Origin of the sequence: Nisaea sp., assembly GCF_034670185.1 — a bacterium.
GTDB lineage: Bacteria > Pseudomonadota > Alphaproteobacteria > Thalassobaculales > Thalassobaculaceae > Nisaea.
The window spans coordinates 794,526-851,138 of record NZ_JAXMNY010000001.1; the positions used below are offsets into that span (position 1 = coordinate 794,526).

General features: G+C 60.8%; 53 protein-coding genes and 1 riboswitch (1 of these 54 cut by a window edge). Of the genes, 27 read left to right on the forward strand and 26 right to left on the reverse strand.

The window, feature by feature from the left end; genetic code table 11:
• Positions 1-128: 128 nt before the first annotated feature.
• Complete coding sequence (locus VOI22_RS03760) at positions 129-1,106, reverse strand: glycosyltransferase family 9 protein (RefSeq protein WP_323795240.1); 978 nt, start codon at positions 1,104-1,106, stop codon at positions 129-131.
• 50 nt (positions 1,107-1,156) lie between these two features.
• Positions 1,157-1,618, reverse strand: a complete 462-nt coding sequence (gene ruvX, locus VOI22_RS03765; protein WP_323795241.1) for a Holliday junction resolvase RuvX — start codon at positions 1,616-1,618, stop codon at positions 1,157-1,159.
• 92 nt (positions 1,619-1,710) lie between these two features.
• Between ruvX and gatC the strand changes: the two genes are divergently transcribed.
• From gatC to VOI22_RS03785, 4 genes are all read left to right on the forward strand, one after another.
• Complete coding sequence (gatC, locus tag VOI22_RS03770; protein WP_028465293.1) at positions 1,711-1,998, forward strand: Asp-tRNA(Asn)/Glu-tRNA(Gln) amidotransferase subunit GatC; 288 nt, start codon at positions 1,711-1,713, stop codon at positions 1,996-1,998.
• Positions 1,998-3,482 (forward strand): Asp-tRNA(Asn)/Glu-tRNA(Gln) amidotransferase subunit GatA, encoded by a 1,485-nt coding sequence (gatA, locus tag VOI22_RS03775; protein ID WP_323795242.1) that lies wholly within the window; start codon positions 1,998-2,000, stop codon positions 3,480-3,482. The genes gatC and gatA overlap by 1 nt, the downstream gene beginning before the upstream one ends.
• Before the next feature lies 1 nt (position 3,483).
• Complete coding sequence (gatB, locus tag VOI22_RS03780; protein WP_323795243.1) at positions 3,484-4,950, forward strand: Asp-tRNA(Asn)/Glu-tRNA(Gln) amidotransferase subunit GatB; 1,467 nt, start codon at positions 3,484-3,486, stop codon at positions 4,948-4,950.
• A 158-nt stretch (positions 4,951-5,108) separates the two neighbouring features.
• Positions 5,109-5,579, forward strand: coding sequence for a GlcG/HbpS family heme-binding protein (locus VOI22_RS03785; protein ID WP_323795244.1), 471 nt, complete (start codon positions 5,109-5,111; stop codon positions 5,577-5,579).
• Between the two features lie 148 nt (positions 5,580-5,727).
• On the opposite strand, the gene VOI22_RS03790 is transcribed toward VOI22_RS03785, so the two are convergent.
• Complete coding sequence (locus tag VOI22_RS03790) at positions 5,728-6,627, reverse strand: LysR family transcriptional regulator (RefSeq protein ID WP_028465289.1); 900 nt, start codon at positions 6,625-6,627, stop codon at positions 5,728-5,730.
• 418 nt (positions 6,628-7,045) lie between these two features.
• Here VOI22_RS03790 and VOI22_RS03795 point away from each other — a divergent pair, with 418 nt between their 5' ends.
• Positions 7,046-8,191, forward strand: a complete 1,146-nt coding sequence (locus tag VOI22_RS03795) for an aminotransferase class I/II-fold pyridoxal phosphate-dependent enzyme (protein WP_323795245.1) — start codon at positions 7,046-7,048, stop codon at positions 8,189-8,191.
• Positions 8,192-8,236: 45 nt separating this feature from the next.
• On the opposite strand, the gene VOI22_RS03800 is transcribed toward VOI22_RS03795, so the two are convergent.
• Positions 8,237-10,597 (reverse strand): xanthine dehydrogenase family protein molybdopterin-binding subunit, encoded by a 2,361-nt coding sequence (locus VOI22_RS03800; RefSeq protein WP_323795246.1) that lies wholly within the window; start codon positions 10,595-10,597, stop codon positions 8,237-8,239.
• 224 nt (positions 10,598-10,821) lie between these two features.
• Between VOI22_RS03800 and VOI22_RS03805 the strand changes: the two genes are divergently transcribed.
• Entirely contained in the window at positions 10,822-12,018 is a 1,197-nt protein-coding gene (locus tag VOI22_RS03805) for a Bcr/CflA family multidrug efflux MFS transporter (RefSeq protein ID WP_323795247.1), read from the forward strand.
• Positions 12,019-12,027: 9 nt separating this feature from the next.
• Here VOI22_RS03805 and VOI22_RS03810 read toward each other — a convergent pair whose 3' ends face one another.
• Positions 12,028-13,644, reverse strand: a complete 1,617-nt coding sequence (locus VOI22_RS03810) for a GMC family oxidoreductase (RefSeq protein WP_323795248.1) — start codon at positions 13,642-13,644, stop codon at positions 12,028-12,030.
• 73 nt (positions 13,645-13,717) lie between these two features.
• Positions 13,718-14,932, reverse strand: a complete 1,215-nt coding sequence (locus VOI22_RS03815) for a serine hydrolase domain-containing protein (RefSeq protein ID WP_323795249.1) — start codon at positions 14,930-14,932, stop codon at positions 13,718-13,720.
• A 143-nt stretch (positions 14,933-15,075) separates the two neighbouring features.
• On the opposite strand from VOI22_RS03815, the gene paaK reads away from it, so the two are divergent.
• Positions 15,076-16,416: a phenylacetate--CoA ligase PaaK gene (gene paaK / locus VOI22_RS03820; protein ID WP_416366075.1), complete on the forward strand. Its 1,341-nt coding sequence runs from the start codon at positions 15,076-15,078 to the stop codon at positions 16,414-16,416.
• Here paaK and VOI22_RS03825 read toward each other — a convergent pair.
• Positions 16,391-17,017 (reverse strand): helix-turn-helix domain-containing protein, encoded by a 627-nt coding sequence (locus VOI22_RS03825; RefSeq protein ID WP_323795251.1) that lies wholly within the window; start codon positions 17,015-17,017, stop codon positions 16,391-16,393. The two genes, paaK and VOI22_RS03825, sit on opposite strands and share 26 nt — an antisense overlap.
• 52 nt (positions 17,018-17,069) lie before the next feature.
• Between VOI22_RS03825 and VOI22_RS03830 the strand changes: the two genes are divergently transcribed.
• Positions 17,070-17,861, forward strand: coding sequence for a crotonase/enoyl-CoA hydratase family protein (locus VOI22_RS03830; RefSeq protein ID WP_323795252.1), 792 nt, complete (start codon positions 17,070-17,072; stop codon positions 17,859-17,861).
• 5 nt (positions 17,862-17,866) lie between these two features.
• Here the strand turns inward: VOI22_RS03830 and VOI22_RS03835 are convergent, their stop codons facing one another.
• The gene (locus VOI22_RS03835) at positions 17,867-18,223 is read right to left on the reverse strand and encodes an antibiotic biosynthesis monooxygenase family protein (RefSeq protein WP_028465281.1); all 357 of its coding nucleotides are present in this window, start codon (positions 18,221-18,223) and stop codon (positions 17,867-17,869) included.
• Between the two features lie 13 nt (positions 18,224-18,236).
• Complete coding sequence (locus VOI22_RS03840; protein ID WP_323795253.1) at positions 18,237-18,563, reverse strand: NIPSNAP family protein; 327 nt, start codon at positions 18,561-18,563, stop codon at positions 18,237-18,239.
• Positions 18,564-18,633: 70 nt separating this feature from the next.
• Between VOI22_RS03840 and VOI22_RS03845 the strand changes: the two genes are divergently transcribed.
• Positions 18,634-19,317 (forward strand): winged helix-turn-helix domain-containing protein, encoded by a 684-nt coding sequence (locus VOI22_RS03845; RefSeq protein ID WP_323795254.1) that lies wholly within the window; start codon positions 18,634-18,636, stop codon positions 19,315-19,317.
• Here VOI22_RS03845 and kynU read toward each other — a convergent pair.
• Together kynU and VOI22_RS03855 are read right to left on the reverse strand one after the other, a co-directional pair.
• Positions 19,314-20,564, reverse strand: a complete 1,251-nt coding sequence (gene kynU / locus VOI22_RS03850) for a kynureninase (RefSeq protein WP_323795255.1) — start codon at positions 20,562-20,564, stop codon at positions 19,314-19,316. The genes VOI22_RS03845 and kynU overlap by 4 nt on opposite strands.
• Before the next feature lie 8 nt (positions 20,565-20,572).
• Positions 20,573-21,808, reverse strand: coding sequence for a CoA transferase (locus tag VOI22_RS03855; protein ID WP_323795256.1), 1,236 nt, complete (start codon positions 21,806-21,808; stop codon positions 20,573-20,575).
• A 92-nt stretch (positions 21,809-21,900) separates the two neighbouring features.
• Here VOI22_RS03855 and VOI22_RS03860 point away from each other — a divergent pair, with 92 nt between their 5' ends.
• From VOI22_RS03860 to VOI22_RS03870, 3 genes are all read left to right on the forward strand, one after another.
• Complete coding sequence (locus VOI22_RS03860; RefSeq protein ID WP_323795257.1) at positions 21,901-22,338, forward strand: YaiI/YqxD family protein; 438 nt, start codon at positions 21,901-21,903, stop codon at positions 22,336-22,338.
• Positions 22,339-22,374: 36 nt separating this feature from the next.
• Positions 22,375-22,572, forward strand: a riboswitch (cobalamin riboswitch).
• A 32-nt stretch (positions 22,573-22,604) separates the two neighbouring features.
• The gene (locus VOI22_RS03865) at positions 22,605-22,871 is read left to right on the forward strand and encodes a hypothetical protein (protein ID WP_323795258.1); all 267 of its coding nucleotides are present in this window, start codon (positions 22,605-22,607) and stop codon (positions 22,869-22,871) included.
• A gap of 62 nt (positions 22,872-22,933) precedes the next feature.
• Entirely contained in the window at positions 22,934-24,370 is a 1,437-nt protein-coding gene (locus VOI22_RS03870) for an FAD-binding oxidoreductase (RefSeq protein ID WP_323795259.1), read from the forward strand.
• A gap of 3 nt (positions 24,371-24,373) precedes the next feature.
• On the opposite strand, the gene VOI22_RS03875 is transcribed toward VOI22_RS03870, so the two are convergent.
• The 9 genes from VOI22_RS03875 to VOI22_RS03915 form a co-directional block, all read right to left on the reverse strand.
• On the reverse strand, positions 24,374-25,204 hold the full coding sequence (locus VOI22_RS03875) for a carbohydrate ABC transporter permease (RefSeq protein ID WP_323795260.1): 831 nt from the start codon (positions 25,202-25,204) through the stop codon (positions 24,374-24,376).
• Entirely contained in the window at positions 25,201-26,082 is an 882-nt protein-coding gene (locus tag VOI22_RS03880; protein WP_323795261.1) for a sugar ABC transporter permease, read from the reverse strand. The genes VOI22_RS03875 and VOI22_RS03880 overlap by 4 nt, the downstream gene beginning before the upstream one ends.
• Before the next feature lie 71 nt (positions 26,083-26,153).
• Positions 26,154-27,440 (reverse strand): ABC transporter substrate-binding protein, encoded by a 1,287-nt coding sequence (locus tag VOI22_RS03885; RefSeq protein ID WP_323795262.1) that lies wholly within the window; start codon positions 27,438-27,440, stop codon positions 26,154-26,156.
• Between the two features lie 101 nt (positions 27,441-27,541).
• Positions 27,542-28,624: an ABC transporter ATP-binding protein gene (locus VOI22_RS03890; protein ID WP_323795263.1), complete on the reverse strand. Its 1,083-nt coding sequence runs from the start codon at positions 28,622-28,624 to the stop codon at positions 27,542-27,544.
• Positions 28,621-29,451: a DeoR/GlpR family DNA-binding transcription regulator gene (locus VOI22_RS03895; protein ID WP_323795264.1), complete on the reverse strand. Its 831-nt coding sequence runs from the start codon at positions 29,449-29,451 to the stop codon at positions 28,621-28,623. Before VOI22_RS03895 ends, VOI22_RS03890 begins: the two co-directional genes overlap by 4 nt.
• Positions 29,452-29,659: 208 nt before the next feature.
• The gene (locus VOI22_RS03900; RefSeq protein ID WP_323795265.1) at positions 29,660-32,323 is read right to left on the reverse strand and encodes a TRAP transporter large permease subunit; all 2,664 of its coding nucleotides are present in this window, start codon (positions 32,321-32,323) and stop codon (positions 29,660-29,662) included.
• A gap of 23 nt (positions 32,324-32,346) precedes the next feature.
• Complete coding sequence (locus VOI22_RS03905) at positions 32,347-33,405, reverse strand: TRAP transporter small permease subunit (protein WP_323795266.1); 1,059 nt, start codon at positions 33,403-33,405, stop codon at positions 32,347-32,349.
• 74 nt (positions 33,406-33,479) lie between these two features.
• Positions 33,480-34,586 carry a TRAP transporter substrate-binding protein gene (locus VOI22_RS03910; protein ID WP_323795267.1) on the reverse strand — a complete coding sequence of 369 codons (1,107 nt, stop codon included), beginning with the start codon at positions 34,584-34,586 and terminating at the stop codon, positions 33,480-33,482.
• Between the two features lie 258 nt (positions 34,587-34,844).
• Positions 34,845-35,294, reverse strand: a complete 450-nt coding sequence (locus VOI22_RS03915) for an Lrp/AsnC family transcriptional regulator (protein WP_323795268.1) — start codon at positions 35,292-35,294, stop codon at positions 34,845-34,847.
• 201 nt (positions 35,295-35,495) lie between these two features.
• Between VOI22_RS03915 and cysG the strand changes: the two genes are divergently transcribed.
• The 6 genes from cysG to preA all read left to right on the forward strand — a co-directional run bounded on the left by cysG (position 35,496) and on the right by preA (position 42,277).
• Positions 35,496-36,911 (forward strand): siroheme synthase CysG, encoded by a 1,416-nt coding sequence (gene cysG / locus VOI22_RS03920; RefSeq protein WP_323795269.1) that lies wholly within the window; start codon positions 35,496-35,498, stop codon positions 36,909-36,911.
• A gap of 12 nt (positions 36,912-36,923) precedes the next feature.
• A complete protein-coding gene (locus VOI22_RS03925) occupies positions 36,924-37,229 on the forward strand; it encodes a DUF2849 domain-containing protein (protein WP_323795270.1) in 306 nt (101 codons plus the stop codon).
• A 4-nt stretch (positions 37,230-37,233) separates the two neighbouring features.
• Positions 37,234-38,889 carry a nitrite/sulfite reductase gene (locus VOI22_RS03930; RefSeq protein ID WP_323795271.1) on the forward strand — a complete coding sequence of 552 codons (1,656 nt, stop codon included), beginning with the start codon at positions 37,234-37,236 and terminating at the stop codon, positions 38,887-38,889.
• The gene (locus tag VOI22_RS03935; protein WP_323795272.1) at positions 38,876-39,439 is read left to right on the forward strand and encodes a DUF934 domain-containing protein; all 564 of its coding nucleotides are present in this window, start codon (positions 38,876-38,878) and stop codon (positions 39,437-39,439) included. Before VOI22_RS03930 ends, VOI22_RS03935 begins: the two co-directional genes overlap by 14 nt.
• A 172-nt stretch (positions 39,440-39,611) precedes the next feature.
• A complete protein-coding gene (locus tag VOI22_RS03940) occupies positions 39,612-40,952 on the forward strand; it encodes an NAD(P)-dependent oxidoreductase (RefSeq protein ID WP_323795273.1) in 1,341 nt (446 codons plus the stop codon).
• A gap of 20 nt (positions 40,953-40,972) precedes the next feature.
• Positions 40,973-42,277 (forward strand): NAD-dependent dihydropyrimidine dehydrogenase subunit PreA, encoded by a 1,305-nt coding sequence (preA, locus tag VOI22_RS03945; protein ID WP_323795274.1) that lies wholly within the window; start codon positions 40,973-40,975, stop codon positions 42,275-42,277.
• A 149-nt stretch (positions 42,278-42,426) separates the two neighbouring features.
• Here the strand turns inward: preA and VOI22_RS03950 are convergent, their stop codons facing one another.
• Entirely contained in the window at positions 42,427-43,062 is a 636-nt protein-coding gene (locus VOI22_RS03950) for a TetR family transcriptional regulator C-terminal domain-containing protein (protein WP_323795275.1), read from the reverse strand.
• 302 nt (positions 43,063-43,364) lie between these two features.
• On the opposite strand from VOI22_RS03950, the gene VOI22_RS03955 reads away from it, so the two are divergent.
• The 6 genes from VOI22_RS03955 to VOI22_RS03980 all read left to right on the forward strand — a co-directional run bounded on the left by VOI22_RS03955 (position 43,365) and on the right by VOI22_RS03980 (position 50,026).
• Positions 43,365-44,615, forward strand: coding sequence for a Zn-dependent hydrolase (locus VOI22_RS03955; protein WP_323795276.1), 1,251 nt, complete (start codon positions 43,365-43,367; stop codon positions 44,613-44,615).
• 21 nt (positions 44,616-44,636) lie between these two features.
• The gene (gene hydA, locus VOI22_RS03960) at positions 44,637-46,091 is read left to right on the forward strand and encodes a dihydropyrimidinase (RefSeq protein ID WP_323795277.1); all 1,455 of its coding nucleotides are present in this window, start codon (positions 44,637-44,639) and stop codon (positions 46,089-46,091) included.
• Positions 46,092-46,166: 75 nt separating this feature from the next.
• Positions 46,167-47,012, forward strand: coding sequence for an ABC transporter ATP-binding protein (locus tag VOI22_RS03965; protein ID WP_323795278.1), 846 nt, complete (start codon positions 46,167-46,169; stop codon positions 47,010-47,012).
• Positions 46,999-47,883 (forward strand): ABC transporter permease, encoded by an 885-nt coding sequence (locus VOI22_RS03970; protein ID WP_323795279.1) that lies wholly within the window; start codon positions 46,999-47,001, stop codon positions 47,881-47,883. Before VOI22_RS03965 ends, VOI22_RS03970 begins: the two co-directional genes overlap by 14 nt.
• Complete coding sequence (locus VOI22_RS03975) at positions 47,880-48,989, forward strand: ABC transporter permease (protein WP_323795280.1); 1,110 nt, start codon at positions 47,880-47,882, stop codon at positions 48,987-48,989. The genes VOI22_RS03970 and VOI22_RS03975 overlap by 4 nt, the downstream gene beginning before the upstream one ends.
• Before the next feature lie 41 nt (positions 48,990-49,030).
• Positions 49,031-50,026, forward strand: coding sequence for an ABC transporter substrate-binding protein (locus tag VOI22_RS03980; RefSeq protein ID WP_323795281.1), 996 nt, complete (start codon positions 49,031-49,033; stop codon positions 50,024-50,026).
• Between the two features lie 57 nt (positions 50,027-50,083).
• Here VOI22_RS03980 and VOI22_RS03985 read toward each other — a convergent pair whose 3' ends face one another.
• The 5 genes from VOI22_RS03985 to VOI22_RS04005 all read right to left on the reverse strand — a co-directional run bounded on the left by VOI22_RS03985 (position 50,084) and on the right by VOI22_RS04005 (position 54,589).
• Positions 50,084-50,800, reverse strand: a complete 717-nt coding sequence (locus VOI22_RS03985) for an ABC transporter ATP-binding protein (RefSeq protein WP_323795282.1) — start codon at positions 50,798-50,800, stop codon at positions 50,084-50,086.
• Positions 50,800-51,531 (reverse strand): ABC transporter ATP-binding protein, encoded by a 732-nt coding sequence (locus VOI22_RS03990; protein ID WP_323795283.1) that lies wholly within the window; start codon positions 51,529-51,531, stop codon positions 50,800-50,802. The genes VOI22_RS03985 and VOI22_RS03990 overlap by 1 nt, the downstream gene beginning before the upstream one ends.
• Complete coding sequence (locus VOI22_RS03995) at positions 51,528-52,448, reverse strand: branched-chain amino acid ABC transporter permease (protein ID WP_323795284.1); 921 nt, start codon at positions 52,446-52,448, stop codon at positions 51,528-51,530. The genes VOI22_RS03990 and VOI22_RS03995 overlap by 4 nt, the downstream gene beginning before the upstream one ends.
• Positions 52,448-53,311 carry a branched-chain amino acid ABC transporter permease gene (locus VOI22_RS04000; protein WP_323795285.1) on the reverse strand — a complete coding sequence of 288 codons (864 nt, stop codon included), beginning with the start codon at positions 53,309-53,311 and terminating at the stop codon, positions 52,448-52,450. Before VOI22_RS04000 ends, VOI22_RS03995 begins: the two co-directional genes overlap by 1 nt.
• Positions 53,312-53,386: 75 nt before the next feature.
• Positions 53,387-54,589 carry an amino acid ABC transporter substrate-binding protein gene (locus tag VOI22_RS04005; RefSeq protein WP_323795286.1) on the reverse strand — a complete coding sequence of 401 codons (1,203 nt, stop codon included), beginning with the start codon at positions 54,587-54,589 and terminating at the stop codon, positions 53,387-53,389.
• 185 nt (positions 54,590-54,774) lie between these two features.
• On the opposite strand from VOI22_RS04005, the gene VOI22_RS04010 reads away from it, so the two are divergent.
• The 3 genes from VOI22_RS04010 to VOI22_RS04020 form a co-directional block, all read left to right on the forward strand.
• Positions 54,775-55,482, forward strand: coding sequence for a GntR family transcriptional regulator (locus tag VOI22_RS04010; RefSeq protein ID WP_323795287.1), 708 nt, complete (start codon positions 54,775-54,777; stop codon positions 55,480-55,482).
• Positions 55,483-55,590: 108 nt separating this feature from the next.
• Complete coding sequence (locus VOI22_RS04015; RefSeq protein WP_323795288.1) at positions 55,591-56,283, forward strand: alpha/beta fold hydrolase; 693 nt, start codon at positions 55,591-55,593, stop codon at positions 56,281-56,283.
• Between the two features lie 305 nt (positions 56,284-56,588).
• Positions 56,589-56,613: the 5' end (the start) of a sulfotransferase domain-containing protein gene (locus tag VOI22_RS04020; RefSeq protein WP_323795289.1), read on the forward strand. 806 nt of this gene lie beyond the right edge of the window; 25 of the gene's 831 nt are visible here — the first part of the coding sequence; it begins with the start codon at positions 56,589-56,591; the stop codon falls past the right edge of the window.

The following is a 56,613-nucleotide window of genomic DNA, read 5'->3' on the forward strand; positions in this document are numbered from 1 at the left end:
GCGACGGCTGACAGGCCTTGGCCTGAAGCGTCATTCCGGCAGGAGAGCGGGGGCACAGGTGATCGTGGCGCTGTGTTTTATGCTCCCTGGGTCCCGTATCAAGTGCGGGATGACGGTCCGGTGTCTCGTTAAGCGGCGTGGCCGCCTGCGAACAGTCCCTTGGCCTCAAGCTCTCCGATTTTGGCAAGGACATGCTCGACTTCAATCCCGTCCATCAGCGTCGAGACCGTCGAGGCGTCTTTATTCAGGCGGGCCATAAGCGTCTCGGCGTTGTCCGGAGTGCGGACGACGAAGCCGTTTTCGCCCCAGGGTCGGTAATGCTGGTCCTTGGTCGGGCCGAACAGGCCGATGGTCGGGATGCCGGAGGCGGCCGCGAGATGCATCATGGCGGAGTCGTTGGCGACCATCAGACGGCAGCGTTTCAGCAGCTCGTAGGTCGAGAGGATATCCAGACCGAAGGCGTCGATCACTCGTCCGCTACCTGGGCCACCATTTTGGCTTTCGAGCAATGCCGCTCCCGCCTCCCGCTCGTCGGGGCCGCCAACGAGCACGATCTCGGCGCCGGGCGCGAAGGCTTCCATCTGCCGAATACGATCCGCAAGCGCCGCGAACCGGTCTGCGGCCCAGGTCTTGCCGATCCAGTTGGCGCCGACGGCAAGCGCAACAGGGTTTTTCGCCCCCGCCAGCAGCGTGTCCGCCGCCTCCCGGTGTTCCGGCGCGGTCCAGATCTTCGGGTCCAGTGACGACAAGCCGAACATCGAGGCGTTCAGCTCCACACGATGCCGCCCGGTCCGGTCCTTCGGGACGCTGTAGCGTTTTCCGGCCAGTAGCAGCCATGGCATGGCCGAGCGGCGCAGATCGACGACGACGCGCCACTTCCGGGGGGCCATGGCCTGCCAGAGCTTCCACCAGTGCCCGTGATTGCGCTGCTTTTTGATGACATGCAGCGCCTCCAGGTTCGGTACCTCGCCGAACACCTTCGAGGCCGGGCCGCCACAGGCGATGGTGATGCCGTCATCGGGGTACTGTTCATGCAGCCAGGCGAGAATCCCGGTCGAGAGAATCGCATCGCCGATCCGTGTGGAGGTAATGAACAATATCGACATCGGGTCTCTCTGGTTTTGGTCTTGTCGCGGTATTCGGAGTGCTGTTTGGCTCAGTCCGGTATCGTGTCCAGCGCGGCCTGCAGGATATACGCGGCGGCGAGCTGGTCCACTCGGGCCGCGCGCTTCTTCCGTGTCATGTCCGCGTCGATCATTGCCCGTTCGACGGCCATGGTACTCATTCGCTCGTCGAAAAAGGCGACCGGCAAGTCGATGCGCAGGATCAGCTCGCGGGCGAAATCGCGGGTCGATTGGCAGCGCGGGCCCTCGGTGCCGTCCATGTTCAGCGGCAGGCCGATCAGGAAGGCGCCGACATTGCGTTCCTCAACGATCCGGGCCAGCTCTTCCGCATCCTTGGTGAATTTCCGGCGCTGGATGGTGGTGATCGGGGAGGCGACGCGCAGGAACGGGTCGGAGATGGCGATGCCTATGGTCTTGGATCCGAGGTCCAGCCCCAGAATACGGGTGAACTTGGCCATCATTCCTGGCAGGTCGGCGGGGTTGCAGAATGTCATGTCTGGGTGATACCTTCGCCACCGTTTTGCGGCTCTGTGCTTGGTGTATGGGGCTGCCGCGAATTTCCGAATATTACGGAGAGCCTTATCCGATGTCGCTTGACAAAGCCACTGTCGCGAAAATCGCGCATCTCGCGCGTATCAAGACCGACGACGCACAGCTGGATGCCATGGTCGGTGATCTGAACACTATTCTCGGCTTCGTAGAGCAATTGAGCGAAGTGAATACGGACAATGTCGAGCCGCTGGCGAGCGTCACGGGGCACGGCCTGCCGCTGCGCGCCGACGTGGTGACCGACGGCGCCTATCCCGAGCGGGTCCTGGCGAATGCGCCTGACCGGGCACATGGCTATTATGCTGTTCCGAAGGTGGTCGAATAATGAGCGATCTTCTCTCTCTCAGCCTGACCGAGGCGCGCGACGCGCTGAAGGCGAAAAAAACCTCCTCTGCCGAGCTGACGGACGCCTATATCGGCGCCATGGAAGCGGGCAAGAGCCTGAATGCCTTCATCACGGAGACGCCGGACAAGGCGCGGGCGATGGCCAAGGCGTCCGACGAAAAGCTCGCCAAGGGCGAGGGCGGGGCCATGGAAGGCCTGCCCATCGGTATCAAGGATCTGTTCTGTACCCAAGGCGTGCTGACCACGGCGGCCTCGCATATCCTCGACGGCTTCAAGCCTGAATACGAATCGACGGTGAGCCAGAATCTCTGGAACGCTGGCGCCGTGATGCTCGGCAAGCTCAATCTCGATGAATTCGCCATGGGCTCCTCGAACGAGACCAGCCATTACGGAGCGGTCGAGAACCCGTGGCGCCGTTCAGGCGGAGATAACGCGAAGCTGGTTCCGGGCGGCTCCTCCGGCGGGTCCGCTGCGGCTGTGGCGGGGCGCCTTGCGATTGCCGCGACCGGAACCGATACCGGCGGCTCGATCCGTCAGCCGGCCAGCCTGTGCGGCATCGTCGGCATCAAACCGACCTACGGGCGTTGCTCGCGCTGGGGCGTTGTGGCCTTTGCCTCCTCGCTCGACCAGGCCGGCCCGCTGACCCGGACCGTCTCCGACGCCGCCCTGATGCTGGGCGCCATGGCCGGGCACGATCCGAAGGATTCCACCTCGGCTGACCTCGCCGTTCCGGATTTCGAGGCGGCGCTGACCGGCGACATCCGCGGTATGAAGATCGGCATTCCGAAGGAATACCGGGTCGACGGCATGCCGGACGAAATCGATGCGCTCTGGCAGAAAGGCGCGGCAATGCTCCGGGACGCGGGTGCGGAGATCGTCGATATCTCCCTGCCGCACACGAAGTACGCGCTGCCGACCTACTACATCATCGCGCCGGCGGAAGCCTCGTCCAACCTGGCCCGCTATGACGGCGTGCGCTACGGCCTTCGGGTCGATGGCGACAGCCTGAGCGAGATGTACGAGAACACCCGCGCCGAAGGTTTCGGCGACGAGGTGAAGCGCCGCATCCTGATCGGCACCTACGTGCTGTCGGCGGGCTATTACGATGCCTATTACCTGAAGGCGCAGAAGGTCCGGGCGCTGATCCAGAAGGATTTCAACGACGCCTACCAGTCCGTCGATGCGATCCTGACGCCGACCGCGCCGTCCGCGGCCTTTGCCATCGGCGAGAATGAGGACGATCCGATCAAGATGTATCTGAACGACGTCTTCACCGTGCCGGCCAGCCTGGCCGGTCTGCCGGGCATTTCAGTGCCGGTCGGGCTCTCCGGAGAAGGTCTGCCGCTCGGCCTGCAGGTGCTGGGCAAGGCCTTCGACGAGGAAACCGTCCTCAAGGTAGGTGGCGTTCTGGAACAGGCGGCGGGCTTCGATGCCCTGCCGGGCTTCCTTGCGGGAGGGAAGTGAGATGACTGCGGAAAAATCCAACCTCATCACGGGTAACACCGGAGACTGGGAGATCGTCCTCGGTCTCGAGGTGCATGCCCAGGTCACATCCAACTCCAAGCTGTTCTCCGGCGCGGCGACCACCTTCGGCTCCGAGCCGAACAGCCAGGTGTCGCTGGTCGACAGCGCCATGCCGGGCATGCTGCCCGTCATCAACGAGGAATGTGTCCGCCAGGCCGTGCGCACCGGCCTCGGACTGAATGCCGCGATCAACCGCTTCAGCGTGTTCGACCGGAAGAACTATTTCTACGCGGACCTGCCGCAGGGCTACCAGATCAGCCAGTTCAAACAGCCGATCGTGGGAGAGGGCGTAATCACCGTCGATCTGCCGGGCGGGCGGTCCAAGTCCATCGGAATCGAACGACTGCACCTGGAACAGGATGCTGGCAAGTCGATCCACGACCAGAGCCCGACCAAGAGCTATATCGACCTGAACCGCTCCGGCGTGGCGTTGATGGAAATTGTCTCCCGTCCGGACATGCGGTCGGGAGAAGAGGCAGCGGCCTATGTGAAGAAGCTGCGCTCCATTATGCGCTATCTCGGCACCTGCGACGGCAACATGCAGGAAGGCTCAATGCGCGCCGATGTGAACGTCTCCGTCCGAAAGCCGGGCGATGAGCTCGGCACCCGCTGCGAGATCAAGAACATGAACTCGATCCGCTTCATGCAGCAGGCCATCGAGTACGAAGCACGCCGTCAGATCGAGATCATCGAGGACGGCGGTACCATCGATCAGGAAACCCGCCTGTTTGACGCCAACAAAGGCGAGACACGCTCCATGCGGTCGAAGGAAGAGGCGCACGATTACCGCTACTTCCCGGATCCCGACCTGCTGCCGCTGATTTTCAGCGAGGAGTTTGTCGAGGCGGAGAAAGCCAAGCTACCGGAATTGCCGGACGCCAAGAAGGCGCGCTTCATCGCGGACTTCGGGCTGAGCCCGTATGACGCCGCTATCCTGGTGGAAGAGCAGGAGACGGCGGCCTTCTATGAGAAGGTGGCGGACGGACGCGACCCGAAGCTGGCCGCAAACTGGATGATCACCGAGCTGTTCGGCAACCTCAACAAGGCGGGCAAGGGTCTCTCGGACTCGCCAGTCGACGAGGCGAAGCTGGGCGGGCTGATCGACCTGATCACCGACAATACGATCTCCGGCCGTATCGCCAAGGACGTCTTCGCGGAGATGTTCGAAAGTGGCAAGGACGCGCCGACAATCGTCGAGGAAAAAGGCCTGCGTCAGGTCACGGATACCGGCGCGATCGAAGAGTTGATCGACAGCGTTATGGCGTCCCAGGCGGAGAAGGTGGCGGAATACCGCTCCGGCAAGGACAAGCTGTTCGGCTTCTTCGTCGGTCAGGTGATGAAGCAGAGCCAGGGCAAGGCCAACCCGGCCATGGTCAACGAGTTGTTGAAGAAGAAACTCGCCGGCTGATCCCGGATATCGAACTTGATAAAAAAAGGCGGTCGGTGCTCCCGGCCGCCTTTTCTGTTTCCGCGATGCGGATGCCGGCTTCGTATCGTGGAGGTGCGGGGCGATGTTATAAGCAGCGCAGCATTTACACCGATGATCTTGATTTAGGGGGACTAACTATGGCTGGGAACTTCCCGCTCCACGTCGCACTGCCGCTCGCCAAGGCGGAAATTATCGCCGACGAGGCTCTGAGCGTCGCAACCGCTGAAAAAATGATGCCGATGACGGTTGTCGTGCTCGATGCAGGCGGCCAGGTAGTGTGCCTGAAGCGCCAGGACGGCTCCGGCATCGGCCGTGTCGAGATCGCTACGGCGAAAGCCTGGGGCGGCCTCGGTTTCGGTGAGTCTTCCCGCAATCTCGGAGCCCGCCTGAAGGAACGCCTCGGATTCCAGGTTGCGGCTGCCAGTGCCTTCGACGGTCAGTTCGCGGCTGTCCCAGGCGGCGCGCTCATCCTCGAAAACGGTGCGGTGATCGGTGCCGTCGGCGTCAGCGGTGATCTCTCTGAAAAAGACGAATTCTGCGCCTGCAAGGGTATCCAGAAAGCTGGTTACACGAGCGAACCCGCCGAGCTGGACGAGAGCTGGCGCTAGGTTTTCTCGTCACACTGAAAACAGTTTTCTTCTCAAACATCGTCATTCCCACGTACGTGGGAACTCAGGGATCGTAGAATTATGACCTTGTTCCCTGGGTCCCGATTTTCATCGGGCTGACGATGTTGTTTTATGCGCTGTGCGTTAATTAAAGCCAATAAGGCGTCGGGTTGTAGAGATCGACCAGGAAGTCGACGAACGCCCGGACCTTCGGTGAGAGATGCCGGCCGCTTGGATAGACGGCGTAGATCGGCACGTCCTCGCGGACATACTCTTCCAGCAGCGTCACCAGCTTGCCGCTCTTCACATGCTCACCGGCCATGAAGGCTGCCAGCATGGCGAGACCGCCGCCTGCAAGCACGGTCTGCAGAACCGAGTCGCCGTTATTCATGGCGAGGGTGCCCTTGGCGCGCAGGATCTTCTGCTGATTGTCGATCATGAAGTGCCAGTCGTTGATCGGGTTGCCCGGCGCATAGGTGATCAGCGAGTGGTCGCTCAGCTGGTCCGGCGTTGCCGGCTGGCCCCACTTCTTCAGGTAGTCCGGGCTGGCCACCAGCATGCGGTGGTTCACCGCAAGCTTGCGGGCAATCAGGCTGGAATCCTTCAGTTGTGCGATCCGGATGGCGAGATCGATCCCCTCATCGACGAGATCCACCACGCGATCGTTCACGAGCAATTGCACCTCGACTTCCGGATAGCGATCAAGAAATTCAGGAAGGTGAGGGGCGACATGCCGGTGCGCGAAGGTCGTCGGTGCGGTGAGCTTCAGCAGACCACGCGGCGCCGAGTGAGCCTGCGAGACCGCGATCTCCGCTTCGTCCACATCGGCCAGGATGCGCTTGCAGCGTTCGTAGTAGGCGGACCCTACCTCCGTCAGGCTGACCCGACGCGTTGTCCGGTTCAGCAGGCGTACGCCCAGTCGGTCCTCAAGTCCGGAGAGCTGCTTGCTCACGACGGACGGTGAGACATTGAGCGTGCGGGATGCTCCGGCGAGACTATCATTCTCAACCACGGAGCAAAAAACCTTCATCGCCGTCAAAGTATCCATTTCAGCGCGTTCTCCTGAACGGTACAGAATTATTCATTCGTTATAGGAACTAATACGGTGCTTTAAAAGAGAATTATCACTTTGACTGCCCGGATCGTATCCTGAAAATGACAGTGCTCGTCTATCGACCTGTTCAGTTGCCCCGCCGGGCAGACAGTACGAACCGTGGCAGTGCCCCTCATCGTCGCGTATCGGAGACCCACCCGATAATTGGTGTCCTTCCTGACTCTAATGGACACCCGGACAGTCTGACCGGCTTTTTATGAGGCTGCAGAGGTTTCCGGACAATGGAAATCACTGCAGCCTTATTTGTCTCGCGACAATCCGGGCAATTCCCACTCTTCCCGCCTCGTGATAGAGGCATGTGCGGCCCGACGGTTGTCGGGTCCAACGGTCCAACTCTACGCCGGAGCCGGCAATGCGCAATAATGACCTGAAGCCCGAGACCCTCTCGGCACAGGCCCTCGGTCATGTCGATGAGACCACGGGGGCGGTAACCCCGCCGATCCATCTGTCGACGACGTTCGAACGGAACGCCGATAACAGTTATCCCAAGGGGTTCGTTTACACCCGCAGTGGTAACCCGACATACGATGTCGCCGAAGACCTGCTGGCGCGACTGGAAAATGGCGCAGGCGCGCTAATTTTTTCGGCCGGCATGTCAGCGGCGGTTGCGCCGTTCATGACCCTGCGCCCGGGCGATCATGTGCTGGCGCCGACGGTGATGTACTGGGCCCTGCGCAACTGGCTGTTGGACTTCTGCGCGCAGTGGCAGATCGAAATCGACTTCTTCGATGTGAACAACCCGGAAAGCGCCGCGGGTCTGGTGCAGCCAGGCAAAACCAAGCTGGTCTGGATCGAAACCCCGGCCAACCCGCTCTGGGACTGCCTCGACATTGCCTGGTTCGCACAGCTCGCCCACGGCGCCGGCGCAAAGCTCTGCGTTGATTCAACGGCGGCAAGTCCGGTGCTGTCCCGCCCGATCGAGCATGGCGCGGATCTGGTCATGCATTCGGCGACGAAATACCTGAACGGGCACAGCGATGTGCTTGGCGGTGCCCTGATAGCGGCAAAAGCTGACGAGTGGTGGAGCGATATCCGACGCGTGCGGACCGATCACGGCATGGTCATGGGGCCGTTCGAGGCCTGGCTGCTGCTGCGCGGCATGCGCACGCTGCATCTCCGGGTCCGCAAAGCCTCCGATAATGCCATGGCGATTGCGGAGCATTTCCACAACCATCCGAAAGTGGCTTCCGTGCTCTATCCGGGACTGCCGACCCATGCCACACACGATGTAGCGGCGAAGCAGATGGAGGATGGATTCGGCGGCATGCTGTCTCTGAGAATCGAAGGTGGTGAGCAGGCTGCGATCAAGACGGCGGCGAATCTCGAGCTGATCCACCGGGCAACTTCGCTCGGCGGAGTCGAGAGCCTGGTTGAGCATCGCGCGTCGATCGAGGGCAAGGGGACGCCGGTTCCGGCCGACCTGCTGCGCTTCTCGATCGGTATCGAGGATGTCGGAGACCTGATCCAGGACCTTGAGCAGGCGCTTACGGCTGTCTAACAAGCGCCTGACTCTCGGATTTTACTCTCGGCAAAGGCCGCCTTTTCAGGCGGCCTTTGCGCTTTGGATTGCTGCCCAGACCTTTTCCGGCGTTGCCGGCATGTCGATATGCTTCACGCCGAGCGGCGCAAGGGCATCCACCAGCGCGTTCATGATCGAGGGCAGCGAGCCGGCACAGCCGGCCTCGCCACAGCCCTTGGCGCCGAGCGGGTTCGTCGTCGCCGGAACCGCGTGGGTGGCGAAGGTGAAGCTCGGCACGTCGCTGGCGCGGGGCACGGCGTAATCCATATAGCTGCCGGTCTGCAGCTGGCCTTCGGAATCGTAGATGGCGTTCTCCATCAGCGCCTGGCCGAGGCCCTGCACGATGCCGCCATGGGCCTGGCCCTCGACCAGCAGCGGGTTCACCACGGTGCCGAAATCATTGACCATGTTGTAGCGGTCGATTTCGACCACACCGGTATCGGGGTCCACTTCCAGCTCGCAGACATGGCAGCCGTTCGGGAAGGCCGACGGGGCGGCGTCGAAGATGTGCTCCACGCTGAGATCGCGGGAGATGCCTTCAGGTACTTCCAGTCCGTTGCGGAGCTGCTCCACCAGTTCAGTGATGGTCACTGTGCGGTCCGTACCCGCGACCTGGAATGCACCGCCCTCGAAGACGATATCCTCGACCGCCGTTTCGAACACATGGGCAGCGATCTTCTTGCCCTTGTCGATGACGATGTCGCTGGCTTCCAGAATCGCAGCACCGCTGGCCATGATGGATTTGGAACCACCCGTTCCGCCGCCTGCGATCAGCTCCGCGCTGTCGCCCTGGATCAGCCGGATGCGCTCGAACGGCACGCCGAGCTTCTGGTGCAACACCTGGGCGAACGGGGTCCAGTGGCCCTGGCCGTAATCCAGCGTGCCGGTGATGATCGTGACGTCGCCATTCTCCTCGAAGCGGATGCCGCCCATTTCTTCCTGCACCGGCGCGGTGACTTCGAGATAGCAGCCGACGCCGCGCCCGCGCAACTTGCCGCGCTTCTCGCTCTCCGCCTTGCGTGCGGTGAAACCGTTCCAGTCGGACGCTTCGACGGCTTTCTGCATGATGGTCGGAAAATCGCCGCTGTCGTAATTCATGCCGTTCGCGGCGGCGTAGGGAATCTCGCTTGGCAGGATCTGGTTGCGGCGGCGCAGCTCGATGGCGTCGATACCCATTTCGCGGGCTGCGGTTTCAATCAGCCGCTCCATGTAATAGTTCGCTTCCGGCCGCCCGGCGCCGCGATAGGCGGTGACCGGCGTGGTGTTGGTAAAGACCGCCTTGGAGGCGACTTCGATCAGCGGCAGCCGGTAGACGCTGTTGGCGTTTTTCAGCGTGTTCATGGTCGGCATCATTGGCGAGACGGCGGTCAGGAATGCGCCGACATTGCCGTATCCGGTGATCCGGAGCGCCGTGAATTTTCCGTCCGCATCCAGTGCCAGTTCCGCCGTCATGTCATGGTCGCGGCCATGGCAGTCGGAAAGGAAGCTCCCGGAGCGGTCGTCGGTCCATTTCACCGGCCGTCCGAGCACCTTCGCCGCGTGCAGAACGCAGATATATTCGGGGTAGGCACCGGCTTTCATGCCGAAAGAGCCGCCGACATTGCCGGTGATGACGTGCATCTTTTCCGGCTTGATATTGAACACCTGCTTGGCCAGCGTGTTCATCATGCCGAAGACGCCCTGACAGCCGACATGCAGGGTATAACCGTCGCTTGCTGTGTCGAACGAGGCAACGGCCGAGCGCGGTTCCATCGCGCTGACGACAATCCGGTTGTTGCGGATGTTCAGCCGTGTCTGGTGCGATGCTTCCCTGAAGGCAGTATCGACCTTCTCCGTATCGCCATACTGGAAGTCGATGGCCGTGTTACCGGAGACGCTGTCATAGAGCTGTGGTGCGCCAGCCTGAGCGGCCGCGCGGGCGTCCGTGACGGCGGGCAGAGGATTAATATCCAGTTCCACCAGCTCTGCCGCATCGCGGGCCTGCACGGCTGTTTCTGCGATGACAATGGCTACTGGATCGCCGACATAGCGGACCTTGTCCGTCGCCAGCGCCGGACGTGGCACATAGTTGATCGGGCTACCGTCGCGTCCCTTCAGGGGCAGGCCGCACTTCATGGTGCCGAGGCCTGCGGCATCCAGATCCGCGCCGGTCAAAATGGCGATCACACCGGGTGCCGTGCTGGCTTCAGCGGTATCGATACCGTTCAAGGTACCGTGGGCATAGGGGCTGCGGACCATCACGCCATAGGCTTGGCCGTCCAGATTCACGTCGTCGGTATAGTTCCCCTCGCCGCGCAGCAGCTTTGGGTCCTCGGAACGGGTTACCGGCTGGCCGATCCCGTACTTCATCATGCCGAGCTTGTTGTCTTCGACGACAGAATCCATGGTTCTTTCCCTGTAAGGCCGTTCGCGGACGCGACGGTTTGTGTACAAATATCGTAGTGAGCGAAGCGCGCCGGGCAAGGACTTTTCCATTTATCACGCTGCATTGCGGTATGATGTGGTATCTGGATGAAAACCGCTTCTGGTGCCCCGTCGAGCGTCCGGTCGACCCGAGCGAGAAATTTTCGCGGTTTGCCTGTCCGGCGCTTACCTGGAGACAGTCTTTAATGTTAGCGAATGCGCGTTTTACGCTGCCCAGATCCGGGCTGGTGGTCTTGCTGGCAGCTCTTGCCGCCTTTGCGCCGATGTCGATCGACATGTACCTGCCTGCCCTGCCGTCCATCGCCCGCGATCTCGGCGTGCCGGCAAGCGAGGTACAGGCCACTCTCGCGATCTTCATGGCGGGATTTTCAGCCGGCATGCTGCTCTATGGCCCGATTTCGGACCGTTTCGGCCGCCGCCCGGTCATGTTGGCGGGAATCTTGATATTCATTATCGCCTCGTTCGCGTGCATCTATGTGGAGCGCATCGATCAGCTCATCGTCGCGCGCCTGTTTCAGGCAATAGGCGGCGGTGCGGCCTCCATTCTGGCCCGGACGGTTGTGCGGGACCTCTTTACGGCTCAGGAAGCCGCCCGGGTTCTTTCCCTGATGATGGTATTGACCACCCTGGCACCGATTCTGGCACCCTTGGCGGGCGCAGTTCTGCTCGAGTTCTCCGGTTGGCGGGCGATATTCGCAGTGCTGTTTGGTTTCGGGACATTGTCCATGCTGGTCGTGGTACTACTGCTGCCTGAAACCCACTCGAAAGAAGCGCGGGGCGGGATGACCATCGGGCAGGCGCTTGGAGCCTATTGGCACATCCTGTCAGATGGAGCGGCTTTCGGTCTCACCGTATCCAGCGCTGCGGTCTTCGCCGGGTTGTTTGCCTATATTTCAGGGTCGTCCTTTGTCTTTATCGAGCATTTCGGTATAGCGCCGGGGGTTTACGCCATGCTGTTCGCGATAAATGCGGCGGCGATCATGGCAGCCGCTTTCGCCAACAGCCGGCTGACCCGGCATTTCGAGTTGAAAAGTCTGCTCTCTGCCGGCGTCGTAATTTCATTCCTGGCGGGGCTCTATCTCGTCGTGATCGAAGAGGCAGGGCTTGCAGGGCCGGTGACGATCATGGCGGGGCTCATGGTGTTCGTCGCCATGGTGCCGATCCTCGGCGCCAACGGTATGGCGCTGCTGATGGCGCGCTATCCGAAGAATGCCGGCGCCGCAGCGGCCACCCTCGGAGCGGCCCAGTTTGGCACCGGCGCACTGGCGGCGCTGGTCGTTGGCGCGCTGCATGACGGAACGGCTTTCTCAATGTGTGTCGTGATGGGGGCTACAGGCCTGATCGCGCTGCTGGCCTTCTTCACGCTCTGCCGGAAGCTCTGACCGTCGACATCACCCCGTGCGTGCGGCCGCAAGGATCATGTCGCTGGCTTTTTCTGCGATCATGATGACAGGCGCATTGGTGTTGCCGGATGTAATAGTTGGCATCACGGAGGCATCGACCACACGCAGATTCTGAAAACCTTTTAGCTTCAGCTCTGGATCGACTACCGCCGTTGCATCCTCGCCCATCCGGCAGGTGCCGACCGGATGGAAGATCGTCGTGCCGACCTGGCCAGCGGCTTCTGCGAGCGACTCGTCCGCATCCGAATAATCCGGCCCTGGCTTGAATTCGTCCGGGCTGTAACGTGACAGGGCAGGTTGCGAAGCAATACGCCGTGTCAGCCGGATGGCGTCGGCGGCGACTTTCTTGTCCGCTTCGGAGGCAAGGTAGTTCGGCCGGATCGCCGGGGCCGCCATCGGGTCCGCGCTCTTGATCGTGACCGTGCCGCGGCTTTCCGGGCGCAGGTTGCAGACGCTGGCTGTAAAGGCGCCGAAGGAATGCAGAGGCTCTCCGAACGCGTCCAGCGATAGCGGCTGAACGTGGTATTCGAGATCCGGTGTGTCCTTGGACGGATCGGATTTGGCGAACAGGCCGAGTTGGGACGGTGCCATGGTCATCGGGCCGCGCCGGAACAGGGCATATTCCAGCCCGATGCTGAGTTTGCCGATCAGCGAATTTGCCCGTTGGTTGAGGGTTTCCACGCCCGATACCTTGTAGGCGCAGCGGATCTGCAGATGGTCCTGCAAATTGCCGCCGACCTCTGCATTCGCGTGCCGCACATCGATGCCGTGCTGCTTCAGCAGTTCCGGATCGCCGATGCCGGAGAGTTGCAGGATTTGCGGGGAGCCGATGGCGCCAGCGGAAAGCACCATCTCACCGCTACATGTGGCGCGGGCGTCTTCGCCCTTCACCGACAGCGAGATGCCGGTGCAGCGTGTGCCGTCGAACTCCAGCGCCTTGGCATGGGCATGGGTGACGATATGCAGGTTGGAGCGGTGCTTGATCGGTTTCAGGAAGGCCGTGGCGGCGCTCCACCGGATACCCTTGCGCTGGTTGACGTGGAAATAGCCGACGCCTTCGTTATTGCCCCGGTTGAAATCGTCCGTCTCCGGGATGCCTGCTTCGACAGCGGCCTGCTTGAAGGCGTCGAGGATCTCCCATGAGAGTCGCTGGCCCTCCACCCGAAGCTCGCCATCCTGATTGCGGCCTGCTTCCTCCCGGACGTGAAAACCTTCGGAGCGGGTGAAGTATGGCAGCACATCGTCCCAGCCCCAGCCGGGATTGCCGAGCTGGCGCCACTGGTCATAGTCCCGTGCCTGGCCGCGCATGTAGATCATGCCGTTGATCGAGGAGCAGCCGCCGATCACCTTGCCGCGCGGATAGTTCAGGGCACGGCCGCCGAGACCGGGCTCGGCCTCGGTCTTGAACAGCCAGTCCGTGCGCGGATTGCCGATGCAGTAGAGATAGCCGACCGGGATGTGGATCCAGTGATAATTGTCGTTACCTCCGGCCTCCAGTAGCAGGACCTTATTCGCCGGGTCGGCGGACAGCCGGTTCGCGAGCACGCAGCCCGCGCTGCCCGCGCCAACAATGATGTAGTCGTAGGTCCCGAGGTCCCTGGTCACGTCGTTCCATCCCTGAAGTCGTTTTTTATAAGTTTTGCAGTCCGTCCGGTGGCAGGCAAGCGCCGCCGGGGCGTCAGTTCGTCATGGCCTGATAGACCAGTGTGCGCAACTCGCGGCGCAGCGGGTAGGAGGAGGAGGGCATGAGCTGGGTCATGTGAACCACGCTCAGCTCTTCGGTTGGATCGATCCAGAACCCGGTCGAGGCGACACCGCCCCAGGCCCACTCGCCGGCACTACCGAGAACCTGCGCCTTTGCCGGGTTAAGCACGACAGAGCCGCCGAGACCGAAGCCTATACCGTTCATCGGCATTTCGCTGAAGACGGACTGGCCCATCGAGGCCATGTCGCCGGGCAAATGGTTCATCAGCATAAGCTCGACGGATTTACGGCCGAGGATCGGATCGCCGCCCTTGCCGCCGTGGGTGCGGATCATTTCCATGAAACGGAGATAGTCCATCGTCGTGGAGCACAGCCCGCCGCCGCCGGAGAACATGGTGACTGCGTTGGCATAGCGGCTGTCCTCGATCTCGTCGATCCGCCGGATGCCGTTATCCTCGGTCTTGGCATAGCAGGCACTGAACCTGTCGAGCTTGTCGGACGGCACGGCGAAGAAAGTGTCCTCCATGCCAAGCGGCTCGAAGATGCGGTCATGCAGGAATTCGGGCAGGGACATGCCGGAAGCAGTCTCCACCACGCGGCCGAGCACATCCGTCGAGACGCCGTAGTTCCAGCGTGTGCCGGGTTCGAATACCAGCGGGATGTCCGCGAGCTTGGCGACGGTTTCGTCGAGCCGGCCATGCTTCTCGGAGAAATCGATCTTCGCCTTGCGCAGAGCCTTTCCGACCGGTCCCGGATCGAAGATGCCGTATGTCAGGCCGGATGTGTGCGTCAGCAGGTGATGCAGTGTCGGCTGGGTCTTGGCGACGCTGGTGCTCTCGCCGTCCTCTCCAAGTACCTTCAGATTTGCCAGCTCCGGGATGTGCGCGGCCAGCGGGTCGTCAAGCTGCAGCTTTCCGTCTTCCAGCAGTTGCATGATCGCCGTGCTCACGATCGGCTTTGTCATGGAGTAAATGCGGTGAATGCCGTTCGGCTCCGCCTTCAGGCCGTTTTCGACATCGCGATGCCCGATAGTCTCGTGAAAGACGATCTCTCCCCGCCGGGCGATCAGCGTTTCGGCGAAGGGCAGCTTGCCGCCATCGACATAGCGCTTCATCCAGTCATTGATCCGCTCCAGGCGCTTGCCGCTGAAACCGAGTGTGGAAGGTTTGGCGGTCCGGAAGTCGGTCATGAGATGTGTCCGTGCAGAAATTGGAGGATGTAAAAGGCAGGGGGATTAGACGTCGGCCCGCCGCTTCCGGTCAACCTCCGGAGCGCGATTGCAGTCGCGTCATCTCCACACTAACGTTGTGCTCAAGAACGAAGCCGCCCGGAATGAGGCGGCACGACACAAGGGAGGAAGGCGTGCAGGATATTGCGCCGAAACAGGAAGAGCTGGATCCGATCGAGCGGGCCAGCAGGGACGAGTTGGAAGCGCTGCAGCTCAAGCGCCTGAAGTGGAGTCTCGGGCACGCCTTTGAGAATTCGCCGGTCTACCGGAAGAAGTTCGAGGATGCGGAGGTACATCCGGGCGATGTCTCCTCGCTTGCCGATCTGGCGCGGCTGCCGTTCACCCGGAAGGCCGAACTGCGCGAGAATTACCCGTTCGGCATGTTCGCCGTACCGCGGGAAAAGCTGGCCCGTGTGCATGCTTCCTCCGGCACGACGGGAAAACCGACGGTCGTCGGCTATACCAAGAACGATATCGATATCTGGGCCGAGGTCATGGCCCGCAGCATTCGCGCGTCCGGCGGCCGGGCGGGTGACGTGGTGCATGTCGCCTATGGTTACGGACTGTTCACCGGTGGGCTCGGGGCACATTACGGCGCGGAGCGGCTGGGCTGCACCGTGGTTCCGGCATCGGGCGGGATGACCGAGCGGCAGGTCACATTGATCCGCGATTTTGGTGCACAGGTGATCATGGTGACGCCGTCCTACATGCTCTCGATTCTGGATGAGTTCCGCGAGCAAGGACTTGATCCCAAAGATACGCAGCTCAAGGTCGGGATTTTCGGTGCGGAGCCCTGGACAGGCTCCATGCGGACGGAGATCGAGGAGGCCTTTGGCATTCACGCGGTCGATATCTATGGGCTGTCGGAGATCATCGGGCCGGGCGTGGCGAACGAGTGCGTGGAGACCAAGGACGGGCTGCATATCTGGGAAGATCATTTCTTCCCGGAGGTGATCGACCCGGCCACCGGCGAAGTGTTGCCGGACGGGGAGCGCGGCGAGCTGGTGCTGACTTCCCTGACGAAAGAAGCCTTTCCTGTGATCCGCTACCGGACGGGCGATCTGACACGCTTGCTGCCGGGAACCGCCCGCACCATGCGGCGGATGGAGAAAGTCACCGGCCGTTCGGACGACATGATGATCGTGCGCGGCGTGAATGTATTTCCGACCCAGATCGAGGAACAGATCCTGAAGTGCGAGGGGCTGGCGCCGCATTACCAGATCGAACTGACCCGCTATGGCCGGATGGACAACATGACCGTGCTGAGCGAGGCCGCACCGGATGCCGCCGGCAAGGACGCACGGGACGCCAGCGGCGCGGAGCTGGCGCATCACATCAAGAGCGTCATCGGTGTCACGGCAATTGTGCGGGTAGGCGAGCCCGGGAGCGTCGAGCGCTCCCAGGGTAAGGCACGCCGGATCATAGACAAGCGTTCGGCTGGCTAGCAGGCTTTGGCGTTGCAAGGGATGCAGCCAGTTTCCCGGCTGTTTCCACATAAGACGGGTCGCGATGGATAAGCATGACCGATGCGGCGCCATCCAGAAGCAGCAGGATCTGGCGTGCCGTATCGCCGGCATTGGAAGCGCCCGCGCTTATCAGTTGCCCGCGAAGCCATTCCTCAAACGTCTTCTTGTGACGGGCTCCGGCGGCGATAGCGGGGTGGCCGGGCAGGGCTGCGAGTTCGGCGGCAGTCCGCATAAACCCGCAGCCTTTCCAAGAGGGGGCGTTGGAAGCCTTGGCGAAGGCCGTGAAAATTCCCTCGATCTTGCTGCTTACCGGACCGGGCGTTTCGTCGAACCAGCGTTTGTAAAGGGCAAGCGTCGGCTGGTCGCGCGCTTCGAGATAGGCGGCGACAAGTTCGTCCTTGCTGGTGAAATGATAGTAGAGCGTGCGCTTGGTCACACCGGCCCGGCTGGCGATGGCCTCCACGCTCGTGCTTCTGATGCCCTCCTCGTAGAAGAGCTTCGCGGCGGCCTCGATGATCAGTGTCCGCGTCGGGCTGATCGTATCCGCGTCATGTATACCGTCTAGTGAATGTACAGTCATTCGCACCTCGTTGACAGTCGATCCGACATGCAACCCTTTGAAAGGTATGAAAATGTCGGACCCGGTTCTCTTCGAACAGCACGGCAAGACGGCGCTCTTGACCCTGAACCGCCCCAGCAAGCTGAATGCACTGAACTACAATTTGATTGATCATTTGGTGCGCTGTCTCGACGAATGCGAGGCGCGTGGCGATATCCGGGCGGTCATTCTCACCGGTGAGGGGGATCGCGCCTTTTCTGCAGGCGCGGACATCGAGGGCTTTGCGCCGAGCATCCGAGCGGGGCAAGAGACAGCCTTGCGTGAGTTTGTCCGGCGGGGGCAGGCGATGACGGCGCGGATCGAAACCTACCCGAAACCGGTCATCGTCGCCGTGAATGGCCTTGCCTATGGCGGTGGCTGCGAAATCACGGAAGCCGCCCCTCTGGCGCTTGCCTGTGAGGAGGCAACGTTCAGCAAGGCTGAAATACGGCTCGGTTTCGCCCCTCCCTTCGGTGGCTCCCAAAGGCTCCCTCGTCTCATCGGCCGCAAACGGGCGTTGCGGATGTTGCTGACGGCCGATCCGATCACTGCCCGGCAGGCATGCGATTTCGGACTTATCAACGACATCGTGCCGAAGGGAAAGCTTCTGGATGAAGCTTTCGCCTTGAGCGGCAAGATCGCGGAATTCTCCCCTCTGGCCGTCGCTGCCTGCCTCGGCAGCGTGACCAGGGGGATCAATGTGCCGATTGACGAGGGGCTGGCGATTGAAGCGGGTTATTTTGCCCGCATGGTCCCGACCCATGACCTGAGCGAGGGCGTAACCGCGTTTCTTGAGAAACGCCCCCCGTGCTTCGAGGGGCGCTAAAGGGATCAGGCGGCGCCCGCCTTGTGCACTTCCTTGCTGTCGGCGGGCGCCTGTTCCCGGTCATTCAGCCCGTAATCCCTCAGAACGGAGGCGATGCGCAAACGGTAATCCTTGAAGTACTTATCGCGACCCTGCGCCTGTGCCTGACGGTGGGCGACGAGGTTTCGCCAGTCTTCGACCGCTTTCTCGTCACGGAAATAGGAGAGGGATAGAAGTTTCCCCTCGTTGGTCAGGCTCTGAAAGCGTTCCACCGAGATGAAACCGTCAACCTGATCGACCAGCGCGCGCATGCTGGCGGCTATTTCCAGATATCCGTCCTTGTGGTCCGGATGCGGTTCAACCTCGAAAATGACGGCTATCATGGCTCGTCTCTCCCTATGCGTTTCTCTTTGGCGCCGGATTTGACGCATTGATCAGAAAAGTCCGGTCCTCACGCAGCAGGAACTTTTCCTTCTGTGCGAATTCATAATTCTCTTTGCCGAGCGGGTCAGCCGAAAGTCGCGCGCGATAGGCCTCGTAGGCCGCCAGGCTCTCGATATTGTAGACACCATAAGCCAGTGTGCTGGAACCCTCATGTGGGGCGAAGTAGCCGATCAGGTCGGCGCCGCAACGCGGGATGGCTTCCCCCCAGTTCCGGGCATATTGCGTGAATTGGTCTTTCTTCGTCGGATCGATGTTATAGCGGATAAAGCAGGTAAGCATGTTGTTCTCCAATGTGATGGAGGGACAATCCCATCTTGGCGTAGGTTTATGCTTCGGCTATGATCGAACTATGAAAGAAGGACCTGACATCGCGCTCATCGGCTCCCTGATTGGAGACCCGGCCCGGGCGAACATGCTGACTACGTTGATGACCGGCAAGGCCCTGACGGCGAGCGAGCTTGCCGCTGAGGCGGGTATCACCCCGCAGACGGCGAGCTCCCATCTCTCCAAGCTGGAAACAGCGGGTTTGCTGACCCAGCGCAAGCAGGGGCGGCACCGCTATTTTGAGCTGGCGGATGAAGAGGTGGGGAATCTGCTGGAAGCGATGATGGGGCTGGCTGCGAAACGTGGACATATGCGGGCCCGTACCGGCCCGCGCGATCCGGCACTGCGCAAGGCACGGGTTTGTTACAACCATCTGGCCGGTGACTTCGGCGTCCGTCTGTTCGGCAGCATGGTGGCGCGAGACCTGTTGGTAAAAGAAGGGGAGGAAATCTCCCTGACCGACGCCGGCGAGGTTTTTGTTGGTGAGCTGGGCATTGCCTTGCCAGACCTGACGCAATCCCGCCGTCCACTGTGCCGTTCCTGCCTCGACTGGAGTGAGCGGCGGACCCATCTGGCGGGCACGCTCGGCACTGGGCTGCTGGACCGGTTCTACGATCTCGGCTGGGCGCACCGGATCGAAGGCTCCCGCGTTGTCTCCTTCACCAGTGAGGGTGAACGCCGGTTCCGGGAGTGTTTTCCGGAAGCTTAGGTGACTGCCGCCCGGGCATGGAATTCGGGCTGGTCCCAGCTACTGGTCTCAAGGATGTCGCGCAAATGCTCGACCGCATCCCAGACGTCCGTGAACCGGGTATAGAGCGGTGTGAAACCGAACCTCAGAAGATCGGGCGCGCGAAAGTCGCCGATTACGCCACGGGCAATCAGGGCCTGCATCACCGGATAGCCGTTTTCATGCGCGAAGGAGACCTGACTGCCGCGTTGGGCGGGATCTCGCGGGCTCGAGAGTGTCAGGCCGAGACCGGCGCAACGCTCTTCGACCAGGGTGATGAAGCTCTCGGTCATCGCCACTGATATCGCCCGGACCGCATCCATATCGGCACGGGCCCAGACGTCCAGCGCCGCATCGAGCGCTGTCATGGCCAGCACCGGCGGCGTGCCACAAAGGAATTTCCCGATCCCGTCCGTCGGCGCGAACCGGTGATCGAAAGCGAACGGTGCCTTGTGCGAGAACCAGCCGGTCAGGGGCTGGGAGGCATCCTGCTGGTGGCGCGGGGCGACATAGAGGAATGCCGGGGCGCCGGGGCCGCCATTCAGGTATTTATAGCCGCACCCAACCGCGAAATCCGCGTTGGCGGTGGCGAGGTTGACCGGAACAGCTCCTGCGGAGTGGGCGAGATCCCAGAGCGTCAGCGCTCCGATGGCGTGAGCGGCGTCTGTCACGGCCTTCATGTCGTGCATGTAGCCGGTGCGGTAGTTCACATGCGTCAGCATCAGCACGGCAACATTGTCGGTGAGAGCGCCCGGGAGTTCGGACGGCTCATCGATCAGCCGAAGTTCATGCCGGCCGCCAAGCAATGCAGACAGACCTTCCGCCATATAGAGATCGGTCGGGAAGTTCGATTTCTCCGAGACGATGACGCAACGGTCCGGCCGAAGTGCCAGCGCGGCGGAGAGGCATTTGAAGAGATTGACCGATGTCGAATCTGCCGCGACGACGCTATCCGCCTCGGCGCCAATCAGCGTGCCGATCTTGCCGCCGACGCGCGTTGGAAGATCAATCCATCTCGCATCGTTCCAGCTTCGGATCAGGCCGTTACCCCATTCGTGCGTGACGCACGTGGCAACACGTTCCCGCGCGATACGGGGCAGCGGCCCGAGGGAATTGCCGTCGAGGTAGATCACATCTTCCGGCAGCTCGAATTCCGCGCGGAACGAGGCGAGGGGATCGGCGGCATCGAAGGCCGCGAAATCTTCCCGGGTCATTTTCGAGTGTGTCATGGTGCGGCTCAGCTTGTGTGATCGGGGCCGGCGACGATGCCTTCATCGTGCAACCGCCCGATGGCGCCGCTGTCGAGGCCGAGAAAATCCGCCAGAACCTCATCCGTGTGCTGTCCCAACTGCGGTGCCGGTGTCGGAACCTCGGAGGCCTGTCCGTAAAAATCAATCGGCGTGTCGGAAGTCGGATAAGTCAGGCCGCTGCCGTGGGTGACGGTGCTATAGGGCTTGCCCATTTCCCGGAAGCGCTCGCTCGCGACAGCTTCGCGCACTGTGCGATATGGCTCCCAGCAGACTCCGTTCTGCTTGAAGCGCGGCGCGAGGGCATCCAGCATCTCCGCCGCGACGGCCCGCTCGACGACAGGATTGATCTTCTCCCTGTATTCGAAGCGCAGCCCTTCATCCTTGGCGAAACTCACGCCGGTCTCCGCCTCGATGGTTGCGATTTCCGCTTCAATGCCGAGGGATGTCAGCAAGCCGGTCCATTGCCGGGGCGAAAGGGCGATGAGCATGATGTAGTGGCCGTCGCTGGTCCGGAAGTCCCGCCCGAAGGCGCCGAACACGTCATTGCCGTAGCTTGGCCGGTCTTCTTCCTTCGTCATCACTTCGGCGACCTGACCGAGGGTGCCGAGAGTAGTGAGCGCGACATCGCCAAGCGGAAGGCGGATTTCGGCGCCTTGACCCGTTTTCTGGCGCTCCCGCTCGGCGGCCAGCATGGCGAAAGCCGCGTTGGCACCGGCGATCAGGTCCCAGGCAGGCAGCACATGGTTTACCGGTCGCTTCTCGCCGACCGGACCGGGCTCTCCGGTCATCAGCGGGAAGCCGGCACCGGCATTGGCCGTGTAGTCGACACCTTGCGTGCCGTCCGCCCAGCCCATGATACGGACTGTGATGATATCCTCGCGCCGTGCTTTCAATGCCTCATGCGATAGGAAGCCGGCGACTGGGTAGTTGGTGACGAACAGGCCGCGCCCTTCACCGGGGGCGGTTGCAAGCTGCAGAGCAAGCTCCCGGCCTGCCGGATTGCGCAGATCCAGCGCCACCGACTTCTTGCCCTTGTTCAGGCCCTCCCAGTAAAGGCTGGCGCCGTTTGGGGCCTTCGGCCAACGCCGGTAATCGAGGCCACCGCCGATGGCATCGAAGCGGATGACCGTCGCGCCCATCTGCAGCATGTTAAGGGTACAGGAGGGGGCGGCGATGAAAGATGCACCCTCGACGACTGTCAAATCTTGAAGGACCGTGTACATCCGTGTTTCTTGGCCAGCTTAATGTTGAATGCGATCAGGTTGGGCTCGGAACCTAGCATGGTTGTTCGTCTGCAAAAGGGGCAAAGCACGCAATGAAGTCTGTCTATGTCGACGCTGATGCCTGCCCGGTGAAAAACGAGATCCTGTCGATTGCCGATCGGCACGACATCAAGGTTTACGTGGTGAGCAATCGCGGTTTCCGGACCGGCGACCGGGCGAATGTTCAGAACATTCTCGTCTCCGACAAGTTCGATGCGGCGGATGACTGGATCGTGGGCAAGGTGGCGGCGGGCGATATCGTCATCACCGGCGATATTCCTCTGGCGCACCGGGTGATCGAGAGCGGCGCGAAGGCAATCGGCCATTCCGGCAAGGAGTTCACCGAGGCGGGAATCGGCATGGCTATGGCGATGCGGGACCTGATGTCCGACCTCCGTGCCATGGGGGAAGTCTCCGGTGGTGGTGGCGCCTTTTCCAAAAGAGACCGGGAAACCTTCATTCGTGAGCTGGAACGGCTGATCCGCGAGTGATTTTCCGCCTGCTGCCTTGACACAGCAGGCCGCAAAGACGAGCCTTTCAGCGTTGGTGTCCTTCGGGACAAAAGGGAATCCGGTGCGCGGCTTTATCGCCGCAAGTCCGGGACTGCCCCCGCAACTGTAACCGGCAAGATCCGACCGGTATGCCACTGGCCCTGATGGGCTGGGAAGGCGGCGCGGATCGAAGAGCCGGGAGTCAGGAAACCTGCCAACGCTGTGTCCATTTTTAACCCGGGCGGGGTGTACCGGAGGAGGTTTAGATGTCCCGATTATTCGCCCAAACTCTCCCCGACGATTCGGAAAAAGAGCCGGATCGTGAGCTGGCAACCCTGATCCTGACGCTTCTGAGCGTTGCCGAGGATGACAAAACCCTCTCGCAATCCCTCTCCATGGTGCGGGCCGAGACCTCGAAAGAGGATTTCGACGGCGGCATGCAGGAGGCGGCGCGGCGCATTGGAGCGCTGTTCGGTGCCGCACAGCGTCTGGAACTGACCGAGAGAATTTCCATAAACAGATTACCCGTCTGATTGGCGCTTTCCTTGTTCGCTGATAGCCTCCCGCCTGAAATCATCTCAACGGGAGAGAGTGGGTGAACGATCAGACGCCCCAGTCCATCGATGCCGCGCTTACGGAAATCCGGTCCATTCTGGGGCCGAAGGGCTGGCTGGAAGATTCGAACGACACGCTGAAATACCGTACCGACTGGCGCGGCACGCCGACCGGCGACGCTCTCGGCGTTGCCCGCCCGGCCTCGACGGAGGAAACGGCGGCGGTTGTGCGTGCGGCGGCGAAGGCGGAGATCGCCATCGTGCCCCAGGGCGGCAATACCGGCCTTGCCATCGGCTCGATCCCGACCGAGCCGCGTCCGACCATCGTTGTCTCGACTGACCGGCTCACGGCCGTGCGTTCCCTCGATCCCGAGAATTACGCGATGATCGCGGAAGCCGGGTGCGTGATCCAGAACATGCAGGCGGTTGCCGCGGACGCGGGGCGGCTGTTCCCGCTCTCGCTCTCGTCGGAAGGCTCCAGCACGATTGGCGGCACGCTCTCCACCAATGCCGGTGGCAACAACACGATCAAATACGGCAATACCCGGGAGCAGATCCTCGGTATCGAGGCCGTGCTGCCGGACGGCTCCGTGTTCGACGGGCTGGAAACGCTGCGCAAGAACAATACCGGCTATGACATGAAGCAGATGTTCATTGGCGCCGAAGGCACATTGGGGATCGTCACTGCTGCGGCTTTCCGTTTGATGCCGCTGCCGCGCGTGCGTGAGACCGCGATGCTGGCAGTACCATCTCCGCATGAGGCACAGCATCTTCTGGCGAGCGCGCGAGAGCTGTCCGGCGACACGATCCTCGCATTCGAGATTATGCCGCGTGCCGCTTTCGACTTGGTCGTGAAGCAAATTGAGGGGATCACCGATCCGCTGTCCGCTGCGTCTCCCTGGTACGTGCTGCTGGAGATGGCAACACCGTCCCCGCTGGATGATCTCCGCGCCAAGCTGGAAGCGATCTTCGAAGACGCTATGGAGAAAGGCTGGGTGACTGACGGTGTAATCGCCGAGAGCGAAGGGCAGCGCCGGGATTTGTGGCGGATTCGGGAAGAGCAGGCAGAAGCCGGGCGTCGCGACGGTCGCCCGCGTATGGCCGGCGATATCTCGGTCCCTGTTTCCAAGGTGGCGACCTTCATCGATCAGTCGCAGGCCGCGTTAAGCGCGTATGTGCCGGGTCTGACTTTCAACTGCTTCGGCCATATGGGGGACGGCAATATCCATTACACGGCCCGTAAGCCGGCAAGCATGAGCGACGAGGAGTGGGAGGTTAAGCGCCCCGGTCTCTCCGAGCGCATGTACGAAAGCACGGTCGCGCTTGGCGGCAGCATCTCCGCCGAGCACGGCATCGGCTCGGAAAAGCTTCCGTATCTGATCAAATACGGCTCGCCCTCGAAAATTGCACTGATGCAGGCGGTCAAGAAGGCGATCGATCCGAAAGGGATCATGAATCCGGGCAAGGTTGTGCCCTGACCCCTACTTGATCCCGGCCCGCATGAAACTCTGAACGAATTGCCGCTGGAACAGCAGGAAGGCAATCAGCAGCGGGCCGGAGGTCATCAGCGTTGCGGCGGTGATGACGGCCCAGTCGATGCCCTGATCGGTCGATGAAAAGACGCTGAGGCCAACCGTCACCGGGCGTGTGTCTACCGAGTTGGTGATGATCAACGGCCACAGGAAGTTGTTCCAGTGATGGCTGACCGAGACCAGCCCGTAGGCGAGGTAGGTCGGCTTGGCCAGTGGCACATAGACTTTCATCAGAATGGTGAAGAACCCGGCACCCTCGACCCTTGCCGCGTCGTCCAGCTCTTTAGGGATGGTCTTGAAGGTCTGGCGCAGCAGGAAGATCCCGAAGCCGGATGCCATATAAGGCAGGCCGATGGCGATGATGGTGTCGACCAGACCGAGAAACCGCATGGTCCGGTAATTCTCGACAATCAGAATATCCGGCATCACCAGAAGCTGCAGCAGAACCAGCACGAAGACGGTGTCCCGCCCGCGAAAATCGAACCGGGCGAAGGCGAAGGCCGCAAGGGTGCAGAGCACGAACTGGCCGATCAGGATCGACGTCACCAACAACACCGTATTGAGGAAATAGCGGGCGAATGGCGCGGCGTTCCAGGCCGCGACGAAATTCTTCAGCGTCAGTGGCGCTGTCAGCACGAACCGGGTGGAGAATTCGGTCGGGTGAAACGCTGTCCAAACGGCGTAGATCAGCGGGGCGAACCAGACGAGGGCGAGTGCCCATGCGGCTGTTGTGTTCAGCGCCCGGTCATAGTCCAAGCGGAAGGCTCTGGCGGCGCTCATCGGTAATGCACCCGTTTGTCGAGAAGCAGGAACTGGCCTATGGCCACGGCGAACAGGATCAGCAGCAGGACGACTGTCAGGGTCGAGGCATAGGCTGTGTCCCAGAACCGGAATGCAGTCTCATAGATGTAGAACAGCAGCAGAGAGCTGGCATTGTCCGGGCCGCCTTCCGTCATGATGAAGATATGATCGACCAGCCGGAACGAGTTGATGATGGCGTTCACCGAGACGAACAGGGTGGTCGGCATCAGCAGCGGGAAGGTGATGCGGCGGAAGAAGTACCAGCGCCCGGCGCCTTCTATGGCGGCAGCTTCCCGGAGCGATGCAGGGATGGTCTGAAGCGCGGCCAGATAGAAAATCATGAAGAAGCCGGCTTCTTTCCAGATCGTCACCACGATGACGGCATTCAGCGCGCTTTCCGGATCGCCCAGCCAGTTCTGCTGCGCAAATCCGAAGGCGCCACGAATCTGGTCGATCAGGCCGAAGCCGGGCGTGTAGAAAAACATCCAGATATTGGCGACAGCGATCAGCGGCAGCACGGTCGGGGTGAAATAGGCCATGCGGACGAAGGACCGGCCCTTCAGCTTGCTGTCGACCCAGAGCGCCATGGCGATCGCTATGCCGATAGAGAGCGGGATGGTGACAAGCGCGTACCAGAGATTGTTCACCAGCACGATCCAGAACGTGTCGTCCGCGATCAGCGTCTGGTAATTCTCGAGACCGACGAACTTCGCTGGGCGTTTGCCGCGCGGCGTGGAGAAGAAGCTGTGGAAGAGGGTGACAGCAGCCGGATAGTGGGTGAAGGCAATCAGCAGGATCATGGCCGGACTGAGGAACAGCCAGGCCTGGATCCAGGTTCTTTTTGCTGTGGGGCCCATGGCGCGCGGTACTTTCAGTGGTCGAAAAAAGACCGGCGGCAGGCCAAGGCCCGCCGCCGGGTCCCGGAGTTTTAGCGGTAGTCCTTGAGGATCTTGTCCGCCTTCTGCTGCGCATCGTTCATTGCTTCTTCCGGCGAGGATTTGCCGGTAATGGCGGCTTCGAGACCGTCATTGAAGATGCTCGTAATGCGCTGGTTCTGGTAGGTGGAGAGCTCGGCAACCGCATATTCGAGCTGGTTGCGGGCGACCAGTGCCGGCGGGAAGTCGGCGACATAGGCTTTCATTTCGGCGGTTTCCCAGGCATCGGCACGCGGCGCGACATAGCCGGTCGCGATGGACCATTTGGCGGCCTGCTTCGGTGCGGTGATCCACTTGATGAAGTCGAGCGAAGCGGCCTTCTGATCGTCCGTGGAGTCCTTGAAGATGTAGAAGTTTCCGCCACCGGTCGGCGCGCCGCGGCGCTTGTTGGCCGGAAGCATGGCGACACCGAAATCGAACGGCGCGTTGGTGCGGACGTTCGTCAGGTTACCCGTGGAGGTCCACATGATGGCGGACTCGCCCTCGAAAAAGGCCTTCGGGGTGGCGCCCCACTCGATGATGCCCGGGGCCATGACCTTATGCTTGGCGCTGAGATCGACGAGATACTGCAGGGCTTCGATCACCTTCGGGTCGGCGAAGTTGGTCTTGTTGCCGTCGCTGTTGGCCAGAATGACGTCATTCTCGGTGGTCAGACCCTGGAACAGCCAGTAGGGGAAGCCGGAGCTCGGGATACGCACGCCCCACTGGGTAACGTTGCCGGAGGCATCCTTGACGGTCAGCTTCTTGCCGAACTCGACCAGTTCCTTCCAGGTCGCCGGCGGGGTGTTCGGATCGAGACCGGCTTTTTTGAACGCTTCCTTGTTCCAGTACATGACCGGAGTGGAGCGCTGGAACGGAATGCCGTAGGTTTTGCCGCCGGTCTGGCTGTTTTCCATGAAGGCCGGATAGAAGGCTTTCAGCCAGGCTTTGTCTTCGTCGGTCTTGATCAGATCGTCGAAGGCAACGATGGCGTCTTCCTCAATCAGGGTGAACATGTCGACAGAGAGGATCACGGAAAGCTGCGGAGGCTGGCCGCCGCGTGCCGCCGTCAAAGCCTTTGTGACGGTGTTCTGGTAGCTGCCGGCGTAGACGGCATCGATTTTCACGTCCGGATGGGCCGCTGCATATTCGCTTGTCAGGGCTTCAATCGTGTCCGCCGCCTTGCCGCCGACGGCGACGGGGAAGAAGAACTGCAGGTCGACGGCCTGGGCCGTGCCGGCGAGGGAGAGCGACATCGCAGCCGCGACAGCGCCGATCCCAAGTTTTTTCGTGAAGTGCATCGCTTTCAAGTCCTCTCGTCTGAACTGATTTCCGGGCGCAACCCGCCCGGCATGCTCCGGGGCCCGGTGTAACGGGCACCATTTCCTGGTCAGTGCGTGCGCTATGCGTTGGCACCGGTCAGGAGATCGTCTCGCCGCCTGCCAGAGACGGCTTCGAACAGGTGAATGGCATCGCGCGACCAGGAGAGGCCGACATCGCTGCCTGTTGTGAGGGTGTCGGCATTCCGGGCGCGGACCGTCAGGCGCTCGTTGCCTATGCGGCAATCGACCAGCGTGTCGGCACCAAGGTATTCGACGGTCTCGACCATGGCCCTGCATGGACTACCGGCACTGAAACTGATTTCCTCCGGCCGGATACCGATTGAGACGGGAATATCCGGCTTGCCGGAAAAAATGGGGGCGGTGCTCCCCGCATCCTGTCCGCTGAAACGTGCATCGTTGCCACTCCAGTCAAGCGCCAGCACGTTCATTGGCGGTGTGCCGATAAAGCGTCCGGCAAAACTCGTGGCAGGCTTGCGGTAGGTTTCCGACGGTGTGGCATTTTGCTCGATCCGGCCGTCCTTCAGCAGGATGATGCGGTCCGCCATGCCCATTGCCTCGGCCTGATCGTGGGTGACATAGACCATGGTCATGCCGAGCTTGCGCTGCAGGGCGCGTATTTCCACCCGCATCTCGTGCCGTAGCTTGGCGTCCAGGTTCGAGAGCGGCTCGTCCATTAGGCAGATCGGTTTTTCGGCGATGATCGCCCGTCCGAGCGCGACCCGCTGCTGCTGGCCGCCGGAAAGCTGGTTGGGACGCCGATCGAGTAGAGCGGAGAGCCCGATCAATTCGGCTACACGTTCGAGCCGATGTCGCTGGTCGTTCTTGCCGATCTTGCGGACCTTGAGCCCGAACAGGATGTTCTCGGCGACGGTCAGATGCGGGAACAGGGCGTAGGACTGGAAAACCATCGACAGATCGCGTTCTGCCGGGGGCAGGGCGGTCACATCCTTGCCGCCGATGGTGATGGTTCCGGCGCTGGCGGACTCCAGGCCCGAGAGCAGTCTCAGAATGGTGGATTTGCCGCACCCGGAGGGACCGAGCAGGACGGCGAACGACCCGGGTTCGACCTCGAATGAAACATCATCGACGGCTGTTGCCGTATCCCAGTGCTTTGTCAGTCCCGCAACAGAGATCCCGGTCATTCTCCGGCTTCCGCAAATTCGGGCAGAAGGGCAAGTGCGGCGGCTTCTTTTCCATCGGTGATCAGTTCGTGACCGGCATCGCGGATCATGGCACCGATCTCTTCCGGCGGCTCGCCATCGCAGAACACCAGATCCGGATCGGAGATGTGGCCGCCACGGACATAGGCGGCGCGTCCGAACTTTGTTTGGTCGAGAACCACGACCTTGGTCCGGGAGTTCTGGCTGATGGTCTCGCGCGCCCGGATTTCATCCTCGGTGAAGTCCAGCAGGCTGCCATCCGCGTCCACGCCGCCGACGCCAAACAGGCCGAAATCCACCTTGTAGGCGGAGAAGAACTGTTCGACCTGCCGGCCAAGCACATCGCGCCCCTCGGGCCGAATCCGACCGCCCGCGATGGTGACTTCAAAGGTCGGGTTGGCGCTCGCGGTCAGTGCCGCGGCGATATTGTTGGTGACGATCCGGAGACCGGTATGGGAGCGCAAGGCCCGTACGACCATTTCCGGTGTCGTGCCGATGCTGACGGCAATGGACGCTCCGTCTGGAATGCGCGCGGCTACGGCGCTGGCGATACGGGCCTTGGCGCCGGCGTTCAGGATCATGCGCTGGTCGAAATCGATGTTTGTGTTCGGCGAGGGCAGTTCCACCCCGCCATGCCGCCGGCGCAGCAGGCCGCTGTCGCAGAGCTGGTTTACATCGCGCCGGATGGTTTGTTCGGTAACAGCAAACCGGTCCGCGAGATCGATGATGGACTGGTAACCGGAGGCCCGCACCAGTTCGGTGATTTCGGCCCGGCGTCTGGACGCGTTCGAGGAGAGGGTGGGAGCCACTGACTTGCCTTCGCATGGGGTGTTCAAATGAATGCGAGGCGAAAACTAAAGGTGCTCTGTTGCGGAAATGCTGTTCGTTTTGTGACGGTTCGATAACGCTTCATGCGCGTTCGAATGTGCGAACCGACGTCCGATTTCAGGGTCTGGATAAAAAAAGCCGGAGAACGCTAGGCTCTCCGGCTTTTGTCAGACCATTTTATGGAACACTCTAGAAGTGCAGTGAGATGTCCTTGTGGCTGGACTGGCAGGCTGCGACTTCGAGAGCGACATCGTGCGGAAGCCGGTTCTGCTGGCGCAGGCCAATCGTGTTCCGGATTGCGTTATCATATTCTTCCAGCTTGGCGCCGATCGACTGTTTCGCCGCCTGACGCCAAGTGACTTCCGCGTCGAACATCTCCTTCGCAGCCGCGAGTTCTTCAAGTGCCTTTTCCGGGTCCGGTGTCTGGCCCCGAAGCGCCCGGCGGACCTTGGATAGAGCGGATCTAATAGATCCCGCTTCATTAATCGCTCCGACCTTGGACTCGACGTCCTTGATGACGTCTTCGGCCTCTTTAGGAGCGAGATCGGTCACGGCCTTTGTGATCACAGCGAAGTCGCCGGAGAGGGCTGCAAGCGCGTCCGCGTCGCGGAGTGTTGCCTGCAGGACAACGATCGGTTCGTAAGCCGCGTCTGCGGTCCTTCGATAGGTCAGACGCGCTTTCTTCTCTGTTGCGAGGACCTTGCTGAACGCCTTGTGATCCGGCTCCCAATTGGCCGGGATCTCGCTTTCAAGCTGTGCTTTTTCCGACTTCAGTGTCTCGATCTTTGCGAGAGCCTTGTCGATTGCACCTGGCTTTGCGTCGTTCTGGCGCTTCCAGCGGTTTACGCGCTGTTCAAGTTCCTTGATCTCTTCTCCATGCTTTGCGATGTCCCGCTGCAGTGTACGCACGGAGACATGCAAGGGCCTGTAGGTCTCGGCGGCAGTATCGATAGCGTCCGTGGCCGCAAAGGCGTCATGAAGAGCCGGGAAGACCGCCTCTGCGGCTGCAAAGCTCTTGTTGAGATCGTTCTGCACCGATTTAGGCATGTTCGAGAGGTCCCACCCCTTCGCTCCGGCGATGACGGAACGCAGCGTGTCGCCCTGTTCTGCAAATGCACTCTGGACGTATTCCTCGACACAGACCTGCAGGCGCGGGTTCTTCGGCGGCGGAGAGCTTTCGGACGTCAGGGACATCCGGTTCGGCAGATAGTTCACCAGTTGCGGCGCGATGCCGACGATGAAGAGGGCGAACAATTGGAGTGAAATGAACGGAATAACGCCCTTATACATGGACAATGTCTTGACCGCTGACGGCGCGACGCCACGCAGATAGAACAGTGCAAAACCGAACGGTGGGGTCAGGAAAGACGTCTGGATGTTCATTCCGATCATGACGCCGAGCCATACTGCGGTGATGTTCGCGGACGGGTCTGCGAGCAGGATCGGTGCGACGATCGGTACCACAACCACGGCGATCTCGATGAAGTCGAGAAAGAAGCCGAGGACGAAGATGACGGCCATGACGATGATGAACTGTGCCCAGAAACCGCCCGGCAGGCCGGTCAGGAATTCGCGCACCAGTTCCTCGCCGCCGAAGGCGCGGAAAGCCGAGGTCAGCATGGCCGCCCCGAGCAGGATGATAAAGACCAGGGCAGAGGTCTTGGCTGTCTCGACCATGACTCCGCGCAACGTGTCATCAATCTTGAAGGTGCGGATGCCGCTCCAGACGATGCCGATCAGGAAAACAGTCACAGCCACGACGGCAATCGCCATCGAGACCATATCGGCTGTGGTCTGTATGTTCCGGATATTGATCGGATTGACATTGTTAATAACGAGAATGGTCAGCAGCGAGCCCATTGCGAGGATTGCTGGGTAGAAGGCGCCTTTGCGGCCTTCAAAAAGGCGATAGCCGGCCATGACCATGGCACCCACGGCGCCGATCGCACCGGCCTGGTTCACTGTGGCGATACCGGTGATGATGGAACCGAGCACGACGAAGATGAGTGTCAGTGGCGGCACCAGGGAAAGCAGTACCCGAGCGGCAAACTTGCGATCGTATTTGCCTTCAAACGGAACCGACGGGGCGACCGACGGCTTGAAGAAAGCGACGATCAGGATGTAGGCCATATAGAGTCCGACAAGGACCAGGCCCGGCAGGAGGGCGCCCATAAACATGTCACCGGCACTGGTCGAGCCCACACTGAAGGAACTCGGCATGGAAAACTCGCCGGTGGTTTCCTTGAAGTATGCTTTCCGTGCCATGCCCGCCTGGTCAACCGCGCTCGACAGCTGATCGGCGAGAATAATCAGGACGATGGATGGCGGAATGATCTGTCCGAGCGTCCCGGATGCGGCGATCGTTCCTGTCGCAAGTGAATGCGAGTAGTTGTTTCGCAGCATGGCGGGCAGGGAGATCAGTCCCATCGCAACCACGGTCGCGCCGACGATACCTGTCGTTGCCGCGAGCAGGGCGCCCACGAACACGACGGAGATGCCGAGGCCGCCCCGGATCGGTCCAAAGAGCTGAGCCATCGCGACCAGAAGGTCTTCCGCGATCTTCGAGCGTTGCAGCATGATGCCCATGAAGACGAAAAGCGGGATCGCTATGAGCGTGTCCCGTTCAACTTCCCAATATACGCCCCTGAAGTTTGTCACACCGGCAGTCAGCCAGTTGACCGGACCGCCCTGTGCGAAAAAGGCGGAGGCGTCACCGGCGAATATCTCGCCGGTGAGAGCCGCGAGGCCAATGGTGATGATTGCGGAGCCCGGAAGCGCGAATGCGACCGGAAAACCGGATGCAAGAGCGCCGGCCATGAGCACGACAAGCAGGAGGAGGAATACGAGTTCCATCAGTCAGGTTCGCTTTTCAGGTCTTAATGTGCAGAGGACCCGCCGATTTCACGTCGGCCGGGCTCGTCTCGATAATCGGCAAGGCTTTCCAGGATGTAGCTGGCAAACTGGATCATCATGGTGACGGCGAAGATTCCAAGGAAACTTGCCATCAGGTATTTGACGTACATGCCGAAGCCGGATTGGGAGACTTCGAAGCTCAGCATCGGGCTGTTGATGATTGCAGATTTGTTCCACATGCCGATGGTCATGACGGTGATGCAGAGAGACATACCGAGCAGCAGAGAGCCCCAAATGTTGATCAGTCCCCTGATCCGCGTTGTCAGGCCGGCATACAGCACGTCCACCCTGACATGTCCGTCTTCATAGAGCGTGTAAGCACTGGCGAAGAGGAAGAGAGCGCCGTACCAGAACCGGACGAGATCCCCCTGGAATGCCTGCTCGTAGGAGAAAATGAACCTGCTGATCACGATGCCCAGTTCAGCGGCGACCACCAGCAGCGCCAGCCATGTGAAGCCGAGCGAGCGGGTGAAGGCGGCCACGACGCATCCAAGCAGAACGAGCGGGATATGAACATAAGCACCGCGGAACTGCGAACGTCCAAGGGAGGTCGTAAGATCGTTCCCAACCAAATTGGGAAGCAAATTCTCGACCCGCAGGAAAGTGATGACCATGTCCGTTATGCCGACGAAGATCACGGCCCAGAAGGCGGCGCGAACGATATAGGCGGCAATGCCGACCATTACCTGCGAGTCTTGTCGTAGCGGGCGGTCCGGAGTCCGGGCTGTGAAGAGCGCGGAGCCTGCAATGCAGGCGAAATAGCTAAGGGCCTGTAGCCAGCCTAGAAGCTGCGCACTTCCGTCCAGTGGCGTTTTCAGACTGCTGGGACCGAACAGCGCAAGATGGTCCACGAGCGTCAGAAAGCCGGGCCAATCCCGCCAGAAGATCAGGTAATTGTTGAGGATAAACATCAGCGTGAGGGTAACGCTCGCCCAGCAGAATATTCGGGTGAACGCGGATGTAGGCGTCTGATAACGCCCGCCATTCCGGTCAAACGCGGATACGTTGGTCGATTCGGACATTTCAAGAAATCTCTTATAGGACCGAGGCGGGATCTACGGATCCCGCCTCGGTACGCGTTAAGAAAACGCTGAGTTTAGAGGCCAAGCACCCGGTTGCGCTTCTCGGAGTAGCCGATATCGGCCAGCTTCAGCCAGCCACCGGCTGCACTGCGGGCTTTCTCGAAGCTCTCGTGAACGCGGAGTGCGAGATCGCTGTGTGCCTTGGTTTCCTCGAACACTTCCTGAGCGGCGCCGCCGAACGCATCATAGACGTCGTCATTGAATTCCTTCACGACAACACCCTGCTCGTCGACCAGCTTACGGAGGTATTCACCGTTCTTGGCGTTGTATTCGGCCATCATCCAGTCGTTGGTCTGGTGTGCAACGGCGGTGATGAGAGCCTGGTCAGCCTTGCTCAGGCCACCCCACCAGGAGGCATTCATACCGAGGGAATCATACCCGCCCGGCTCATGCATGCCCGGGAAGTAGTAGTACTTGGTGGCTTCGTAGAACTTCATCGCATAGTCGTTCCACGGACCGACCCATTCGGTCGCCTCAATGGCGCCGGAAACCAGGTTTTCATAGATCTGGCCGCCCGGCAGGGAAACCGGAGAAGCGCCCAGTTTCGCCATGACGTCGCCGCCGAGGCCCGGGATACGCATCTTCAGACCCTTGAGGTCGTCGGGGCTGTTGATTTCCTTGTTGAACCAGCCGCCCATCTGCACGCCGGTGTTACCAGCCGGCAGACATTTCAGGCCAAAACCGCCAGCCAGTTCGTCCCACAGTTCCTGACCGCCCATGTGATGGACCCACGCGCCCATTTCGCTGGCGGTGAGGCCGAACGGAACGGATGTGAAATATGCCCAGGCCGGGTGCTTGCCTTTCCAGTAGTAATCGGCCGAGTGATAGGCCTGAGCGTTACCGGATGCGACTTCGTCGAATGCGTCGAACGCGCCAACGCGCTCGCCGGCGGCAAAATACTGAACCTGGATGCGGCCGTCGGAAACATCTCCGAGGCGCTTTGCAAGCAGCTGGGCGTTGGTGCCGAGACCCGGGAAATCACGACCCCAGCTCGAGACCATCACCATCTCGATGCGCTCTTGGGCGAGGGCCGGTTTCGGGAAGGAGGACGCTGCGGCAACGGCTGTAGCGCCGCCAACGCTAGCAAGTCCAGCTTTGGTAATAAAATCGCGACGTTTCATTGTTGAAGCTCCCTAGATGCTTTTGTTTCGTTCATCGGTGCGAATTGGATCGCAGAGTGAAGCCACTGACTGCGCACTGTAACAAGTGCCTATTCGCAGCTCGCGGAAATTAGTGCGTTCGAATTTTCAATTTGGCAACCATTCTTCACCTGATTTGCCGCAATGCGGTATAAATTTGCTCAAGTGCCCCTCCCTAGAGTTAGAAAATATCAATTTCGAGAGTTTAAAACCCGTAATATGGTCGAATCAGGGCGGGCGTCACACGGGCAATGCGGTTGTTTCCTTGATGGTCTCCATGGAAAAGCGTGACGTGACCTCGCTAAGTGCCGTGAGTTCCACGAGATTTTTGTAGAATAAGTCGAAACTCTTCATGTCTGGGACGACAACTTTCAGCATGTAGTCCACTTCGCCGGCCATACGGTGAAACTCGAGCACTTCGGGCATGCCCTTGACGGCTTCGGCGAAGGATTTCAGCCAGTCGCCTGAATGTTCCCCCGTCTTGATGCTGACAAATACGGTAAGGCCGTATCCGAGCTTGTCCGCGTCCAGAACGGCAACTTGACGCTTGATCAATCCCTCTGCCTGCATGCGGTTGATGCGCTTCCAGCACGGCGATGCGGAAAGCCCGACATGACGGGCGATATCCGAGACGGAGATGCTGCTGTCTTCCTGCAGGAGCCGCAGGATCTTCCGGTCCATGTCATCCATTCTTAAACTTCCTGTTTTGTGACAGCCACGTTCTCTGTGCGTCGTGTGTAGGAAAGATATTTTCTTTTTACTGAGGTCATATTGTCGATTTGGAAAAAATGATGATATTTCAGGGGCAGTAAGAGTTCAATAGTTCTCCGAGTGCGAAAGTGGGCACGCGGTCGATTTCCTGATCAGGTTTCTCCAGGCGGACAGCCACAGATGAAGTATTTCCCGATATTCGCCGATCTTGCCGATCAGCATGTGCTTCTGGTCGGCGGCAATGAAGACACGGCTCGCAAGCTGCGCCTGTTGCTGAAGACCGAAGCGTTGATTCGCGTCGTGTCGGCGGAACCCAATCCAGAGATCGAGGGGGAAGCCGCCGCCGGACGTATTGAATTGCACCGGCGCGGGTTCGAGACGCGCGACTTGAACAATGTCCGGTTGGCCATCGTTGGCGATGCCGAAGCCCTGGACGTAGATCGGCTGGCGCGGCAGATCCGAGAGGCCGGCATCCAGACCAATGTCGTCGACCGTCCGGATCTCTCCACGTTCATTATTCCAGGCATCGTGGATCGCGATCCAATCGTGGTTGCCATCGGCAGCGAAGGCACGGCACCGGTCATGGTTCGCCGCATCCGCGAGCAGATTGAGCGTTCCTTGCCGGTTCGGCTCGGTGCTTTGGCACGGTTTGCTCAAAGTTTTCGCAGTGCAGTGATGTCCGCCATCTCGGATGGCGGTGAGCGCCGCCGGTTCTGGGAGACTGTTTTCGACGGGGCCATCGCCAATGACGTGCTTGCCGGACGTGACGCTGCCGGACGTGAAGCCATGTTGCGACTCGTCAATGGCTCACGCCGTCAGCGCGGCGGCGCATCGGGCAGTGTTGCCCTTGTCGGCGCCGGTCCCGGCGATCCCGATCTGCTGACCCTGAAGGCTCTGCGTCTGATGCAGGATGCGGATGTGATCGTGCATGACGCGCTGATTGGCCCGACCATGCTGGACTATGTCCGGCGGGATTCAATCCGGATCGATGTCGGCAAGAGGGCAGGGCAGCATTCCTATAGCCAGGACGATATCAACGCGTTGCTGGCCGAGCATGCAGAAGCCGGCAGCCGTGTGGTGCGCCTTAAGGGCGGGGATCCGTTTATCTTCGGCCGGGGCGGTGAAGAGCTGGCCTATCTGAAAGAGCGCGGCATTGCCGTCGAGATCGTGCCTGGCGTGACAGCGGCGCTTGGCGCGGCATCCGCTGCCGGTCTGCCACTGACTCATCGTGATCACGCCAACAGGCTGACCATCTTGACCGGACATGACCGGAACGGGGTGTCCGAGTTCGACGGCCGTGTGCTGGCGGACACCAAAGGCACCGTCGTCATCTATATGGGCCTCGGCGCCGCACCACGGATCATGGAGGCGGCGCTCGACGCTGGCCGTGTGCCGTCGACGCCGGTTGCGGTGATCGAAAAGGCGACCCTGCCGGACCAACGCATTCTGAAAACAACCCTGGCCGATCTCGCCGGAATGGTAGCCGAGCGGCAGATATCTGCCCCCGCGTTGATCGTTCTCGGTGATGTGGCCGCGTTTGCCGAAGGTGAAATATTTGAGGCTGTGGTCCCCGAGGACCGGCGTCTCGCCGTTTAGGAACTGATGAGAATGAAAGTGACGACCAAGGTCATGACCGCCAACCGTCTGGGCGATGGCGCTGTTGTTTATCTTGCAGATGACAACAACTGGGTATTGGCGCTCGACGACGCAGAGGTTGCCGACGGCGATGATGCGGCCGCCGCCCTTGAGGCGCGTGCGGCCGCATCGGCCGCACGGCAGGAGGTCGTGAGCACCTATCTGTTCGCCGTCTCCGTTTCCGACACCGGCATCGCGCCGGTGAGCCAGCGCGAAATCATCCGCGCCGCCGGGCCAACTGTCGGCACGGACCTCCCCGCAACCACCCCATTGGTTTGACGCGATGTATACGTATAACGAATTCGATCACGCCTTCGTCCGGGACCGGACCGAGGAATTCCGCGATCAGGTCGCGCGCCGGATCGCCGGTGAGCTGACCGAGGACGAGTTCAAGCCACTGCGTTTGATGAACGGTCTCTACCTGCAGCTTCACGCCTATATGCTGCGGGTCGCGATCCCCTATGGCACGCTTTCCGCGGTTCAGATGCGCCAGCTTGGATATATCGCCCGGCGCTGGGACCGCAACTGGGGGCATTTCACCACCCGTCAGAATATCCAGTACAACTGGACGAAGCTGGACGACGTGCCGGACATTCTGGACGCGCTCGCCGATGTCGAGATGCATGCGATCCAGACCAGCGGTAACTGCATCCGCAATGTGACAGCCGACCAGTTTGCCGGTGTTGCCGCCGATGAGATCGAGGATTCCCGTGTCTGGGCCGAGATCATGCGGCAATGGTCCACGCTGCACCCGGAATTCACCTTCCTGCCGCGCAAGTTCAAGATCGCCATTACCGGCTCGGAGAACGACCGGGCGGCGGTGAAGTTGCACGACATCGGCCTGCGCATGCGCCGCAACGATGCCGGTGAAGTGGGCTTCGAGGTGATCGTCGGCGGCGGGCAGGGGCGTACGCCCATCGTCGGTGAGACGATCCGCGAATTCCTGCCGAAACAGCATCTGCTGTCATATCTGGAAGCGATCCTGCGGACCTATAACCTGCTCGGCCGCCGGGATAACCTCTACAAGGCCCGGATCAAGATCCTGGTCGCCGCCGTCGGCATCGAGAAATTCGCCGAAATGGTCGAGGAGGAGTGGCTCGATATCAAGGACAGCGCGCTGACGCTGGACGCCGCGAAGATTTCGGAGATCGAACGGCATTTCGCTCCGCCGACCTATGAGGATATCGCCGAGCCGGTTGCCCCGTACGATGCCGCGCGCTTTACCGATCCGGCCTTTGCTACCTGGACCCGGACCAATCTCTTCCCGCACAAGCAGCCGGGCTACACCATCGTCACGGTGTCCCTGAAACCCGCGGGCGGGGTGCCGGGCGACGCCACGGCGGAGCAGATGGAGGCTTTGGCCGATCTGGTGGAGAAATATTCCCTCGGCGAGCTGCGCATCGCGCATGAGCAGAATGTGGTGCTGCCCTATGTCCGCAAGCAGGATCTGCACAAACTGTGGCAGGCTCTTGGAGAGCATGGGCTGGCGGACGCCAATATCGGCCTGATCACGGACATCATCTCTTGCCCGGGGCTCGACTACTGCAACCTTGCAAACGCCCGGGCGATTCCGATCGCGCAGCGTCTGAGCCGGCATTTCGCCGATCCGGCGCTGCAATCCGAAATCGGCCCGATCACGCTGAACATCTCCGGCTGCATCAATGCCTGCGGGCATCACCATGTCGGCAATATCGGCATCCTCGGCGTCGATAAAAAAGGCGTGGAGCATTACCAGATCACCATCGGCGGGATCGCGGATGAAAATGCCGCTATCGGCAAGATCCTCGGCCCGTCCTTCCCGGCTGAAGGTGTGGTGGATGCCATCGACACCCTGATCGGGACGTTCCGCAAGATCCGCGCTGAAGGCGAGACCTTCATCGACACGGTGTCCCGTGTCGGCATCAACCCCTTCAAGGAGACTCTCTATGCCAATCATTAAGAATGGCCGTATCCAGGAAGACATCTGGGTGTCGCTGACGGATCGGGATTTGGAAATGCTGGGCCGGGACACGCCGGTGCTGGTCAGCCTCGAGGAATGGAAGGCGGGCCGCGAAACTCTGGTCGCCAATTTCGACCGGCGCGCCGTCCGGCTTGAAAACGCCGATGACGTCGAGGATATCCGTGAGGACCTGGCGGATATCGACACGGTGATCCTGGTGTTCCCGAAATTCAATGACGGCCGGGCCTTTTCCCAGGCGCGGCTGCTGCGGGACCGTTTCGGTTTCAAGGGCGAAATCAGAGCCACCGGACATGTCATCCAGGACCAGTTCCTGTTTCTGCAGCGCTGCGGCGTCGATGCGGTCGAGGTCGCGGACGAGAAACTGCTGGAAGCCTGGATGCGGGCGAACCGTCGCTTCAAGGGCTACTACCAGCCGGCACTCGATGTTGTTGAAGGCACCTGCCAGGACAAGGTGGAGACTGCCCCGTCCGGTCACGGCGGTGCATACAGTCGGGTCGAGCCCGCCGTGCTGGCAAGCTGGGCCTACTGAGAGACGGCTTACCCATTCGAGCGAACAAATCGACCGGTCGCCGGGGAGCGTAGCCTTCCCGGCGATTTTTTATGCACGGCAACTGCGTCTTCGGTTTGACGGCGTCTCAAATTTTTGATCAGATAGTAAAAAACGAGTGCAAATGCACCGTGGCTTCTGAACTGGAGAGACTATGCCGTCTGATATCCGTGGGGACAGATTGTCCCCGGCGGAGGTCGAGTCGAATTTCGCCGATCTCCATCCGTTGCTCAGCAAACACGAAGCTGTCGTCGAGGCTGACCGCTGTTATTTCTGCCATGACGCACCCTGCGTCACGGCATGCCCGACAGGCATCGATATCCCGCTCTTTATCCGCCAGATCCTGACCGACAACCCGTCCGGGTCGGCCAAGACGATCCTGAGCGAGAACATTCTTGGCGGTATGTGCGCCCGTGTCTGCCCGACAGAAACCCTGTGCGAGCAGGCCTGTGTGCGGGAGATCGAACAGAAGCCGGTACGGATTGGTGAGCTGCAACGCTACGCTACCGATCACCTGATGGAAAAGGGCACGCAGCCATTTGAGCGCGCACCACTGACAGGCAAGAAAGCTGCCGTCGTCGGAGCTGGACCTGCCGGACTTTCCTGTGCTCACCGGCTCGCCATGCTTGGTCATGACGTCACGATCTTCGAGGCGAAGGAGAAAGGTGGCGGACTCAATGAGTACGGCATTGCGGCCTACAAGGCGGTCGACGAATTCGCCCAGAAAGAACTCGATTTCGTACTGTCCATTGGCGGTATCGAACTGAAAAATGGCATGGCGCTTGGGCGGGACGTAACGCTCGACAGTCTGGTCGCCGATTTCGATGCTGTCTTCCTAGGCCTTGGCCTCGGGGCTACCAATGGGCTCGGCGTTGACGGCGAGGCGCTCGACGGCGTTGCCGATGCGGTCGATTTCATCGAGGGTCTGCGGCAGGCACCGGCGATGGAGAAAGTCGCTGTCGGCAGCAATGTTGTCGTCATCGGCGGCGGCATGACGGCGATTGATGCGGCCGTTCAGTCCAAGCTGCTGGGCGCGGACGAGGTGACGTTGGTTTATCGTCGCGGTGCGGATCGGATGAATGCCAGCCCATACGAGCAGTCGCTCGCCAAGGAGAAGGGCGTTGTGCTGCGGCACTGGGCGCGGCCGGAAAAGATCGAAGCGGGGCCGGATGGCAAGGTTGGCTCGATCAGTTTCGCCCGGACGAAAGACGACGGCGGAAAGCTCGCCGATACTGGCGAAGGTTTCACGTTGGAGGCGGACATGGTGCTGAAAGCCATTGGCCAGACTTTCGTGCCGGTTCCGCTTCAGGGCAGCACGGTTGAGGTTGCGCTGGAGGCTGGACGGATCAAGGCCGGGGACGACCGGCGCACCAGTCATCCGAAAATCTGGGCGGGGGGCGATGCGGTTGCCGGCGGTGAGGATCTCACCGTTGCGGCCGTTGAAGACGGCAAGCAAGCCGCGCTTTCCATCCATAACGCGCTTATCGGCGCGTAGGCCGGATCGGGAGAGAGATCATGGCAAATCTGCAGACGAGTTTCCTCGGTATCAAATCCCCCAACCCCTTCTGGCTCGCCTCGGCGCCGCCGACCGACCGGGAGGTCAACGTCACCCGTGCTTTCAAGGCGGGCTGGGGCGGTGTGGTCTGGAAGACGCTCGGGGAGGATCCGCATGTCGTCAATGTGAATGGGCCACGCTACGGTGCGATCCATTCCAATGACCGCCGTTTGATCGGCCTCAACAATATCGAGCTGATTACCGACCGGCCTCTGGAGGTCAATCTCCGGGAGATCAAGGCGGTGAAGAAGGCGTGGCCTGACCGGGCCATCGTCGTCTCGCTGATGGTGCCGTGCGAGGAGGAGGCCTGGAAGAAGATCCTGCCGCTGGTTGAGGATACCGGCGCTGACGGGATCGAGCTCAATTTCGGTTGCCCGCACGGCATGTCAGAGCGCGGCATGGGCGCGGCTGTCGGCCAGGTGCCGGAATATGTCGAGATGGTGGCCCGCTGGTGCAAGCAGAACACCCGTATGCCGGTCATCGTCAAGCTGACACCGAACATCACCGATGTCCGTCAGCCTGCCCGCGCTGCGAAAAACGGTGGAGCGGATGCTGTATCGCTGATCAATACGATCAATTCGGTGATGGGCGTCGATCTCGATATTATGGCGCCGAGCCCGCATATCGACGGCAAAGGCACACATGGCGGCTATTGCGGCCCAGCCGTAAAGCCGATTGCCATGAGCATGGTCTCCGAGATCGCGCGCGACCCGGAGACCCAGGGCCTGCCGATCTCGGCTATCGGCGGCATCACCACCTGGCGGGACGCGGCGGAATTCATGGCTCTTGGCGCCGGTACGGTACAAGTCTGCACCGCGGCCATGACCTACGGATTCAAGATCGTTGAGGAGATGAAACTGGGACTGTCGGACTGGATGGACGAGAAGGGTTACACGTCCGTCGATCAGTTCGTCGGCATGGCGGTTCCGAACGTCACTGACTGGCAGTATCTGAACCTCAATTACGTGGTGAAGGCGAAGATCGATCAGGAGTCCTGTATCAAGTGCGGGCGTTGCCATATCGTCTGCGAGGACACGTCCCATCAGGCGATCTGGGCGGAAAAGGACGGGCAGCGGCATTTTGAAGTCAACGACACGGAATGTGTCGGCTGCAATCTCTGCGTCAGCGTCTGTCCGGTCGAGAACTGTATCACCATGGAGCAGCAGACCGACGGTGTGGATGCCCGCACCGGCAAACCGATCAATCCGGAATACGGCAACTGGACAACCCACCCGAACAACCCGATGCGGGTCGCGGCGGAGTAGGTTGGGGCTGTGTTCACACCGATTTTTCACCGTCATCCCCACGAAAGTGGGGACCTAGGGAAGCCAGGCGAAACTCTACGATCTCTGGGTCCCCGCGTGCGTGGGGATCACGGTTATTATTAAAAATTACATGATGGTAGGGGGTGTTGTTAACGCGGCTTCAAGCCGTTGAATAGCACGGTGAACAGTGTTCTCTCGGCGCCTTCGAAGCGTTTGTCGCGGGTGCCCGGCTCGGTGCCTTCGAGGGCATCCATCTGGGTTTCGAAGTCGGCGTAATGCTGGGTCGAGGCCCAGATCATGTAGATCAGGTGTAGCGGATCTACCGGCGCCATCTTCCCGTCGGCGATCCATGTCCGGATGGCCTTCGACTTGGTTTCGACCAGATCCTTGAGGGGGCCTTTCAGGGTATCCTCTAGAAGGGGGGCACCCTGCAGGATCTCGTTGGCGAACAGGCGGGAGGCTTTCGGATTGATCCGGGCATGGGCCAGTTTGGCGGAGATATAGGCGCCGAGTTCGGAGGCCGGATCGCCTTGCGGGTCGAGTTTGGCGAAAGGGGTCAGCCAGTCGTCCAGGGTTTCCTGCAGGACAGTCTGGTAAAGTTCCTGCTTGGTGCGGAAATAGTACAGCATGTTGGGTTTGGACATGCCCGCGGCTGCGGCGATCTCGTCCAGTGTGGTGCCGCGATAGCCAGAGCGGGAGAACATGTCGAGCGCGGCCTTCAGGATGCGCTCGCGGTTTTCCTGCTGAATTCTTGTGCGGCGGCCATTTTCCGATGTCACAGCCATTGGTTCAATCCGGCATGTTAAGTGTGATTTTCAGGGACGGTCGAAAGGAAACATCAAAGCTGCGGGGAAGGGGAGCGGCACTGGAATGTCTGCGTGTTTGCTGGGCAAGCGGCTCACCTGATTGCCTACACTTTAATCTTGATCAAATGGTCAACTTTGTCTTTGCTTATACCCCAGAAGGGCGTGAGCACAAATGCCCTCAAAAGTCGGCAATCGCCAAGTTCTTGTCCTTCACATGTGAACTTGCCGATGCCGATCAAAATCGTCCCCGGTGAGGGACGGAGCGAACAGGAGAGTTTGGGATGACTGAACCGGCCAGCAATATCCGGATCAACGGGCAGCGGCTGTGGGACAGCCTTATGGACATGGCGAAGATCGGACCCGGCCTGCGCGGCGGCAACAACCGCCAGACGCTGACCGACTCCGACAAGGAAGGCCGTGATCTCTTCACCAAATGGTGCGAGCAGCAGGGCCTGACCATGGGTGTCGACAGCATGGGCAACATGTTCGCCCGGCGCGAGGGCACGGACCCGGACGCGCTTCCGGTGATGATGGGTAGCCATCTGGATACCCAGCCGACCGGCGGTAAGTATGACGGCGTTCTCGGCGTTCTCGGCGCGCTGGAGGTGATCCGCACGCTGAACGATCTCGGCATCAAGACGAAGCATCCGATTGAGGTGGTGAACTGGACCAACGAGGAAGGCACGCGTTTCGCGCCCGCGATGGTCGCCTCCGGTGTGTTCGCCGGCATTCATACCCAGGACTGGGCCTACGACCGGACGGACGCGGACGGGCTGAGGCTCGGCGACGAGCTGGAGCGCATCGGCTACAAGGGCGACGAGCCGGTTGGCCAGCGCAAGATGCATGCTTTCTTCGAGCTGCATATCGAGCAGGGTCCGATCCTCGAGGACGAGAATATCGATATCGGTGTTGTGACCCACGGCCAGGGTCTGAAGTGGATCCAGATCACGCTGACCGGCAAGGAGAGCCACACAGGCTCAACCCCCATGCCGAAGCGGATCAATGCCGGGCTTGGCATGGCGCGTGTCACCGAACTGGTGAACGAGATTGCCTTGGAGCATGGCCCGAACGGTGTCGGCGCTATCGGCCATCTCGAGCTCTACCCGAATTCCCGGAACATCATTCCGGGCCGCACTGTCTTCACGGTCGATTTCCGGCACCCGGACAAGGCGGCTCTTGAAGAGATGGACGTCAAGCTGCGGGCGGGGGCGGAGAAGATAGCCGCTGAAATCGGGCTGGGTATTGAGATCGAGCAGACCGGCGGTTTCGATCCGGTGACCTTTGACGAGAATTGCGTGACTGCCGTGCGCAACGCGGCGGAAAGCCTCGGGTACTCGCACCGGAACATCGTTTCCGGCGCCGGGCACGATGCCTGCTGGATCAACCGGGTCGCACCGACCTCCATGATCATGTGCCCCTGTGTCGACGGCCTCAGCCACAACGAGGACGAGGAGATCAGCAAGGAGTGGGCGACCGCCGGTGCGGATGTGCTGTTCCGTGCCGTGGTCGAGACCGCGCAGATCGTCGAATAGAACCGGGAGAGGAACGAGTTCATGTCCAAAGTCATCAAAGGCGGGACAGTCGTCACCGCCGACCACAGTTTTGAAGCCGACGTTCTGATCGAAGGCGGCGTTATCACTGCCATCGGCAAGGGTCTGAAGGGCAACGAGACCATCGATGCCACTGGTTGCTACATCATGCCGGGCGGGATCGATCCGCACACGCATATGGAAATGCCTTTCATGGGCACCTATTCGGCGGACGATTTCCATAGCGGAACATCCGCGGCGGCTGCCGGCGGTACCACGATGGTGGTGGATTTCTGTCTGCCGGTGCCGGACCAGTCCCTGATGCAGGCCCTGCAGAGCTGGGATCAGAAAAGCTCCAAGGCAGTGACCGACTATTCCTTCCACATGGCCATCACCTGGTGGTCGGAGCAGGTCTTCGACGAGATGCAGCAGGTGGTGAACCGCGGTATCAACACCTTCAAGCACTTCATGGCCTACAAGGGCGCGCTGATGATCGAGGACGACGAGATGTTCGCCTCATTCCGGCGTTGCGCCGATATCGGCGGCATGCCGCTGGTCCATGCCGAGAATGGCGACGTTGTTGCGCACCTGCAGGAAAAACTGCTGGCCGAGGGCAATAACGGGCCGGAGGCGCATGCCTATTCCCGTCCGCCGGAAGTCGAGGGCGAGGCCGCCAACCGGGCTATCATGATCGCAGACATGGCGAACGTGCCGCTCTACATCGTGCATGTCTCCTGCGAGCAGGCACACGAGGCGATCCGCCGCGCCCGGCAGAACGGCAAGCGCGTATTCGGCGAGCCGTTGATCCAGCATCTGGTGCTGGACGAAAGCGAATATGCGAACCCGGATTGGGACCATGCAGCACGCCGTGTCATGTCTCCGCCGTTCCGCGACAAGACGCATCAGGACGGCCTCTGGGCCGGTCTGGCTGCGGGCTCGCTGCAATGCGTGGCGACCGACCATTGTGCCTTCACCACGGACCAGAAGCGCATGGGGCTGGGTGATTTCACCAAGATCCCGAACGGCACCGGCGGACTTGAGGATCGGTTGCCCGTGCTCTGGACGCGGGGCGTCAATACCGGTCGCTTGACTCCGAACGAGTTCGTCGCGGTAACTTCAACAAACATCGCCAAGATTCTGAATTTGTTTCCGAAAAAGGGCGCGGTGATGGTCGGTGCAGACGCTGATTTGGTGGTCTGGGATCCGAAGGCGACGAAGACGATCACGGCTGCAAAGCAGACTTCCGCCATCGATTACAATGTCTTCGAGGGCATCGATGTCATGGGGCTGCCGCGCTTCACCCTTAGCCGGGGCGATGTGGTAGCGACCGAGGGCAAGGTCGATGCCGCCGAAGGGCGCGGCAAGTTCGTTGGCCGTGATCCTTACCCGGCCACGAACAAGGCGCTTTCCAAGTGGAAAGAGCTGACGGCACCGCGCAAGGTGGTGCGGTCCGCGGCAAACATGCCGGCCGGCGTCTAGACCGGACCAGAAGATACCGGATAAAGCAGAAGCGGACCGCCGACAGGGATCGGACGGTCCGCCGATTTGGAGAATATGGTGACAGACATCCAGGCAACCGATGCCGCCTCAGGGGCGGGCGGCACGGCTGAAGACGATGCTTTTCGGGTTATCGAAGCGCGGGAGCTTTGCCTGACATTCGAGACCAATGACGGCCCGGTGCACGCGCTTTCAAACATCGACCTGACGGTCGACCGGGGAGAGTTCGTCTCCTTCATCGGCCCGTCCGGCTGTGGCAAGACGACTTTGCTGCGGGTCATTGCCGACCTCGAGAAGGCAACCGCCGGCACGATCTCCGTCAATGGCATGACCCCGGAAGAGGCAAGGCGAAAACGCGCTTACGGTTATGTGTTTCAGGCGGCCGCGCTTTACCCGTGGCGCACGATTGCCGGCAACGTCGCGCTGCCGCTGGAGATCATGGGGCTGGACAAGGCGGAGCGAGCCGAACGGATCGCGCGCAATCTGGAACTCGTGAACCTGTCGGGCTTCGAGCGGAAATTCCCTTGGCAGCTTTCGGGCGGCATGCAGCAGCGGGCTTCCATTGCCCGGGCGCTTGCCGTGGAGCCTGACCTGCTGCTGATGGATGAGCCTTTCGGCGCGCTGGACGAGATCGTCCGCGATCATCTGAACGAGCAGCTCAACCGGCTCTGGGACCGAACTAACAAGACAGTCATTTTCGTGACGCACTCGATCCCCGAGGCGGTGTTCCTCTCGACCAAGATCGTCGTCATGTCGCCGCGTCCCGGACGGGTGCATGACGTGATCGACTGTAATCTGCCGCGCGAGCGCACTCTCGATATCCGGGAGACGCCGGAGTTTCTGGAGATCGCCCACAGGGTTCGGGACGGGCTCAGGGCAGGGCATGCTTATGACGATGAATGATGTGCTGAAATCAAAGACCTTCGCGGTTTCAACCGTCGTGCTGGTGCTGATCGCGATCTGGTATTTCAGCGCAGTGATGCTGAATGCGCCGTTCCAGCGTGAGCTGGACGAACGGGCAAAGCTGAGCCCGACGACAGGACAATTCATCGAAGCGACCCTGAACCAGAAGCGGCCGGTCCTGCCGGCGCCGCATCAGGTTGCAGTCGAGATCTGGAACACCACTGTCGAGAAACGTATTACATCCAAAAGAAGCCTTGTTTATCATGGCGGTATAACGCTTTCTTCGACCATGCTCGGCTTTGTCATGGGCACGGTTCTCGGCGTGACTTTGGCAGCGGCAATCATCCATGTGGAGAGCCTTGAGCGCAGCCTGATGCCCTGGATCATCACCTCACAGACCATTCCGATCCTGGCGATTGCGCCGATGGTCATCGTGGTGCTGAACGCGGTAGGCATTTCCGGCTTGATCCCGAAGGCATTGATCTCGACTTATCTGTCCTTCTTCCCGGTTACCGTCGGTGTGGTGAAGGGCCTGCGGTCGCCCGATCCGATGCAGCTCGACCTGATGCGAACCTACAGCGCGTCCTCTTTCCAGACATTTTGGAAACTGCGCTGGCCGTCCTCGATTCCGTTCCTGTTCACCTCAATGAAGATCGCCATTGCCGCCAGTCTTGTTGGTGCCATCGTCGGTGAGCTGCCGACCGGGGCCGTTGCGGGACTGGGCGCGCGACTGCTGGCCGGCTCCTATTACGGGCAGACTGTGCAGATCTGGTCCGCCCTGCTGAGCGCGGCGTTCCTGGCGGCCATGCTGGTCACCATCGTCGGTTTTGCCGATAAAGTTGTGCGGCGCCGGATGGGGATCATGCAATGAGCCGATTCCTGTCATTGACCGTGCTGGCGGGCGGTATCGCCCTGCTGGCCGGGCTTGCGTTCCAGATCGTCTCCGCCGATGCGGTGTGGTCGCCGTCCTATGGCCTCGCCGCGGCGTTGCTGGCTGGCTCCTACCTGCTGTCGGTATTTTGGCGGCATGGGGCGGCAGCGGCATTTCTTTTGCTCGCTACTGTGCATCTCGCGGCTATTCCGCTGATCGGACATATCGGTCACGGTGAAGGGGAAATGGGGCCGGCCTACTGGGCCTTGCTGATTTCCGGCTGGCTGGCTGCCTGGACCAGTGTCACGCGGCTGACGACTGCGGCTCGGGCCGTGCCGCCATCGGCGAAGCAGGCGATTAACTTGCTGATCCCGTTTGTTTTCGGGGTTTGGCTGATTCTGATCTGGGAAGCCATTACACGAGGAGCCGGCGTGCCGCAGGTCCTCTTGCCGGCACCGAGCGCGGTCTGGGCCAAGCTCATTGCGTCCTTGCCGATACTCTGGGCGGATTTCGTCCAAACCTTCATGAAGGCCGTTATCGCGGGCTACGTCCTCGGATGCGGCATCGGTTTCGGCACCGCCATCCTGGTCGACCGCTCGCCCTTCCTGAAGCGCGGGCTGATGCCGGTCGGCAATATGGTGAGTGCGCTGCCGATCATCGGCGTGGCGCCGATCATGGTGATGTGGTTCGGCTTCGACTGGCAGTCGAAAGCAGCGGTCGTCGTCATTATGACTTTCTTCCCGATGCTGGTGAACACGCTGGAAGGCCTCTCTGCCTCAAGCGCGATGCAACGGGACCTGATGCGGACCTACGCCGCCAGTTACAGCCAGACACTGCTTAAACTGCGTCTCGTCGAGGCTCTGCCTTTCATCTTCAACGCCCTCAAGATCAATTCGACTCTGGCGCTGATCGGCGCCATCGTGTCGGAGTTCTTCGGAACGCCGATCGTGGGTATGGGATTCCGCATATCAACCGAGGTCGGCCGTATGAATGTCGACATGGTCTGGGCGGAAATTGCGGTCGCGGCGCTCGCCGGTTCCGCTTTCTACGGGTCGCTCGTTCTGATCGAGCGCACCCTTACATTCTGGCACCCGTCAAACAGATAAGTCCGGGGTCAGGCAGGCTTCATCGAATGAGGAGAGTAACCATGCAAAAGATGCTGACAGGACTGCTTGCGGGGGCATTCAGTCTGGCCGCCGTGACGGCGATGGCCGAAGGCGATGACCATGTCACGCTTCAGCTTAAATGGGTGACCCAGGCACAGTTCGCCGGCTATTACGTTGCCGCGGACAAAGGCTTCTACGAAGCGGAAGAACTCACCGTCGATATCAAACCGGGTGGTCCGGACATCGCGCCGCCGCAGGTGATCGCCGGTGGCGGGGCCGACGTCATTATCGACTGGATGCCGTCCGCTCTTGCATCGCGCGAGAAGGGTGTGCCGCTGGTTAATATCGCCCAGCCGTTCAAGACCTCAGGCATGATGCTGACCTGCCGCAAGGAAACCGGGATCAAGTCCCCGGCGGACTTCAAGGACAAGACCCTCGGCGTCTGGTTCTTCGGCAACGAATATCCGTTCCTGTCCTGGATGTCCCAACTCGGCATCAAGACAGACGGCAGCGCCGGCGGCGTTACGGTGCTGAAGCAGGGCTTCAACGTTGACCCGCTGTTGCAGAAGCAGGCCGACTGCGTTTCCACCATGACCTACAACGAGTATTGGCAGGTTATCGACGCCGGCATTCCGGCGGACGAACTGGTGGTGTTCAAGTATCAGGACCAGGGTGTTGCCACGCTTGAGGACGGCCTTTACGTGCTTGAGAAGAACCTCAAGGATCCGGCATTTGTCTCCAAGATGGCGCGCTTCGTGAAAGCCTCCATGAAGGGCTGGAAATATGCGGCCGAGCATCCGGACGAGGCGGCGGACATCGTGCTTGAGAACGATTCCTCAGGTGCCCAGACCGAGAAGCATCAGCGTCGCATGATGCGCGAAATCTCCAAACTGACGGCGGGCTCCAATGGCACGCTCGACCCGGCCGACTACGAGCGGACCGTGAACACTCTGCTTAAGGGGGGCTCCAGCCCGGTCATCACCAAGCGGCCGGAAGACGCCTGGACCCACATGATCACTAACAAAGCGCTGAAGTAAGTCACGCTTTAAAACCGATCAGGAAAAGGCGGCTTCAGGGCCGCCTTTTTCATGCGTTCAAGCGCTGGTGGCCCCAAGATAGGCTTTCTGGACCGCCGGGTCGTTTGCCAATTCGACGGCATTGCCGGCTCCCGTGATGTGCCCGTTCTCTATCAGGTAACCGCGGTCGGCGATCGCCAGGCTCTGACGGGCATTCTGCTCGACCAGCAGTACGCCCATGCCGGTATCGCGGATCTTCGCGAGATTGCGGAACAGCTCCTGGCAGAGGATCGGCGACAGGCCGAGCGAGGGCTCATCCAGCAGCAGGATGTCGGGGTTGGACATGATGGCACGACCAATTGCGACCATTTGCTGCTCGCCTCCGGACATGGTGCGAACAATCTGCGCCCTGCGATCCTTGAGCTTCGGGAACAATTCCAGGACTTTCGCCAGATTGTCTTTCTCCGCGGCGCGCGCGCGTGCCGGATAGGCCCCGAGCGTGAGGTTCTCGCCAACGCTGAGCGCGCCAAATATGCCGCGTCCTTCGGGCACCAGGCCCAGGCCCGTCTCGACGACCCTGTCCGGTTTCTGGCCGATGAGAGCTTTTGCATTGAGAGAGGCGACACCGCTGACCTTGCCGTCCGATATCCCTGCGATGGCACGTAGCAGAGAGGATTTCCCGGCTCCGTTCGCCCCGAGAATAACGACAATCTCGCCTCTGTCGACAGTCAGCGATACGCCATGAAGTGCCTCATGCAAGCCGTAGGAAACGCTGATATCCTGGATTTCCAGCATCAGGCGTCTCCCAGATAGGCTTCGATGACCTGCGGGTCGGAGAGGACTTCCGCTGGCGTGCCTTCGGCGATCTTTTTGCCTGAATTCATGACGACGCAGCGGTCGCAGAGAGACCGGATCGCGTCCATAACATGTTCAACGAGGATGACCGTCCGGCCTTCGGCCCGGAGAGAGGAGATCAGGTCAATGCCGACCTGAAGCTCCGAAGGATTGAGCCCTGCCAGCCATTCGTCGAGGAGCAGCACTTCCGGTTCCCCTGCAAGTGCGCGGGCGAGTTCCAGGCGCTTCTGGTCGATATAGGTGAGGGCGGATACCGGAACAGCGGCTTTGTCCGCGAGACCGACCCGTTCGAGCAGATCCGTCGCGAACACATCCGCCTCACGTCCCCAACGCCGCTTGTGACCGAAGACGGCTCCCGCTACCGCGTTCTCAAGGACAGAGAGTGCGGGCAGGATCCGGACCAGCTGGAATGTGCGGGAGATCCCGAGCCGCGCTGTCTCGTGCGGCCGGGCAGCGGTCAGATCATGGCCTTCGAGCGAAACCGATCCGGAGGTCGCCCGGAGGGCGCCTGAAATCAGATTGATCGTGGTGGACTTGCCTGAGCCGTTGGGGCCGATCACCCCCATGACCTCATGCTCGCGAACATCGAACGAGAGATCGTTGACGGCGATCAGGCCGCCGAAGCGCTTCGTCAGTCCGCGCACTTCGAGGATGGTCTCGCCCGGTGTCATGGCGCGCTCCGCTTGCCGAGTTTCTCGATGAGGCCGGTTACACCGTCGGGGATCAGATAGACGATGAGCAGGAAGGCCAGGCCGAGCACCATGGTCGTCGCGCTCGGGAAGGATGCGGAGACCACTTCCCAGAGCAGGGTGAAGGGGATAACCCCCAAAAGCGGGCCATAGAGGCGCCGGGTGCCGCCCAGCAAAGCCATGATCACGACGAGGAAGCTCAGCTCCGGGGAAAACACAACATTCGGCTCGATATAGTAATAGCGCGGCGCGACAATGGCGCCGACGAGAGCGGCGAAGAACCCTGTCGTCATGAAAAGCAGGACCTTCGTTCGCGCCGTGTCGATCCCGACATGCCGCGCGACTTCCTCGTCATTGCCGAGAATGCGGAGTGCGAAGCCCATGCGCGAGCGGCCGAGACGCCAGCCGAATAGGAAGACCGCAAGCGTGACGGCGAGGAGCATCCAGTAGATGTGCCGCTCCTCGAGTTCGGTCAGGACATAGAGCCCTTTGGAGCCGAGGAAATTGTTCTGCACCCAGCTCACGAGGTTGCGGATCATCTCCGCCAGCCCGAGCGTGAAAATCACGAAATAGACGCCGGAAAGGCGCAGGGTGGCGATACCGATCGCGCCCGCCAGCAGCGCGGCAAGGAAGGGGGCAATGGCCATCATGGTCCAGATGGAGGTGCCGAAATCGCTCATCCCCGTGGCGACCAGGTATCCGCCGATACCGTAGAAGGCACCCGTCGACAGGGCGATGTAGTGAGTCGGCCCGGAGAACAGGGCCCAACTGGTGGCAAGCGCCGTGTACATCATGATGGTGACGGCGATGGAGAGCCAGTAGCCGTCGACCAGAAAGGGCAGGGCGGCTACTGCGAGCAAGGCCAGCAGGATCGTGCCGCCGCGAAGGATATCCGGCATCAGGCGTTCCCCTGTCCGAAAAGGCCTTGCGGCCGGAAGAGCAGGACGGCGAGGAAAATCGCGTAGGCGGCAACCAGGGTAAGGCCCGGGTCGATGATCGTGGCGACGGCGGTTTCGACGAGCCCGAGGATCAGGGCTGCGATGATCGCGCCCCTGATGTCGCCCACGCCTCCCATGATGACGATGATCAGTGCTTTCATGGTGAAGATGACGCCGGACGACGCATCCAGCGTCACGAAAGTAGAGATCAGGCACCCGCCGAGTGCGGTCACCGCACCGCCGAGGGCAAAGGCGAAGGCCGAGATCCTGTCCACATCGATCCCGACCAGCCCTGCGGCTTCCGGTGAGACCGCGACAGCGCGCACAGCCATGCCGGGGCGGGATCTGTTCAGCCAGACATAGAGCGCGCCTCCGATGGCGGCGGCAATGAGCGCCGCCACCAGGCGGTTGGCGGCAACAGTTGTCCCGAGCATATGCACGGGGGTGGCAAGGAAGGAATAGGTGAAGTACTCGGCACGCAAGCTGACCATGACCCCGACAAGGAAGAAGCTGATACCAAAGGTCGCGAGGATTGAATCCACCTCCAGCTGGCCACGGGATTTGGCACGTCTGACCAGGGGACGCAGCAGCAGCCGGTACATTGCCCAGCTGCCGATGAAGGCTAGCGGGGCGACAATGACCAGCGTCAGGAGAGGGCTGAGGCCGAAGCTGACAAAGGCCCAGAACGCCGCGAGGCCGCCGAGGATCAGGATCTCGCCATTTGCGAGGTTCATGATCCGCGCGACCCCGTATTGCAGGTTCAGTCCCATCGCGACCAGCGCATAGGCTCCGCCGAGCAGCAAGCCGGAGATCACAACGTCCATCTAGGTTTCATTCCCGGGATATGAGCCTGGAAAAAATGGGCCGGCCCGAAGCACCGAAAGCCGGCCCAGGGCAGGTTACTTCCAGCCCTTTTTCGCGACCGGTGCGACGCTGTCGCCCATGCCGGTATCGGCGACGGCGACAAACTGTCCGCCCCGCCACTGGCCAACCGACCAGTACCGTTCGGAATTATTGTGCTTGTCGAACCTGATGGTGCCGATCACGGTCTCGAACGCGTTGGTCTTGATGTGCTGGGTAACGGCTTCGCGGTCGACCTTGCCGACGCCCTCGATAGCCTGCTCCAGCACTTGCAGGGCGGAGTAATAGGTGGCGGATGCCCAGTAGTCCGGAGCCTTTCCCGTCACGTCCTGATGCCTTTTGCGGTAGGCCTTCATGGCGTCGGTATTGGGGTTCACGCCACCGGCGCCGAGATTGCCTTCAATGGCGTTGCCGAACTTCCCGCCATATGCCGGGAAGGCCGTGGCGACGGCTGTGTAGAAGGCCTTCACGTCGAGATCCTCGATGATGGCCTGCTCGGTCAGCGCGAAGCTGTCGGGCGGATAGGACCATGCGACGAAGGCATCCGGGGCAGCCGCTTTCGCGCCTTTCATGACCGGTGAGAGATCCGGTGTGCCAAGCGGATAAGACTTGTCGTAGACAATATTGAAGCCCGCTTCCTTGAACTTTTCCCGGGCAACGCCCGCGAGCTCGATGCCGAAGGCGTCGGCCACGTTAACCATGGCAACCTTGTCGCCGATCACGCCTTTGCTCTGCAGGGTCTTCAGCGTGTTCGTGACGCCTTCGACAAAGCCGCTCGTCGATCCGAGCGTGAAGAACATGTTGGGGAACTTCGCGGTCAGCTCGTGGATTTCGTCGGTAATCGCCGTGACCGCGACCAATGGATATTTGTAGCGCGCATAGATCGGCGCGGCGGCAATGTTGAAGCCGGTTCCGTAGGGCGCGATCATGAAATCGACTTCGTCCTGGGAGGCGAGGCGCTGGACCGCCTTGATATGCTCGGCCGGATTGGTCTTGTCGTCATATTGAACGATCTCGACCGGACGGCGCTTGCCGTCCACCATCAAGCCGCCGCGTCCGTTCACCTCTTCGACCCAGAGCTGCACATTTGGAAGATGGGTAACCGCCTCGCCACCCGCCAGCGGGCCGGAGAGATGCGCGACCATTCCGAATTTGATCGGTTCCTGGGCCTGCGGGGCCTCAGCAAACGCGAAACTCAACGCGACCGCAGCCGATGCGATCGCGAAATTGCGTCGATTCATGATTGTCCTCCCTTGGTTGCAGCTCTTTTTCGCGGCTGCTCCAAAATGAATCCATAATGCAGCGTTCAAGGCAAGGAAATGCTGATTCCAAGTTCGAATTGGAAATAAATCCAAAATTATGTATCCATTGTTGATGTGATGAAGTGTTGCCGCGCCGTAACCGGAAGCGGCGTGAGGAGGTCCGGGTGAACCATTTGATGCGCTCTTCAGCCGATGAAGGCTCCGCGGACAAGCGTGTTCTGTCGGCGCTGCGCCGTATGGTCATCGACGGAACGCTGCCGGAAGGCACCAAGATTTCAGAAGTGATTGCTGCCGAGATGTTCGGCGTTTCCCGCACGCCTGCACGCCTTGCGCTCCGCGCGCTTGAGGTCGAGGGACTTATCCGTAAGCGCGAGGGCCGGGGGTTCACCGTCCAGGAGTTCAATCTCGGCGATATCAAGAAGGCTTACGAAGTACGCGGTGTCCTCGAAGGGTTGTCTGCGGGGACGATGGCGAAAATCGGTATATCCGAGACGGCCGATGCCAGGTTGCAGGAAGCCGTCGACGCAATGGCCATCGCTCTCGATGCGGACATGGATCCGTCGGGTAAGGCGCTCGACTATCAGGACGGCAATGTCGCCTTTCACGAAACCATCATGAAAGATTGCGGCAATCCCTATGTCGCTTTCACTTTCAGCCGGATGGAGACGCTGCCGATGATCAAGCTGGGCACCGTCGTCTTCAGTGAAGAGAATTCCGAGGCCGATCTGATGCGCCTGCGTCTTGGCAATATGCAGCACAAGCTGATCCTCGATGCGATCCGGACCCGCGATCCGCAACGTGCCGAATCGATGATGCGTGAGCATGCGAACCAGACACTGGTTTATACGGATCTCTTCTCGGCACCGCGCTGAGGCTACGCGACGGAACTGCGTCTCCACACGTTGAGCTGACTGGATGTTTCGCATCGTGGTGGAGTAATCTGTCCAGCCCGTTCTCTCCAATCATCCTCAAGGCTTTTCATGACCGATATTCTGTTTCTTCCCGGCTTTATGTGCGATCAGCATCTTTGGGACGATGCCCGAAGCGGTCTGGAGCAGCTCGGGGCCTTGCATTTCGGGGACCTCACCCGGGACCGGACATTCGAAGCTATGGCGGAGCGCGTTCTGGCCGGAGCGCCGGAGCGTTTTTCCCTGGTTGGTTTTTCCATGGGGGGATTTGTCGCCCGGGAGATCGCGCTGATGGCGCCGGAGCGCGTCGAGCGTCTGGCATTGCTCAACACGAGCGCACGGGGGGACAGTCCCGAACAGGCAGCCCGCAAGGCTGGTCTTGCCAAAGCGGCTGAAGGTCGCGGATTTCGGGGGCTTTCGCGTCACTCCATCCTCTCGTCCCTCCACCCGCAACGTCAGGGGGACGAGGGGCTTGTCGGAAAGATCCGGGAAATGGCCGACCGGATAGGCAAGGACGGGTTTGTGAACCAGATTGGTGTGGTGCGCCGGGACGGTCATGATCTGCTTCCCCGGATTTCCTGCCCGACGTTGGTCGTCTGGTCCCGGCAGGATGTCTTGCGAAGTCTGCACGAGGCGCAGGAGCTTGCGGACGGTATTCCGGGCGCCAGGCTTGAGATCGTCGAGGAGTGCGGTCACATGTTGCCGCTAGAGGCGCCGGAAGAGATGGTTCAGTTGCTGGCCGATTGGCTTGAGCACGCGGACTGAGTCGTGACGATGAGCGACTGTCTATTCGCTAATTGGTGTGGGTAGTAGTGCATCAAAGTCGCAAATCAGTTGTTCCAGAGTCGAAAGCGAGAAGAGGCGACAGACAGCCGGGATGTGCCTCTGACGCGCGCTAAACCTGACTGTTTGATGATCGCCGGATGATCTGTGGGCGCTCCTTTATTCAGCGCAATTGACGAATTGCTGTCCAATTGGTCGGTTTCAACAATACGTGATCGCACGGGCCTTGAAATTGTCATATTAAGGGCAAAACTACTCGGTGTAGTTTTGCCCTATCGGAATATGACATGCCCCGGATTGTCTGGCTCGCAT

Bases quoted from the DNA above. Each gene is read 5' to 3' on its own strand.
- VOI22_RS03950 (WP_323795275.1), bottom strand. From the start codon at position 43,062: ATGGCTGTGACATCGGAAAATGGCCGCCGCACAAGAATTCAGCAGGAA.
- VOI22_RS03935 (WP_323795272.1), top strand. From the start codon at position 38,876: ATGCCAATCATTAAGAATGGCCGTATCCAGGAAGACATCTGGGTGTCG.
- preA (WP_323795274.1), top strand. From the start codon at position 40,973: ATGGCAAATCTGCAGACGAGTTTCCTCGGTATCAAATCCCCCAACCCC.
- VOI22_RS03865 (WP_323795258.1), top strand. From the start codon at position 22,605: ATGTCCCGATTATTCGCCCAAACTCTCCCCGACGATTCGGAAAAAGAG.
- VOI22_RS03790 (WP_028465289.1), bottom strand. From the start codon at position 6,627: ATGGATACTTTGACGGCGATGAAGGTTTTTTGCTCCGTGGTTGAGAAT.
- VOI22_RS03930 (WP_323795271.1), top strand. From the start codon at position 37,234: ATGTATACGTATAACGAATTCGATCACGCCTTCGTCCGGGACCGGACC.
- VOI22_RS03760 (WP_323795240.1), bottom strand. From the start codon at position 1,106: ATGTCGATATTGTTCATTACCTCCACACGGATCGGCGATGCGATTCTC.
- VOI22_RS03815 (WP_323795249.1), bottom strand. From the start codon at position 14,932: ATGACCGACTTCCGGACCGCCAAACCTTCCACACTCGGTTTCAGCGGC.
- VOI22_RS03955 (WP_323795276.1), top strand. From the start codon at position 43,365: ATGACTGAACCGGCCAGCAATATCCGGATCAACGGGCAGCGGCTGTGG.
- VOI22_RS03885 (WP_323795262.1), bottom strand. From the start codon at position 27,440: ATGCACTTCACGAAAAAACTTGGGATCGGCGCTGTCGCGGCTGCGATG.
- VOI22_RS03800 (WP_323795246.1), bottom strand. From the start codon at position 10,597: ATGGATTCTGTCGTCGAAGACAACAAGCTCGGCATGATGAAGTACGGG.
- gatA (WP_323795242.1), top strand. From the start codon at position 1,998: ATGAGCGATCTTCTCTCTCTCAGCCTGACCGAGGCGCGCGACGCGCTG.
- VOI22_RS03975 (WP_323795280.1), top strand. From the start codon at position 47,880: ATGAGCCGATTCCTGTCATTGACCGTGCTGGCGGGCGGTATCGCCCTG.
- VOI22_RS03805 (WP_323795247.1), top strand. From the start codon at position 10,822: ATGTTAGCGAATGCGCGTTTTACGCTGCCCAGATCCGGGCTGGTGGTC.
- VOI22_RS04005 (WP_323795286.1), bottom strand. From the start codon at position 54,589: ATGAATCGACGCAATTTCGCGATCGCATCGGCTGCGGTCGCGTTGAGT.
- VOI22_RS03900 (WP_323795265.1), bottom strand. From the start codon at position 32,323: ATGGAACTCGTATTCCTCCTCCTGCTTGTCGTGCTCATGGCCGGCGCT.
- VOI22_RS03855 (WP_323795256.1), bottom strand. From the start codon at position 21,808: ATGTACACGGTCCTTCAAGATTTGACAGTCGTCGAGGGTGCATCTTTC.
- VOI22_RS03990 (WP_323795283.1), bottom strand. From the start codon at position 51,531: ATGACACCGGGCGAGACCATCCTCGAAGTGCGCGGACTGACGAAGCGC.
- VOI22_RS03830 (WP_323795252.1), top strand. From the start codon at position 17,070: ATGTCGGACCCGGTTCTCTTCGAACAGCACGGCAAGACGGCGCTCTTG.
- hydA (WP_323795277.1), top strand. From the start codon at position 44,637: ATGTCCAAAGTCATCAAAGGCGGGACAGTCGTCACCGCCGACCACAGT.
- VOI22_RS03995 (WP_323795284.1), bottom strand. From the start codon at position 52,448: ATGCCGGATATCCTTCGCGGCGGCACGATCCTGCTGGCCTTGCTCGCA.
- gatC (WP_028465293.1), top strand. From the start codon at position 1,711: ATGTCGCTTGACAAAGCCACTGTCGCGAAAATCGCGCATCTCGCGCGT.
- VOI22_RS03880 (WP_323795261.1), bottom strand. From the start codon at position 26,082: ATGGGCCCCACAGCAAAAAGAACCTGGATCCAGGCCTGGCTGTTCCTC.
- VOI22_RS03785 (WP_323795244.1), top strand. From the start codon at position 5,109: ATGGCTGGGAACTTCCCGCTCCACGTCGCACTGCCGCTCGCCAAGGCG.
- cysG (WP_323795269.1), top strand. From the start codon at position 35,496: ATGAAGTATTTCCCGATATTCGCCGATCTTGCCGATCAGCATGTGCTT.
- VOI22_RS03795 (WP_323795245.1), top strand. From the start codon at position 7,046: ATGCGCAATAATGACCTGAAGCCCGAGACCCTCTCGGCACAGGCCCTC.
- VOI22_RS03825 (WP_323795251.1), bottom strand. From the start codon at position 17,017: ATGACTGTACATTCACTAGACGGTATACATGACGCGGATACGATCAGC.
- VOI22_RS03985 (WP_323795282.1), bottom strand. From the start codon at position 50,800: ATGCTGGAAATCCAGGATATCAGCGTTTCCTACGGCTTGCATGAGGCA.
- VOI22_RS03970 (WP_323795279.1), top strand. From the start codon at position 46,999: ATGACGATGAATGATGTGCTGAAATCAAAGACCTTCGCGGTTTCAACC.
- VOI22_RS03940 (WP_323795273.1), top strand. From the start codon at position 39,612: ATGCCGTCTGATATCCGTGGGGACAGATTGTCCCCGGCGGAGGTCGAG.
- VOI22_RS03980 (WP_323795281.1), top strand. From the start codon at position 49,031: ATGCAAAAGATGCTGACAGGACTGCTTGCGGGGGCATTCAGTCTGGCC.
- VOI22_RS03875 (WP_323795260.1), bottom strand. From the start codon at position 25,204: ATGAGCGCCGCCAGAGCCTTCCGCTTGGACTATGACCGGGCGCTGAAC.
- VOI22_RS03915 (WP_323795268.1), bottom strand. From the start codon at position 35,294: ATGGATGACATGGACCGGAAGATCCTGCGGCTCCTGCAGGAAGACAGC.
- kynU (WP_323795255.1), bottom strand. From the start codon at position 20,564: ATGACACACTCGAAAATGACCCGGGAAGATTTCGCGGCCTTCGATGCC.
- VOI22_RS04000 (WP_323795285.1), bottom strand. From the start codon at position 53,311: ATGGACGTTGTGATCTCCGGCTTGCTGCTCGGCGGAGCCTATGCGCTG.
- VOI22_RS03835 (WP_028465281.1), bottom strand. From the start codon at position 18,223: ATGATAGCCGTCATTTTCGAGGTTGAACCGCATCCGGACCACAAGGAC.
- VOI22_RS03840 (WP_323795253.1), bottom strand. From the start codon at position 18,563: ATGCTTACCTGCTTTATCCGCTATAACATCGATCCGACGAAGAAAGAC.
- VOI22_RS03925 (WP_323795270.1), top strand. From the start codon at position 36,924: ATGAAAGTGACGACCAAGGTCATGACCGCCAACCGTCTGGGCGATGGC.
- VOI22_RS03860 (WP_323795257.1), top strand. From the start codon at position 21,901: ATGAAGTCTGTCTATGTCGACGCTGATGCCTGCCCGGTGAAAAACGAG.
- VOI22_RS03905 (WP_323795266.1), bottom strand. From the start codon at position 33,405: ATGTCCGAATCGACCAACGTATCCGCGTTTGACCGGAATGGCGGGCGT.
- VOI22_RS04015 (WP_323795288.1), top strand. From the start codon at position 55,591: ATGACCGATATTCTGTTTCTTCCCGGCTTTATGTGCGATCAGCATCTT.
- VOI22_RS03890 (WP_323795263.1), bottom strand. From the start codon at position 28,624: ATGACCGGGATCTCTGTTGCGGGACTGACAAAGCACTGGGATACGGCA.
- VOI22_RS03965 (WP_323795278.1), top strand. From the start codon at position 46,167: ATGGTGACAGACATCCAGGCAACCGATGCCGCCTCAGGGGCGGGCGGC.
- paaK (WP_416366075.1), top strand. From the start codon at position 15,076: ATGAGGCGGCACGACACAAGGGAGGAAGGCGTGCAGGATATTGCGCCG.
- ruvX (WP_323795241.1), bottom strand. From the start codon at position 1,618: ATGACATTCTGCAACCCCGCCGACCTGCCAGGAATGATGGCCAAGTTC.
- gatB (WP_323795243.1), top strand. From the start codon at position 3,484: ATGACTGCGGAAAAATCCAACCTCATCACGGGTAACACCGGAGACTGG.
- VOI22_RS03845 (WP_323795254.1), top strand. From the start codon at position 18,634: ATGAAAGAAGGACCTGACATCGCGCTCATCGGCTCCCTGATTGGAGAC.
- VOI22_RS03910 (WP_323795267.1), bottom strand. From the start codon at position 34,586: ATGAAACGTCGCGATTTTATTACCAAAGCTGGACTTGCTAGCGTTGGC.